62 protein-coding genes and 1 riboswitch (1 of these 63 running past the window's edge) are annotated in these 57,539 nt (G+C 39.8%); of the genes, 8 read left to right on the forward strand and 54 right to left on the reverse strand.

Translation table 11 applies throughout. The features are described 5' to 3' along the window. Positions 1–28: 28 nt before the first annotated feature. From ytvI to BET01_RS18765, 3 genes are all read right to left on the reverse strand, one after another. Entirely contained in the window at positions 29–1,090 is a 1,062-nt protein-coding gene (gene ytvI / locus BET01_RS18755) for a sporulation integral membrane protein YtvI (RefSeq protein WP_120198409.1), read from the reverse strand. Between the two features lie 138 nt (positions 1,091–1,228). Next, on the reverse strand, positions 1,229–3,178 hold the full coding sequence (locus BET01_RS18760; RefSeq protein WP_120198410.1) for a GTP-binding protein: 1,950 nt from the start codon (positions 3,176–3,178) through the stop codon (positions 1,229–1,231). A 133-nt stretch (positions 3,179–3,311) separates the two neighbouring features. Continuing rightward, positions 3,312–3,614: a LysM peptidoglycan-binding domain-containing protein gene (locus tag BET01_RS18765; RefSeq protein ID WP_120198411.1), complete on the reverse strand. Its 303-nt coding sequence runs from the start codon at positions 3,612–3,614 to the stop codon at positions 3,312–3,314. Between the two features lie 176 nt (positions 3,615–3,790). Here BET01_RS18765 and lexA point away from each other — a divergent pair, with 176 nt between their 5' ends. Beyond that, on the forward strand, positions 3,791–4,411 hold the full coding sequence (gene lexA, locus BET01_RS18770; protein ID WP_120198412.1) for a transcriptional repressor LexA: 621 nt from the start codon (positions 3,791–3,793) through the stop codon (positions 4,409–4,411). 148 nt (positions 4,412–4,559) lie between these two features. Here lexA and BET01_RS18775 read toward each other — a convergent pair whose 3' ends face one another. The 13 genes from BET01_RS18775 to rplU form a co-directional block, all read right to left on the reverse strand. After that, positions 4,560–5,291: a glycerophosphodiester phosphodiesterase gene (locus BET01_RS18775; RefSeq protein WP_120198413.1), complete on the reverse strand. Its 732-nt coding sequence runs from the start codon at positions 5,289–5,291 to the stop codon at positions 4,560–4,562. Between the two features lie 25 nt (positions 5,292–5,316). Then, complete coding sequence (locus BET01_RS18780; RefSeq protein WP_120198414.1) at positions 5,317–6,690, reverse strand: ABC transporter substrate-binding protein; 1,374 nt, start codon at positions 6,688–6,690, stop codon at positions 5,317–5,319. Positions 6,691–6,732: 42 nt separating this feature from the next. Further along, positions 6,733–7,623 (reverse strand): carbohydrate ABC transporter permease, encoded by an 891-nt coding sequence (locus tag BET01_RS18785; protein WP_408610187.1) that lies wholly within the window; start codon positions 7,621–7,623, stop codon positions 6,733–6,735. 17 nt (positions 7,624–7,640) lie between these two features. Beyond that, a complete protein-coding gene (locus tag BET01_RS18790; RefSeq protein ID WP_120198416.1) occupies positions 7,641–8,507 on the reverse strand; it encodes a carbohydrate ABC transporter permease in 867 nt (288 codons plus the stop codon). Between the two features lie 11 nt (positions 8,508–8,518). After that, entirely contained in the window at positions 8,519–9,619 is a 1,101-nt protein-coding gene (locus BET01_RS18795; protein ID WP_120198417.1) for an ABC transporter ATP-binding protein, read from the reverse strand. Between the two features lie 180 nt (positions 9,620–9,799). Beyond that, positions 9,800–10,159, reverse strand: a complete 360-nt coding sequence (gene rsfS, locus BET01_RS18800; RefSeq protein WP_120198418.1) for a ribosome silencing factor — start codon at positions 10,157–10,159, stop codon at positions 9,800–9,802. Further along, positions 10,159–10,752 (reverse strand): bis(5'-nucleosyl)-tetraphosphatase (symmetrical) YqeK, encoded by a 594-nt coding sequence (gene yqeK, locus BET01_RS18805; protein WP_120198419.1) that lies wholly within the window; start codon positions 10,750–10,752, stop codon positions 10,159–10,161. Before yqeK ends, rsfS begins: the two co-directional genes overlap by 1 nt. Continuing rightward, the gene (gene nadD / locus BET01_RS18810) at positions 10,749–11,366 is read right to left on the reverse strand and encodes a nicotinate-nucleotide adenylyltransferase (protein WP_120198420.1); all 618 of its coding nucleotides are present in this window, start codon (positions 11,364–11,366) and stop codon (positions 10,749–10,751) included. The genes yqeK and nadD overlap by 4 nt, the downstream gene beginning before the upstream one ends. 35 nt (positions 11,367–11,401) lie before the next feature. Beyond that, entirely contained in the window at positions 11,402–11,698 is a 297-nt protein-coding gene (yhbY, locus tag BET01_RS18815; protein WP_120198421.1) for a ribosome assembly RNA-binding protein YhbY, read from the reverse strand. Positions 11,699–11,712: 14 nt separating this feature from the next. Beyond that, positions 11,713–12,996 carry a GTPase ObgE gene (obgE, locus tag BET01_RS18820; RefSeq protein WP_120198422.1) on the reverse strand — a complete coding sequence of 428 codons (1,284 nt, stop codon included), beginning with the start codon at positions 12,994–12,996 and terminating at the stop codon, positions 11,713–11,715. 209 nt (positions 12,997–13,205) lie between these two features. Further along, the gene (rpmA, locus tag BET01_RS18825; RefSeq protein WP_120198423.1) at positions 13,206–13,496 is read right to left on the reverse strand and encodes a 50S ribosomal protein L27; all 291 of its coding nucleotides are present in this window, start codon (positions 13,494–13,496) and stop codon (positions 13,206–13,208) included. Between the two features lie 3 nt (positions 13,497–13,499). Then, positions 13,500–13,838, reverse strand: a complete 339-nt coding sequence (locus tag BET01_RS18830; protein WP_120198424.1) for a ribosomal-processing cysteine protease Prp — start codon at positions 13,836–13,838, stop codon at positions 13,500–13,502. A 2-nt stretch (positions 13,839–13,840) separates the two neighbouring features. Further along, positions 13,841–14,149 carry a 50S ribosomal protein L21 gene (gene rplU, locus BET01_RS18835; protein ID WP_120198425.1) on the reverse strand — a complete coding sequence of 103 codons (309 nt, stop codon included), beginning with the start codon at positions 14,147–14,149 and terminating at the stop codon, positions 13,841–13,843. Between the two features lie 259 nt (positions 14,150–14,408). On the opposite strand from rplU, the gene BET01_RS18840 reads away from it, so the two are divergent. Continuing rightward, the gene (locus BET01_RS18840; protein WP_120198426.1) at positions 14,409–15,602 is read left to right on the forward strand and encodes an MFS transporter; all 1,194 of its coding nucleotides are present in this window, start codon (positions 14,409–14,411) and stop codon (positions 15,600–15,602) included. A 46-nt stretch (positions 15,603–15,648) separates the two neighbouring features. Here the strand turns inward: BET01_RS18840 and BET01_RS18845 are convergent, their stop codons facing one another. The 6 genes from BET01_RS18845 to BET01_RS18870 all read right to left on the reverse strand — a co-directional run bounded on the left by BET01_RS18845 (position 15,649) and on the right by BET01_RS18870 (position 22,431). Further along, a complete protein-coding gene (locus tag BET01_RS18845; RefSeq protein ID WP_120198427.1) occupies positions 15,649–16,836 on the reverse strand; it encodes a ribonuclease E/G in 1,188 nt (395 codons plus the stop codon). After that, complete coding sequence (locus BET01_RS18850) at positions 16,829–17,539, reverse strand: TIGR03936 family radical SAM-associated protein (RefSeq protein WP_120198428.1); 711 nt, start codon at positions 17,537–17,539, stop codon at positions 16,829–16,831. Before BET01_RS18850 ends, BET01_RS18845 begins: the two co-directional genes overlap by 8 nt. After that, positions 17,523–19,388 (reverse strand): TIGR03960 family B12-binding radical SAM protein, encoded by a 1,866-nt coding sequence (locus BET01_RS18855; protein WP_120198429.1) that lies wholly within the window; start codon positions 19,386–19,388, stop codon positions 17,523–17,525. Before BET01_RS18855 ends, BET01_RS18850 begins: the two co-directional genes overlap by 17 nt. 164 nt (positions 19,389–19,552) lie before the next feature. Beyond that, on the reverse strand, positions 19,553–20,305 hold the full coding sequence (locus tag BET01_RS18860) for an ABC transporter ATP-binding protein (protein ID WP_120198430.1): 753 nt from the start codon (positions 20,303–20,305) through the stop codon (positions 19,553–19,555). A gap of 21 nt (positions 20,306–20,326) precedes the next feature. Further along, the gene (locus tag BET01_RS18865; protein WP_120198431.1) at positions 20,327–21,400 is read right to left on the reverse strand and encodes a FecCD family ABC transporter permease; all 1,074 of its coding nucleotides are present in this window, start codon (positions 21,398–21,400) and stop codon (positions 20,327–20,329) included. Further along, positions 21,397–22,431 (reverse strand): ABC transporter substrate-binding protein, encoded by a 1,035-nt coding sequence (locus tag BET01_RS18870; protein WP_120198432.1) that lies wholly within the window; start codon positions 22,429–22,431, stop codon positions 21,397–21,399. The genes BET01_RS18865 and BET01_RS18870 overlap by 4 nt, the downstream gene beginning before the upstream one ends. An 85-nt stretch (positions 22,432–22,516) precedes the next feature. Between BET01_RS18870 and BET01_RS21660 the strand changes: the two genes are divergently transcribed. Continuing rightward, positions 22,517–22,729 carry a hypothetical protein gene (locus BET01_RS21660; RefSeq protein WP_158585102.1) on the forward strand — a complete coding sequence of 71 codons (213 nt, stop codon included), beginning with the start codon at positions 22,517–22,519 and terminating at the stop codon, positions 22,727–22,729. Next, positions 22,694–22,897: riboswitch (cobalamin riboswitch) on the reverse strand. (Overlaps the previous gene by 36 nt.) Before the next feature lie 51 nt (positions 22,898–22,948). Here BET01_RS21660 and BET01_RS18875 read toward each other — a convergent pair. The 7 genes from BET01_RS18875 to BET01_RS18900 form a co-directional block, all read right to left on the reverse strand. After that, positions 22,949–24,769: a methyl-accepting chemotaxis protein gene (locus BET01_RS18875; RefSeq protein WP_158585103.1), complete on the reverse strand. Its 1,821-nt coding sequence runs from the start codon at positions 24,767–24,769 to the stop codon at positions 22,949–22,951. Between the two features lie 255 nt (positions 24,770–25,024). After that, on the reverse strand, positions 25,025–25,219 hold the full coding sequence (locus BET01_RS21470) for an NUDIX hydrolase (protein ID WP_147422830.1): 195 nt from the start codon (positions 25,217–25,219) through the stop codon (positions 25,025–25,027). 16 nt (positions 25,220–25,235) lie between these two features. Then, positions 25,236–25,610 carry a prenylated flavin chaperone LpdD gene (gene lpdD / locus BET01_RS18880; protein WP_330513306.1) on the reverse strand — a complete coding sequence of 125 codons (375 nt, stop codon included), beginning with the start codon at positions 25,608–25,610 and terminating at the stop codon, positions 25,236–25,238. A 49-nt stretch (positions 25,611–25,659) separates the two neighbouring features. Beyond that, positions 25,660–26,223 carry a UbiX family flavin prenyltransferase gene (locus tag BET01_RS18885; RefSeq protein WP_120198435.1) on the reverse strand — a complete coding sequence of 188 codons (564 nt, stop codon included), beginning with the start codon at positions 26,221–26,223 and terminating at the stop codon, positions 25,660–25,662. 25 nt (positions 26,224–26,248) lie between these two features. Beyond that, the gene (locus tag BET01_RS18890; RefSeq protein ID WP_243117277.1) at positions 26,249–27,631 is read right to left on the reverse strand and encodes an SLC13 family permease; all 1,383 of its coding nucleotides are present in this window, start codon (positions 27,629–27,631) and stop codon (positions 26,249–26,251) included. A gap of 51 nt (positions 27,632–27,682) precedes the next feature. After that, on the reverse strand, positions 27,683–27,889 hold the full coding sequence (locus tag BET01_RS18895) for a non-oxidative hydroxyarylic acid decarboxylases subunit D (protein ID WP_120198436.1): 207 nt from the start codon (positions 27,887–27,889) through the stop codon (positions 27,683–27,685). A 26-nt stretch (positions 27,890–27,915) separates the two neighbouring features. Continuing rightward, the gene (locus tag BET01_RS18900; protein ID WP_120198437.1) at positions 27,916–29,355 is read right to left on the reverse strand and encodes a non-oxidative hydroxyarylic acid decarboxylases subunit C; all 1,440 of its coding nucleotides are present in this window, start codon (positions 29,353–29,355) and stop codon (positions 27,916–27,918) included. A gap of 433 nt (positions 29,356–29,788) precedes the next feature. Here BET01_RS18900 and BET01_RS18905 point away from each other — a divergent pair, with 433 nt between their 5' ends. Beyond that, entirely contained in the window at positions 29,789–30,721 is a 933-nt protein-coding gene (locus BET01_RS18905) for a LysR family transcriptional regulator (RefSeq protein WP_120198438.1), read from the forward strand. A 102-nt stretch (positions 30,722–30,823) separates the two neighbouring features. On the opposite strand, the gene BET01_RS18910 is transcribed toward BET01_RS18905, so the two are convergent. Beyond that, positions 30,824–31,447, reverse strand: a complete 624-nt coding sequence (locus BET01_RS18910) for a DUF47 domain-containing protein (RefSeq protein ID WP_120198439.1) — start codon at positions 31,445–31,447, stop codon at positions 30,824–30,826. A 29-nt stretch (positions 31,448–31,476) separates the two neighbouring features. After that, a complete protein-coding gene (locus BET01_RS18915) occupies positions 31,477–32,538 on the reverse strand; it encodes an inorganic phosphate transporter (protein WP_120198440.1) in 1,062 nt (353 codons plus the stop codon). Positions 32,539–32,995: 457 nt separating this feature from the next. On the opposite strand from BET01_RS18915, the gene BET01_RS18920 reads away from it, so the two are divergent. The 3 genes from BET01_RS18920 to BET01_RS18930 are packed head-to-tail and all read left to right on the forward strand — an operon-like array spanning position 32,996 to position 35,948. Further along, positions 32,996–34,249: an ABC transporter substrate-binding protein gene (locus BET01_RS18920; protein WP_120198441.1), complete on the forward strand. Its 1,254-nt coding sequence runs from the start codon at positions 32,996–32,998 to the stop codon at positions 34,247–34,249. Next, positions 34,246–34,947 (forward strand): GTP-binding protein, encoded by a 702-nt coding sequence (locus tag BET01_RS18925; protein WP_120198442.1) that lies wholly within the window; start codon positions 34,246–34,248, stop codon positions 34,945–34,947. Before BET01_RS18920 ends, BET01_RS18925 begins: the two co-directional genes overlap by 4 nt. Continuing rightward, positions 34,944–35,948 carry an ATP-binding cassette domain-containing protein gene (locus tag BET01_RS18930; protein WP_120198443.1) on the forward strand — a complete coding sequence of 335 codons (1,005 nt, stop codon included), beginning with the start codon at positions 34,944–34,946 and terminating at the stop codon, positions 35,946–35,948. The genes BET01_RS18925 and BET01_RS18930 overlap by 4 nt, the downstream gene beginning before the upstream one ends. A gap of 77 nt (positions 35,949–36,025) precedes the next feature. Here BET01_RS18930 and pepT read toward each other — a convergent pair whose 3' ends face one another. From pepT to BET01_RS19005, 15 genes are all read right to left on the reverse strand, one after another. Continuing rightward, positions 36,026–37,252 (reverse strand): peptidase T, encoded by a 1,227-nt coding sequence (gene pepT / locus BET01_RS18935; RefSeq protein WP_120198444.1) that lies wholly within the window; start codon positions 37,250–37,252, stop codon positions 36,026–36,028. Positions 37,253–37,487: 235 nt separating this feature from the next. Continuing rightward, positions 37,488–38,771, reverse strand: a complete 1,284-nt coding sequence (hisIE, locus tag BET01_RS18940) for a bifunctional phosphoribosyl-AMP cyclohydrolase/phosphoribosyl-ATP diphosphatase HisIE (RefSeq protein ID WP_120198445.1) — start codon at positions 38,769–38,771, stop codon at positions 37,488–37,490. Continuing rightward, positions 38,758–39,510 (reverse strand): 1-(5-phosphoribosyl)-5-[(5-phosphoribosylamino)methylideneamino]imidazole-4-carboxamide isomerase, encoded by a 753-nt coding sequence (gene hisA / locus BET01_RS18945; RefSeq protein WP_120198446.1) that lies wholly within the window; start codon positions 39,508–39,510, stop codon positions 38,758–38,760. Before hisA ends, hisIE begins: the two co-directional genes overlap by 14 nt. 12 nt (positions 39,511–39,522) lie before the next feature. Further along, on the reverse strand, positions 39,523–40,110 hold the full coding sequence (gene hisB / locus BET01_RS18950) for an imidazoleglycerol-phosphate dehydratase HisB (RefSeq protein WP_120198447.1): 588 nt from the start codon (positions 40,108–40,110) through the stop codon (positions 39,523–39,525). A gap of 21 nt (positions 40,111–40,131) precedes the next feature. After that, positions 40,132–41,433 carry a histidinol dehydrogenase gene (gene hisD / locus BET01_RS18955; RefSeq protein WP_120198448.1) on the reverse strand — a complete coding sequence of 434 codons (1,302 nt, stop codon included), beginning with the start codon at positions 41,431–41,433 and terminating at the stop codon, positions 40,132–40,134. Beyond that, positions 41,430–42,080: an ATP phosphoribosyltransferase gene (hisG, locus tag BET01_RS18960; RefSeq protein WP_120198449.1), complete on the reverse strand. Its 651-nt coding sequence runs from the start codon at positions 42,078–42,080 to the stop codon at positions 41,430–41,432. Before hisG ends, hisD begins: the two co-directional genes overlap by 4 nt. A 13-nt stretch (positions 42,081–42,093) precedes the next feature. After that, positions 42,094–43,356 carry an ATP phosphoribosyltransferase regulatory subunit gene (gene hisZ / locus BET01_RS18965; protein ID WP_120198450.1) on the reverse strand — a complete coding sequence of 421 codons (1,263 nt, stop codon included), beginning with the start codon at positions 43,354–43,356 and terminating at the stop codon, positions 42,094–42,096. A 130-nt stretch (positions 43,357–43,486) separates the two neighbouring features. Beyond that, the gene (locus BET01_RS18970) at positions 43,487–44,020 is read right to left on the reverse strand and encodes a Holliday junction resolvase RecU (RefSeq protein ID WP_120198451.1); all 534 of its coding nucleotides are present in this window, start codon (positions 44,018–44,020) and stop codon (positions 43,487–43,489) included. Positions 44,021–44,029: 9 nt separating this feature from the next. Beyond that, positions 44,030–44,992: an RluA family pseudouridine synthase gene (locus BET01_RS18975; RefSeq protein WP_120198452.1), complete on the reverse strand. Its 963-nt coding sequence runs from the start codon at positions 44,990–44,992 to the stop codon at positions 44,030–44,032. A 31-nt stretch (positions 44,993–45,023) separates the two neighbouring features. Beyond that, positions 45,024–45,803: an SDR family NAD(P)-dependent oxidoreductase gene (locus tag BET01_RS18980; protein ID WP_120198453.1), complete on the reverse strand. Its 780-nt coding sequence runs from the start codon at positions 45,801–45,803 to the stop codon at positions 45,024–45,026. A gap of 29 nt (positions 45,804–45,832) precedes the next feature. Beyond that, a complete protein-coding gene (locus tag BET01_RS18985; RefSeq protein WP_120198454.1) occupies positions 45,833–47,773 on the reverse strand; it encodes a YgiQ family radical SAM protein in 1,941 nt (646 codons plus the stop codon). Continuing rightward, the gene (locus tag BET01_RS18990) at positions 47,770–48,435 is read right to left on the reverse strand and encodes an HAD family hydrolase (protein WP_120198455.1); all 666 of its coding nucleotides are present in this window, start codon (positions 48,433–48,435) and stop codon (positions 47,770–47,772) included. The genes BET01_RS18985 and BET01_RS18990 overlap by 4 nt, the downstream gene beginning before the upstream one ends. Continuing rightward, entirely contained in the window at positions 48,422–49,171 is a 750-nt protein-coding gene (locus tag BET01_RS18995) for a pseudouridine synthase (protein ID WP_120198456.1), read from the reverse strand. The genes BET01_RS18990 and BET01_RS18995 overlap by 14 nt, the downstream gene beginning before the upstream one ends. Then, entirely contained in the window at positions 49,171–50,535 is a 1,365-nt protein-coding gene (locus tag BET01_RS19000) for an RsmB/NOP family class I SAM-dependent RNA methyltransferase (protein WP_120198457.1), read from the reverse strand. Before BET01_RS19000 ends, BET01_RS18995 begins: the two co-directional genes overlap by 1 nt. 45 nt (positions 50,536–50,580) lie before the next feature. Continuing rightward, complete coding sequence (locus tag BET01_RS19005; protein ID WP_120198458.1) at positions 50,581–51,390, reverse strand: M23 family metallopeptidase; 810 nt, start codon at positions 51,388–51,390, stop codon at positions 50,581–50,583. A 51-nt stretch (positions 51,391–51,441) separates the two neighbouring features. On the opposite strand from BET01_RS19005, the gene BET01_RS19010 reads away from it, so the two are divergent. Beyond that, on the forward strand, positions 51,442–52,368 hold the full coding sequence (locus BET01_RS19010) for a nucleoside recognition protein (protein WP_120198459.1): 927 nt from the start codon (positions 51,442–51,444) through the stop codon (positions 52,366–52,368). Here BET01_RS19010 and BET01_RS19015 read toward each other — a convergent pair. The 8 genes from BET01_RS19015 to recG all read right to left on the reverse strand — a co-directional run. Then, positions 52,325–52,906, reverse strand: a complete 582-nt coding sequence (locus tag BET01_RS19015) for an ATP synthase subunit B family protein (RefSeq protein WP_207667660.1) — start codon at positions 52,904–52,906, stop codon at positions 52,325–52,327. The genes BET01_RS19010 and BET01_RS19015 overlap by 44 nt on opposite strands. A 21-nt stretch (positions 52,907–52,927) precedes the next feature. Next, on the reverse strand, positions 52,928–53,416 hold the full coding sequence (coaD, locus tag BET01_RS19020) for a pantetheine-phosphate adenylyltransferase (protein WP_120198460.1): 489 nt from the start codon (positions 53,414–53,416) through the stop codon (positions 52,928–52,930). Between the two features lie 19 nt (positions 53,417–53,435). Further along, positions 53,436–53,990, reverse strand: a complete 555-nt coding sequence (gene rsmD / locus BET01_RS19025; RefSeq protein WP_120198461.1) for a 16S rRNA (guanine(966)-N(2))-methyltransferase RsmD — start codon at positions 53,988–53,990, stop codon at positions 53,436–53,438. A gap of 202 nt (positions 53,991–54,192) precedes the next feature. Further along, positions 54,193–54,396: an alpha/beta-type small acid-soluble spore protein gene (locus BET01_RS19030; RefSeq protein WP_120198462.1), complete on the reverse strand. Its 204-nt coding sequence runs from the start codon at positions 54,394–54,396 to the stop codon at positions 54,193–54,195. A 160-nt stretch (positions 54,397–54,556) separates the two neighbouring features. Then, positions 54,557–55,174 carry a uridine kinase gene (udk, locus tag BET01_RS19035; protein WP_120198463.1) on the reverse strand — a complete coding sequence of 206 codons (618 nt, stop codon included), beginning with the start codon at positions 55,172–55,174 and terminating at the stop codon, positions 54,557–54,559. Positions 55,175–55,309: 135 nt separating this feature from the next. Next, entirely contained in the window at positions 55,310–55,813 is a 504-nt protein-coding gene (locus tag BET01_RS19040; RefSeq protein ID WP_120198464.1) for a leucine-rich repeat domain-containing protein, read from the reverse strand. Then, the gene (locus BET01_RS19045; RefSeq protein WP_120198465.1) at positions 55,797–56,492 is read right to left on the reverse strand and encodes a DUF975 family protein; all 696 of its coding nucleotides are present in this window, start codon (positions 56,490–56,492) and stop codon (positions 55,797–55,799) included. Before BET01_RS19045 ends, BET01_RS19040 begins: the two co-directional genes overlap by 17 nt. 36 nt (positions 56,493–56,528) lie before the next feature. Next, positions 56,529–57,539, reverse strand: partial view of an ATP-dependent DNA helicase RecG gene (recG, locus tag BET01_RS19050; RefSeq protein WP_120198466.1) — the end only. It continues 1,041 nt past the right edge of the window; only the last 1,011 of its 2,052 coding nucleotides appear in the window; its start codon lies beyond the right edge, outside the window — the gene reads right to left on this strand; its stop codon occupies positions 56,529–56,531.

The raw sequence follows: 57,539 nt of genomic DNA on the forward strand, positions 1-57,539 counted from the left end.
TTTGTTGTTCGTAATAATACCTATCTTCTTACTTAAAGAGACGAATGCTCCCCTCTTTATTTAACTTAACTAAAATGGTAGCTATGATTGGTAACATAAACAGACCAAGGATCCCCATTAGCTGTACTCCCACAAACATTAAAATCAAAGTTACAATGGGGTGAAGTCCTATCTGCTGTCCTATGATCTTAGGCTCCAATACCTGACGGACTATGGTAATAAAGATATATAAAACCAACATACCAATTCCGATTCGCGTATCTCCAATTGAGAAGGCAATGATAGACCATGGCAGCAATACAGCTCCCGTCCCCAAGACTGGCAAAACATCAATAATTGCAACGATCGGTCCGATGAGAAACGGGTTAGGTATCCCTATTATGGAAAAACCAAGAGATAATTCAATAAAGGTGATTGAAATAATCAATGCATAGGCACGGACAAATTTACCTAAAGAACCTATAACATTATCTTTCAAATTAAGAATCACGTTTCTACGCTTATCACCAAATTGACGTAACACGAAATTGCCGATCTTATAATAATCAATGGTGAAAAAGAAGGAAGATACGATTGTAAAGATAACCTTTATTAATAGAGTTGGCACCTGGCCCGCCAATCCTGTGACCGTTGTTACTACCTTTGAAGAAATATTGGATAGATACGTAAATATAGATTGTCCAATGTTGTTAACAAAGTCATCCAAATATACTTTAATAACTGGAAACCGGTCTGACATCTGATTTGTAAACGTGGATAGAGCTGGCTGAAGGGTCTCTTTATACAACGCCGGCAGATTGTTAAATAAACTACTGATAAACTGAAAGAATCTGGCACCAATCAAGCTGATGACCAAGGTCAGACAAGCATAAAATAGAATCAAAATTATGATTGATGAAAATGTCCTTTTAATTCTTAACTTCTTTGCTAATAAATCAATGGGTTTGCGAAAAGCCATTGAAATAATCAACCCAATCACAAACGGCATTAAAAGCGGAAACACATATTTAACACCTGCATACACAATAATCAATAATATAAACGCAAATATGCAGTGAATAATAAATGCTTTTTGTTTTTCTAAACTCATGAGTTACGTTACCTTTCTGTTAAATACATGTAAATCTAAGACATTATTGCCATAATCCATGGTTGTATTATATCGTTTATCTCAATCGTGTCAAGCACTAACGCTCCACTTTGTCCAATTTACAAGAAAAATAGTGAATTACCGAAGAGTATGCATGTAATCTTCCGCCTTATCCCAATTTACCACAAATGAAGTTCCTTTCTGACAAAACACGGAACAAGAAGGGTTCTTTACATCAGCATCAGCATTGTATTCATAAGAAGCTACTATTTCATCCTGGTTATGGCATATGTCATAATGAGAAAATCCCATGGAGATGCCAGCTCGTCCGCCAGTCATTACCATAAGTTCTTCACCATAATTCATAAAAGAAGAGACAGAACCAGTTCCTGTAATGACTGTTCTTCCATTTTCCCCTTCAACCGGTAATTCAAATGCTCCATAGCGCCTTGTGATGTCATTTAGTAGCTTTCCAGTTAAGGAACTAGGTACAGATAGGTTGAACTGATAATAAGGCTCTAAGAGGATATTGTCAGCCTTCATCAGTCCTTGTCGAATCGCCCGATAAACAGCCTCTCGAAAATCTCCACCTTCCGTATGTTTAATATGAGAAATACCATCAATCAGAACTATCTTGACATCTGTTAACGTCGATCCGGTTAAAACCCCTTTATGAACATACTCGAACACATGCGTACGAATTAAGTTCTGAAAGTTAATCCCAAGTCTGTCAACATGACATTCACTTTCAAAAAGAATGCCTTCACCTCTAGGAGCTGGATCTATTCTGAGAGCTACTTCAGCATAGTGCCTAAGTGGTTCAAAATGCCCATAACCTTTTACTGTCCCTTTTACGGTTTCCATATACACAACCTCGGGTTTTCCAAAGGTTACTGGAACCTGGAATCTTCTTAGAATCGTCTCTTCCATAACTTCCAATTGAATCTTACCCATAACATTAACCTTTAACTGGTGTAACGATTCTTCCCATTCTCTTTTTAAAGACGGATCCTCCTCTTCCAGTACATGAAATATATGTGAGATCGTCTGATCGGGAATATCAGAAGGATACTTAACCCTAGCCTGTAAAGCTGGATAAAGTACAGGAACCAACACATTCTCGTAAGCTCCAAGCCCTTGTCCGGCCAAAGTGTTCACAGGACCAGTCACAGCAATTACATCCCCCGCAAAGGCCTCCGTTGTGGTAGTATATTTTTCTCCTCGAAATAATCTTATCTGATATACTTTATCAGATTCAAAAACCACATCACGCACCTTAATGCTTCCGCTTAATACTTTAAGATAAGTCATACGAATCTGTTGTTCGTCGTAACGAATCTTAAACACTTTGCCTCTAAACAGATCCGAAGACTCATAATTCGTCTCAGTAAGTTCATAAAATGCAGAGAGGAACTCATTCATTCCTTCTCCCTTTAATGCGCTGCCGCAAAAGCAAGGAAATAAACGACGACTCTTAATCTGTGTTACCAGGAAAGGCCTAATATCTTCATAAGTAATAGTACCTTCCAGCCACTTATCAACAAGGCTCTCTTCTTCTTCAGAAACATTTTCTATAAGATCATCGGTGAATGAATCTTCCATTCCATTCTTAAGGTTAATGTTCTGAAAATCCAAAACCTGATTGGACAGCTGTCTTTGAATTTCCATTAAGGTACGTTCATAGGATGCCGAGGCCAGATCTAATTTATTGATAAAAAGAAATACAGGGATTTGATATCGTTCAAGAAGTCTCCAAATTGTCTCAGTATGACCCTGAACCCCATCGGAACCATTGACAACTAGTACTGCATAGTCCATAATTTCCAGAGTTCTCTCCATCTCAGCTGAAAAATCAACGTGACCTGGAGTATCCACCAGATAATAAGTATTATTATTACGAATATAACCAGCCATATCTGAATAAATCGTTATGCCTCTTGTTTTTTCAATTTCATCATGGTCTAAGCAAGCGGTTTTCGTGTCCACTCGGCCCAATGATCGGATGACGTTTTCTTGATATAAGATTTGTTCAGAAAATGTGGTCTTTCCAGCATCAACATGTGCCAGAATACCATACGTTACTTTCATATATGATATAATCCTTTAGCTATTAAAATTGCGTCTGTATTTCATTCTTAGAGACGCTTCCTTTATTCTAAGTTATTATTCCTATAAAATCAACGCATTTTCACATATCGGCCGGACATATGGCAAAAGGGAATCATGGGTTCTGGTCTAAGTCAGAATACATGACAGTTAGATAATGTCCACTGTGAATGATGTCCTCTTTTAATCCGTTCATGTTTTTCAATTCCCTCACATACTCTGCCACAGTCATTCCACTGTTATTACAATATTTATCTGCTATGCTCCATAAGCTGTCTCCCTGTTGAATCTCTATACAGGTGTAATACCTTTCTATGGCTGCCTCTTCAAGTGCTCGACTGGGATCGGATCCTAACGAGAAGACAAATATGCGAAATCCAAGAAATGAGATTAAAAACAGCGCAATTATGTGTTTCATAGTACAGATACCTCCTAAAAAGTTTGCAGAACGCACGTTCTGGTTTTATAAGGCAATCATATCACCACGAACATACGTTTGTCAATTCGTTTTGTGTTTTTTCGAACAAAGGTTTGCATTTTATTCGAACATATGTTACTATAGCTTTAATGATAAAGATCTGAGGAGGTTGTGCTATGGCACAAGAAAAAATCACACCGAAGCAACAAGAGATTTTGCAATATATAAAAGAGACGATTTTAAAGAAGGGTTATCCACCTGCAGTCCGGGAAATTTGTGAAGCAGTTCACTTGAAATCAACTTCCTCCGTACATTCTCATCTAGAGACTTTGGAAGAAAAAGGTTACATAAGAAGAGATCCAACCAAACCCAGAACGATTGAGATTATTGATGATTGTTTTAATCTAACACGCAGGGATGTTGTGAATGTTCCTATTTTAGGAACAGTAGCAGCGGGTCAGCCTTTATATGCTGAGGAGAATATTGAAAATTACTATCCGATTCCCTCAGACTTACTGCCCAATGGTGAGACATTTATGCTTAAGGTACGGGGAAACAGTATGATCAATGCGGGCATACTAGAAGGTGATCAGATCATCGTTGAGCACTGTCCCACTGCTATGAACGGAGAAATCGTTGTAGCGTTAGTGGAAGATTCTGCTACGGTAAAACGTTTTTTTAAGGAGAACGGCCATTATCGCCTGCAACCGGAAAACGATTCCATGGATCCTATTATCGTAGATCATGTAGAGATTTTAGGAAAAGTAATCGGCCTGTTTCGATTAGGGATACATTAATATGTTTTTGATTAATATACGTATATGAAAGTAAGCAGGCTACAAGTTAACATAATATAATTATGTTAACTTGTAGCCTGCTTACTTTTACATCCATTTAGAAATTAATAAAAACCCCTATAGCAACGTATATTTTTATGAATGAGAGTTACTCATTATCAACTACCACTTTTCTTGCTATATCTGGATAATTGGTAATGATAGCCCCTATTCTCTGTTCAGCCAAATATTTCATTACATCTGCATCATCCACAGTCCATACATGCAGGGGTATCTTCTTTTTTCTACATTCTTTGATCAGCTTCTTCGAACGCATATGATTGAGAGATGGATGTAATGCATCTGCTCCGATCAATCTTGCATAGTAAATCACATCAATCCAACCATCAGAAAATAAAATACCTGTTTTTGCTTCTGGATTAATTTTATTTATTTTTACAATACTGGGATGATGGAAAGAGGAATAAATAACTCTATCCTCCATCCCAATTTTTTCAACCATCCTTAATACCTTCTCTTCTATTCCCTTATATCGATAAATTCCGGTTTTCAGCTCAATATTAACAGTTAGATTCGTTGGTTTTAACAGCTTAAGAACATCTTTCAGCTCCGGTATTACAGCAGAGGAATATTCTGGATGAGTTTTATTACAAGTAAACTGCTTTAATTCAGCCATAGTGAAATTTTTTACATAACCAGTACCGTTACAGGTACGATCAATGGTCTCATCATGAATTACTGCCAGTCTCCCGTCTTTTGTAAGCTGTACATCTAATTCCACACCGTCTGCATGCTGCTCGATTGCCAGTTTAAATGCTTCCAATGTATTTTCTGGCGCATAAGCAGATGCTCCTCTGTGGGCCCAAACCTTTGTCTTCATCTGTTAATATCCTTTCCGGTTCCAATTATTTATTTAAGAGATTATAATCTGTAATGGATTTATTTATACTCTCACCCATTTTTGTGACTGCCGCCTCTGGCGTTCCTTTGTTATTAATCATGTTTTCAATTTCAGTTTCCACCGTTTGCCTTGCCTCTGGAAAGATGCTTAACAGGGCCCCTGCAGACTGAGGTGTGGAATCATGAAGCTGGTCAATTGCCGTCTGAAATTGAGGAAATTTTGAAATATTATCTTTAAAGACAGGTTCCTGATGAGCTGCAGTTGTAATGGGGAAATATCCGGTCTGGGAATTCCAGTATGCCTGGCTTTCCGGGGATACAAGGAATTTAATGAATTCCCATGTTGCACTCTGCTTATTGACATCGTTATTATTTAATGCCCATAAAGAACCGCCCCCTATGGATACGCCTCCCTTATCATCATCGCTTACCTTAGGAAAATAAGCAGTTCCTACTTCAAATTTTCCATTTACATCATTTAAAATCTGTTTTAATGATGCGGTAGAACCCAAAGTGATAGCGGATTTTCCAGCGCTGAAATCTGCCAGACCTGCATCTCCACCTCTACCAACATTAGGAGCATATCCTTTGTCTGATAATGTTTTCCATGCAGTCAGTGTTTTTACTCCGGCACCATTTTTATCAAAATCAACTGCGGTTGCCGCCGCTTCTCTTCCATTGCCACTATCTGCATAGTGTGCCTGTTGTTTGCATGTAAACTGCTCGAAAAACCAACCATAGATTCCCAGAGAAATCACTTCGCCTGCTCCACCTTTCTTAAGTAGGTCATCTCCAATTCGATCTATCCCCGGAAGGCTGTCCGGCACTTTAGTAATGCCTGCCTTCTTGAACATATCTTTGTTATAATAAAGTATTGGAGTAGAGGAGTTAAATGGCATGGAATAAAGAGTACCACCTACTGTATAATAAGCTGCGATATTTGGTTCAACCTGATTTATGTCCCATTTATCCTCATCTATGAGTTTTTGCATGGGAATAACCCAACCAGAATCGATCATGAATCTGGTTCCGATATCGTAAATCTGTACAAGATCTGCTCCCATATTTCCAATCTGCGCACTTTTTAACTTGTTAATGGCATCGTCGTAGCTTCCCTGATATTGAGCTTCCACCGTGATCCCTGAAGTATTTTCTTTGTTAAACTTTTCTACAAGTGCATTAATCGCTTCTCCGTTGACGCCTCCCATGGAGTGCCAGAATGTAATGGTGGTTGAAGCAACAGGAGCTGCCGATGTAGTGATGTCTTCTTTTGTCTGAGATTCAGTGATGTTTTCGGATCCGGTCTGAGTAGAACAGCCGGACAGCATTCCTGCAACCATAATAGCTGCCATTAAAAAGGATAATGCTTTCTTTTTCATTTCAATCCTCCAAATTTTATGTAATATTTATTCTGAACCAGGTCAACCTTTGACGGCTCCTGAGAACATTCCTCTAATTAATTGCTTTTGTCCTATAATAAAGACAGAAATTGATGGAACGATTATCATAACTACCCCTGCAATCATCATGGAAATCGACTGCGAATCCACGCTATCTAACATACCAATACCAATCTGAACCGTTCTCATTTTATCTGAACCGGTTACAAGAAGGGGCCATAGATACATATTCCAGGCATTAATAAAGGTATATACCGCCATGGCTCCTATCGCAGATTTTGTAAGCGGTATTAAGATGCTATAAATAAATCTCAAGTTAGAACAGCCATCTATTCTAGCGGATTCATACAAAGATATGGGAAAGGATTTGTAAAATTGTCGGAACAAGAATATCCCCATTGCCGATGTAAGATAAGGGATAATTAAAACCTGATACGTATCAAGCCATTTCAGACTACTTACCGTTAAGTAATTGGATATAATGGTTGCTTCTCCCGGTATCATCATGGTAGCCATTACTAACATAAACAAAACATTTTTTCCTTTAAAATCAAGAAAGGAAAAGGAAAAAGCCGCCAAAGAGCAGGATATAATCTGCCCCATAGTAATAAAACCTGCGACTACAAATGAATTTACAATAAATCTTTTTAAAGGAATCTTAGCCATTGCCTGACGAAAATTATTAAAAGTCGGAGTACTGGGTATTAAATTAAGATTCGTTGTGAACAGTTCGTTGGAAGGCATGAATGCAATACTAACCGCATATAAAAGGGGAAGCAGAAGAAACAATGCCACAAATAAATTTAGAATAGTCAAAATAAGTTTAGAGGCTCTTCGGCGAAAGAGGGCTTTTTTCAATATTTTCTTCTTAAAATTCTCTAGTTCATCGCTATTAATATCTTTTGCAGCCATCTCAATGACAGATTCCATTAATAATGTACCCCTTTCTTTTCTAAATGAAACATACATAAAGTCAGAATCATGATAACCATAAATAAAATTACAGATTGAGCTGCAGCGCTGCCAAATCGGTAGTTAAAAAATGCATCCCGGTAAATGGAATAAACAATTAAATTAGTAGATTCTCCGGGACCTCCCATGGTCAATACTTTTACCTGACCAAACGCCTGGAAGGCCTGAATGATATTAACCACCAAAGTATAAAACATGATCGGACTTAGGCCTGGTAGAGTCAGACGGAAAAATTTCTGGGCTGAATTAGCACCATCTACAGATGCTCGCTCATAAAGTGTGTTATCAATATTGCTTAAGCCAGCACTGAAGTATAGAAAGTTAATACCGCTATTTAGCCATGCACTTAAAAGCGCTACGCATACAAGTGCATATCTTGGATCACTGATCCAGTTAGTATGTAACCCTAAAAGCTTATTAATGATTCCAATGGTTGGATGAAGCATGATCTTAAATATCATAGCTGCGGAACTTGAAGCAATTGCCATCGGAAGGGCATATGCAGTACTGAATATCCGAATTCCAGGAAAGGACTGATTGCACAAAATAGCTGTTATCAGCCCAAGGAGCATACTGACACTTACCACAATCAATACAAATATGGCTGTCACAAAAAGGCTGTTAAAGAAAGAGGCAGAGCTGAAAAGATCTGAGTAATTTCCCCCACCAACAAATAACTTTGCTTGCCCCATTTTGTTTGTTTTAAAAAGGCTGAGATAAATTGTTTTAATAAAAGGGAAAAATAGAAATAATACAAAAACTGCTATGGCAGGAACAATGTATACGTAAGGACTTAAATATCTTGAAACATTTTTCAATTTCATAGGATTACCCCTTAATGATCTAATATGTTTTCTTCTGTATCCAAATCAAATAATAGAATTCGGTTCATATCTGCAAAAATAGAAACTTCCGTTCCAGCTTCTGAGGGAAAATCCGGTTTCAGCCTTCCACAGATAGGATTACCTCCGATTTTTCCATGAAGAAGAATGTCCGATCCTAAGACTTCCTTTATTTCGACCTTCAATTTAATCGCCTGCTCCTTCGGACCGGTCTCATGAAAATCTTCTGGCCGGATTCCTAAATAGACTCTTCTGCCCAAATAGCCACTTTCAATCAGGCAATGAGCGTTATCCTCATTCAGAAACAGCCTGTTATTTGAAAATACAATACAGATTCGTTCTTCTCTTCTCTCCACCCAAACAGGAATAAAATTCATGGAAGGAGAGCCGATAAAACCTGCTACAAATTTATTGACTGGATTATTGTAAAGAACTTCCGGTGGAGCAGCCTGTTGAATGACTCCAGCATTCATAACAACAATTTTAGTTCCTAGGGTCATAGCTTCCACTTGATCGTGAGTTACATAAATAATAGTTGCTCCCAGCTCTTTATGAATCTTGGATAATTCCACCCGCATCTGTGTTCTCAATTTTGCATCAAGATTGGAAAGAGGCTCATCCATTAAATAAGCTTTCGGTTTACGGACAATCACGCTGCCAATAGCAACCCTCTGCTTTTGTCCTCCGGACAAGGCAAATGGCTTCCGATCCAGAAGATGACGAATGCACAAAATATCTGCCGCCTTTTTTACCCTTTCTTCAATTTCTATTTGGGGAATATTTCGTACTCTTAAACTAAAGGCTATATTCTCATAAACAGTAAGGTGCGGATAAAGGGCATAGGATTGAAATACCATGGCTAAATCCCTTTTCTGAGGAACTGTCAGATTCATTAGTGCTCCGTCTATCCATAACTCTCCGGAAGAAATTTCTTCAAGACCTGCAATCATCCGCAGTGTGGTGGATTTTCCACAGCCCGAGGGGCCTACCAAAATAAGAAACTCCTCGTCTTTAATATCCAAATTAAAATCTTTCACCGCAATCTGGCCATTTTTAAATGTTTTGCATACATTTACCAAAGATAGACTTGCCATATAAAACTGTTTCCTTTCTTATATCTTAACTTCATTTTAGAGAACGGATGTAAAATCAAAAAGAATCATTTAGTAAAATAAAAGTAAAAAAAAGACCTCCCTTTGAGTCGTCAGTTTTATTTCAAACTGTCTACCCAAAGAGGGTCTTTCATGGTTAAGCCTTATTCTGCTCTTATAAACTTATAAATTATCTAATGCTTCTAACTCTACAGTCTTACCATCTCTCCAGATTCTTTCCAAATCATAGAACAGGCGGTTCTCACGATCGAATACGTGGATAATGATATCGCCATAATCCATAAGGATCCAGTTAGCAGAACGATATCCCTCCATCTGCTTGCAGACAAATCCTTTTCTTCCAAGTTCGTTCTCCGCATTGTCAACCATGGCCTGAACCTGGCTGGAATTTGTACCACTGGCAATAATAAAGTAATCTGCCATTACTGATACATTCTGAATATCGATGATTGTGATATCCTCACCTTTCTTATCAGACAACGCATTAAATGCGGTTTTTACCATTTCAACTGATTGATTCATTATAATTCTCCCTTCTTTACTTCATGGATCTTCTTATAATATTCGTATGCCTGTACAGACATGGAATCCACAAAATAGCCTTTTCTCTCCAGATATTCCAGAGTGCCTTTTAGGATGAAATATATGCATTCATCCAAATCTATAAAAGCAACAGACCTTACGACAGGTAAATCTGTCGCCTTATCTCGTCTTGGTTCTATATAATCTGCGGTAAATACGATTTTTTCCAGCAAGGACATATTAGGTCTTCCAGTCGTATGCCAACGTATGGCGTTAATGACTTCCGTATCCTTTATACCATATTTATGCTCTGCAAGCCATGCACCGTATTTCGCATGAAGCACTACAGGTGCCTTCAATTCGTCTAAAGATAAGGGTATTTTCTGTTTTTCACATTTTTTAATGATATTTCCGTCACCGTAGTGTTTTGCACAATCATGAAGCAAACCAGCCAATTCAGATTTTTCCAAATCCGCATGATACCTCATTGCCAAAGCCGTGCATATAAAGGATACACTTAGGCTGTGTTCATATCTCTGGGGGGGCAGCTTTTCCTTCAAATCATTTCTAAGATTAAAGATCATCTCTTTCATGTTTCTATCTCCTGATACAGGCCATGATCTTTTATATACATCATAACCTCTTCTGGTACATATCTGTCAATGGATTCTCCCTTAGAAACCTTATCACGAAGCTCTGCAGAAGAGATATCCATCTCTTTGCAATGCAGCATCCGAATTTCGGCACCATATTTCTGACTCAGATAATCAATCTGCTGGTCTAAAGAGCGGTTCTTATTTTCATAATCCCTTGGCGCAGCCAAGATGACCGCCTGTGTTAACACCAGCTCCGGTTCATACCATTTCTCAATCTCATAAAGGGAGTCAGCCCCAACTATAAAATAATAGGCGTTTTCCGGAAAGTTCTCAACCAGCAGCCTTAAGGTTTGGGCTGTATAGGTATTCCCTCTCCGTCTTACTTCAAAATCAGAACAAATAAACCCAGGATGATACTCTATAGCAGCAGCCGTCATCTCAAGGCGCAGCTTTGGGTCTGTCACCCCATGTTTTTTCTTGTGAGGCGGATGCCCTGATGGCATAAACCAGACTTCATTCAGACCGTATTCATGATATGCCTGCTCTCCAAGCATGAGATGTCCATTATGAATCGGATCAAAAGTTCCGCCCATAATCCCTATTTTCCCCATAAACTTCGACTCCCTGACCAGATAGTGATGCAGTTCTATTTTGGAAGTGATATTTTTCTCTTCGCTTCCTCTTTCGCCTGCTTGTAAAGAACCATACGTCTTCCAATTACCTGTACAATCTCTGAATGAGTTCGCTCAGAAAGTATCTGTGCAATGCTTGAACCGTCATCCATGCAATTCTTTAAAACTGTAATTTTAATTAGCTCCCTAGCTTCCAACACCTCTATCACTGCATTGGTAATCTCAGGAGTCAGGCCGGATTTTCCAATCTGGAAAATCGGATCTATATTCATCGCCAATCCCTTTAAATAGGATCTCTGCTTACTTGTCATAATATTCTCCTTGTTTACTTGTAATAGTCAAATTCTAGACCATACATACGGACGGTATCGCCCTCTTGTATACCAGCTTTTTCAAGATCTTCCAAGATTCCGTTGTCTTTTAAGAAATTCTGGAAGAAACGGAATCCTTTTTCTGTCTCTAAGTTGGTGTAACCCAGCATTTTATCAATTCTTGGGCCTTCCACTACATAAACTCCATCCTCTGACACTTCTACAGAATAAGGAAGTACAACATCACGTAATCTCTTTAAGTCGAATTCTTTTTCAAAAATAACAGGACTTAAGTTCACGGTTTTAAGGAGTTCATAAATAGCATATAAAAGTTCTTTTACGCCATGGCCGCTTACCGCTGATATGGGGTATACTTTTATTCCTTTAGGCTCAAATTCTGCCTTCAGTTTTGACACTGGATCTTCTCCATCATCAAATATCGCATCTGTTTTGTTCGCAGCGATAATTTGTGGGCGCTCCAACAGTTCTGGATTATACGCTCCTAATTCCTTATTGATGGCATGGATATCCTCAATGGGATCTCTTCCTTCCGTAGAAGCGGCATCCACGACGTGAACCAAAACTCTGGTACGTTCAATATGGCGAAGGAAATCGTGTCCAAGACCAACTCCTTCTGAAGCGCCTTCAATAAGTCCAGGAATATCTGCCATTACAAAACCATTGCCTCCATCAAGATCTACCACCCCAAGGTGAGGATTTAAGGTCGTAAAATGATAATTAGCAATTTTCGGTTTTGCATTGCTGACTCTTGATAAAAGAGTGGACTTTCCAACGTTAGGAAAACCAACCAGACCTACGTCAGCAATTACTTTAAGTTCAAGCTGAACCCAAAGCTCCTGAAAGGCTTGTCCAGGCTGAGCATATTTTGGTGCCTGCATAGTAGGAGTTGCGAAATGCATATTACCCTGACCACCTCTGCCACCCTTTAAAATTATTTCTCTGCGGTTTTCACCAGACATATCGGCAATGATTTTTCCAGATTCAAAATCCTTAATTACAGTACCCTCTGGAACCTTAATTACTAAAGTTTCACCATCTTTTCCGTGACATCTGCGCTTACCACCAGCCTCACCGTCTTGGGCTGCATATTTATGGATGTGACGAAAATCTGTTAACGTGTTAAGGCCGTCCTCCACCTCAAATATAATGTTACCGCCTCGGCCGCCATCACCGCCATCAGGTCCTCCGCATGGAACATAAAGTTCCCTCCGAAAACTGACATGGCCATCGCCACCTTTACCGGATCTAATATAAATTTTTGCTCTATCAGCAAACATTTATTCACCTGTTCCCTTTCTCAACAATTTAAGTTCTACCATCTTCTTAAGAAGGTAAGACTCGAACTGAAATTAACATTAAATTAAGGAAGTATTTCTTCTTCCCAGATACTGCCTTCTTCTTCTAAAAGGCAGAAAATACAGATAAATAAAGCATTATCTGTATCGCAAAAAACGGCTCCATACGTCAATGTATGAAGCCGGTCCAATTATTCAATAATTGCTTTTGGATAAACAGAAACCTGCTTTTTGTCTCTGCCTTTTCTCTCAAATCTAACAACACCATTCACTAAAGCGAATAATGTATCATCACCGCCGCGGCCTACATTATTGCCTGGGTGGATATGAGTACCACGCTGTCTGTAAAGAATATTGCCTGCTAATACGAACTGACCATCAGCTCTCTTGGCACCTAATCTTTTAGACTCAGAATCTCTGCCGTTCTTGGTAGAACCAACACCCTTTTTATGAGCGAACAATTGAAGGTTCATCTTTAACATAATTTACACCTCCTTAAAACTTATTTTAATATATGGTTCTCCATATTCCTCCTCAATATCCTGTAATCCGAATATGAGCGAATTCATAAGGAGTTGTGATTGCGAACTGACATTTGAGGTAAAACGAAACTGAAAAGTACCAGACTCTTCTTCCTGATCTACTTCAAAAGAATCCTCTGTAAATTGCTCTACACTGTTAGACATATTGATTGTAAGAGCCGATGCTGCAGCACAGACAAGTTCTTGTCCCTCCTGAGGATCGTCCTTCAAACCTGCATGTCCCACCATCTGGATTCCGGAATAATGCTGTTTCGAATCAACAAATACGGTTACACTTATCATAATTAAGCGTTGATCTTCTCGATCTTAACCTGTGTATAAGTTTGTCTGTGACCATTTTTCTTATGGTATCCAGTTTTTCTCTTATACTTGTAAACAATAATCTTCTTAGCTTTGCCTTCCTTCACAACTGTACCTGTTACGGTAGCACCTGCTACGGTTGGGCAGCCAACGGATAACTCACCATTGTTTACAACAAGAACCTGTTCAAATGTGACAGCTTCACCAGCGTCAACACTAAGTTTTTCTACTTTAATGATATCGCCTTCCGCTACTTTGTACTGCTTTCCACCTGTTGCAATAATCGCGTACATATGGCACCTCCTATTATCATTACTCGCCAATTATGGTGTTCCGTGAAACACGGAAGCTTTTCAACCTCATTGTGCGGCATACTTACTTAATATAGCATTCTATGATACTTCTGTCAATAATATTTCACTACTTTTCCAATTTTTATCGTTGATATTTAAATAAATATCTCTTTTCTTAAGGAAAAATGCCTAGACCTTGTCTTTCCAGTGAACCCTTAGTATAATGAATGTGTTTTAAATATCTTTAAGGAGCTTTGTAATGAAAACGGATAAGTACAATCACATCTTTCTACGCTGTTGCTATGGTTATGCAGTCAGCGGAATGGCAGTTCTTGTTATTGGAGCCATTTTGCCATCCATTATTGCAGAAGCAGGAATCAGTTTCCTTGCTGCTGGAAGCCTATTGTCTGGAATGGCAATCGGTAATTTAAGTGCCAGTTTTTTGTTTCCGGTCGCAGTATCTAGGCTTGGTAAAAAACGGGCCATTTTTTTAATCACACTCTTTGCGCCAATTTGCCTCTTTATATTAAGTCTTCTACCGCCATTTCCAATTATGTACGGTGCTATGCTGATTTATGGTTTGGTTCGAGGTAGTATCACCATATTAAATAATTCTGCAGTCAATGATATATATGGAGGAAAGGCCACAAGTAAACTGAACTTACTTCATTGCTCTTTCGCTGTAGGAGCGTTTCTGGCACCGTTTATCACCGCGATTTTTATGGAGCTAGGCTTTAACTGGAGATCGGTACTTTACCTGATTCTCTTTTTGACGGCAGCAACTGCAGTTCTTTATGGAACCATGGATGAATCCCTACTAAATGAGAATTCTGTTAATAAAATCAAAGGGAAGAGTAAGAATGATTCTCAAGATAAATCCTTCTTAAAATCATATTCTTTCTACGGAATTGCATTTATTCTATTTTTTTATCTGGGACTAGAAAATTGCATTAACGGTTGGTTCGTTACGTATCTGCAAAATACTGGCGTCATGAGCACTACTTATGCCACAGCCCTTGTTTCCTTTACCTGGCTTGTTATTATGGCTGGACGATTAATCTGTGCTGCACTTTCAACAAGACTTGATAAAAGTACCATCATATTAATTTTGTCATTGGGAAGTGCTGCCTGTTTCTTTTTACTTATATCAACAAAAAGCCTTCCACTTATAACTGCCTCATTGCTGGGCCTTGGATTCTTCCTATCTGGAATTTATCCCACATGCATAGCCAATGCCGGTCCTATGATTAAGGGTTCTACGATTGGAATGGCTGTTCTTACTGCAATCTCTGCTATGGGGGGAATTATTACACCTCAGATTATCGGAGCAATCGCAGATCGTGTTGGTATTGTGGCTTCTATCGGAGTCTTATACGTAAACGTATTCTTCGTGATATTGCTTTCTATTATTAATTATAGAAAGCACCACAAAAAGAATCAACTGTTAGAATAGCAAAAAACGAGGATAAGCCGGTATCATGCCGCTTATCCTCGTTTTTTTATAATAGTTGTGCCACCTGCTCGTGAAGAGGTCTTCTAATCTTCTTTCTTGTAACCTCCACCAGATTCAGCTTTGTTATCTCGACGACTGTAGTTTTCACGGGATCCTTTGAAAAAATCTCCGTTAAACGGTCAACCAGCTTCAACCGATCTTCTTCCATCTCCATATCAATAAAATCAATAATAATAATTCCTGATAGATTTCTAAGCCTGAGCTGATGGCCGATTTCTTCGGCTGATTCTAAGTTAATCTTCATGATCGTATCACGTTGTGTTTTTTTGCCGGTATATTTGCCAGTGTTGACATCAATTACGGTAAGAGCTTCTGTAGGTTCAATTACCAGATATCCCCCTGATTTTAACCATACCCTTTTTCCTAGGGCTTCATCCATAAACTTCTCAATTCGATATAGTTTATAAAGAGGAAGCATTGGATCTTCATATTTAACTAGAAGAGAGGCATCTTCCGGCTGATTCTCAATTAAATAATTGTTTAATGCATCATAAATATCAACCTCATCTGTAATCACAGCTTCAAGTGAAGACTTAAGACTGTCTCTTATCCCAGATAGATAGGAGGGAGCGCCGCTGTATAAAAGACTATAGCTGGTTCTAAACTTAGCATCCTCAATCAGCTTTCTTAAACCAGCTTGAAGGCTTTGAAGTTCACTCTTAAGTTCTTCTTCAAGAACTTCATAAGCGTTGGTCCTGACAATGATTCCAAAGTCTTCTCCTTTTATGGCTTCAAGGTAAGACCTCATCTTAAGCTTCCATGCTTGATCTGTTATTTTAGAAGAGAAACCAATCTGCTTTTTACCAGTAGTAAGAACAAAATAACGTCCAGTCAAGTTGATGTTTCCTGTTAGAACCGGAGCCTTAGATTTGACGGCGTCTCGCTCAACCTGAACAATAACATCATCTCCCTGCTTAAGCTTGCCATCCCATGGCCGACCATCTGCATAATGAACCATTCCATCATTTAGAGATAAATAGCCCATCTGCCCCTTACCAATATCGACAAAGGCTGAATTAATATTCTTTACAATCTTATTCACTTTTCCAATGTAGACATTGCCTATGACAAAGCCTTGTTGTTCTGGTTCAATATTAATTTGAATTACTTCCTTACCAGAATGAAGGAGAGTTACTATCCCTCCATTCCATCTGGTTATAATAAGCTTACTCACAAGATTCTCCCATTAGGCCAAGAGGAATTAAATTCCTGTTTTCCTCATCTCCTGTATTTCCGTAAACTTCTTCTCTTTGAATATGAAAGGCGAATTCAGGCAAAGTAAGGCCAAGAAACTGATAATAAGCTTCCATCACCAATTCGGGCTTTAGATTATCTGCACTACCAGAAGACACTTTCATAAAGATACGCTCATCCTCAGCGGAAAGTTCGTAAATACCGGATTTAATATCCACTTCCTTTTCACCTTTTTTTGTTTTCTTTATGATAAGGATCTCAGGTTGGTTCAAGAAATCAGCAAGGCCTGTGAAAAAACGTCCTAAGTCAGACGGCTCTTTGCCTTCCCGGAATATTAAGGTGTAATCAGCTGCAGCGACTAGAGACATGGCATTTTTAGCACGCTCATCTAGGACACGACAATCCGTAGCCATAATGCCTTCTACCATGACCGCATTAAGCCTATCCATCAAGGTTTTTGTGTCTATCATTGAATTCACTTCAATATCCATATATTCCCCGTTGCTAGTGAGTCCTACGCCTAGTGGCGCTGCAAAGGACATGACCTGGTGGGGACTAAAACCCTCGCTGTATTTGATATCTATTTCTGCTCTTCGTATTGCTTTTTGGAAGTAACGCATGATATCCAAATGGCCAATAAATTTCACAGGCCCATGCTTGTAAAATTTAATTCTTACCTTCATAGCAAATTCCTCCTTTAAAACTCATAGCCCCACAACCAGTACAATGCTGGCGGCAGTTAGGAGTTATTTTTTCGCTGACGGCATTTTGCCATTCTCGCTTTAAGAACTCTTTGGTTACTCCTGAATGAATGAAATCCCATGGAAACACTTCATCAAGATCACGTTCTCTTATGGTGTAAAAATCCGGATCAATACCGCAGGTTTCAAAGGCGTTCATCCAGAGTTCATTTTTAAAGTGCTCTGACCAAGAATCGTAAATAGCACCATTTTTATAGACCTCTTCAATAAGAGCCGATATTTTTCGATCGCCTCTTGCTAAAACGCCTTCTAGGACAGTCAGATCTGCCTCATGATAATTGTACTTTAGACTCTTTTTATTTAACATGGTACGGAACTTGTCCTTAACAATATAAGCTCTCTCTAAAAATTCTTCCCTTGTGCACATTCTTGCCCATTGGAATGGTGTAAATGGTTTTGGTACAAAGAAGGAGGAACTAGCAACTATCTGCACTTTTCCGTTTCTCTGATCCTTTGGAATTTCGTAATATACCTCTGCAACCTTTTCGGATAACTCAGCAATGCCTTCCATATCTTCTACGGTTTCCGTAGGCAGACCCAGCATAAAATACAGCTTTACACGGTTCCAGCCTCCGTTGAATGCCTCACTTGCTCCCTTTAAGATTGTTTCCTCTGTCAAACCTTTGTTAATAACATCACGAAGTCGCTGAGACCCAGCTTCTGGTGCAAAGGTTAAGCTGCTTTTTTTAATATCTTGAACCTTACTCATAACATCCAGGGAAAATGCATCGATACGAAGGGATGGAAGTGAGATATTCACACCCTTCCCCTTAAATTCTTCAATAAGGAAATTGACAATTCCTTCTAATTGGGAATAATCGCTTGAGCTTAATGAACTTAAGGAAATCTCTTCATGGCCGGTGCTTTTTAATAGCTTATAAGCGTAATCCTTTAAATATTCAAGGCTATGTTCTCTGCATGGACGGTATACATTACCGGCCTGGCAAAAACGGCAACCTCTAATACAACCTCTTTGTAACTCCAAAACCACTCGGTCTTGGGTAGCTTTAATAAATGGAACGATTGGATTATCGATAAAAAAAGCATCATCCATGTTGTTCACAACCTGTTTCGTTACTTTTTCCTTTGCATGAGAGTTGTTGGGCTTCATGCAATCAACAGTACCGTCTTCTTTATAGGTTACGTCATAAAAAGCCGGAACATAAATTCCATCTATTCCTGCGGCCATCTGAAGGAAATCCTTACGGCTTCCACCTTTTTTCTTATTCTCTTTATAACGGTCCATTAATTCAAAATAAACCGTCTCGCCTTCCCCAATATAAAACAGATCAAAAAATGCTGCAAGAGGTTCCGGGTTATAGGCACATGGACCGCCACCAATTAAGATAGGATCATCTTCTGCCCTGTCTTTTGTGTGAAATGGGATCTTACCTAAATCTAATATTTGCAATATGTTGGTATAGCACATCTCGTACTGCAGGGTAATTCCTATAAAATCAAATTCCTTAATAGGATCCTGTGATTCCAACGCAAAAAGTGGGATGTTTTCCTCCCTCATAATCTTGTCCAAATCTGTCCATGGGGAATAGATGCGTTCGCAGTAAATATCATCTCTCCGGTTAAACATATCGTATAAAATCTGCATTCCCAGATGGGACATACCAATCTCGTATACGTCAGGGAAGCACATAGCAAAACGAATATCCACTAATTTGGGATCTTTCTTAGCCATGTTTACCTCACCACCGATGTAGCGGGCGGGTTTATCAATTTGTAATAATATCTCATCACTTAATGCTAGTTTTCTCATGCCTATTCCTTTTTTACATGTGAATCAATCACACTTTATAATTAATGCAACGGTTATATTGGGAATAATGGGATTATAACCTATTATTCCATCTTACATTGCATAATTATAAAATATTTTACAGGATTAAGCAACACTATTTGGCAAAATGCCTAGAAAGGGGACTAATTCATTTGTAGATGAAAATCCAAAGTCCCATCCTCTTTTTCAGAAGCAAATCCCTCTACTCCAAATACCTGGCGTACTCTATCTTTTTGAAGCACCTCTGATGGACTGCCGCTATACACGGCTTTCCCTTGCTTCATTAAATAGAGAGTGTCACAATAATGCGCCGCCAATCGAAGATCGTGCAAGACGATAAGAATTGTCTTTTTGCTCTTTCTTAATATATCCAAAATAAACAACTGGTGTTTGATATCCAGATGATTGGTTGGTTCGTCAAGGATAATGGTATCAACGCCTTGGGCAAATGCTCGAGCAATGAAAACCATCTTTCGCTCACCACCAGACAAACTTTGTATATTCCTGTCCTTTAGATGGGGTATCTCAAGCTGTTCCAGAGAATTCATCACTATCTCTTTTTCCGATTTTTTACTGGTTTTTCCCCGAATATGAGCGGCCATGGATACGATTTCATAAGCGGTAAAGTCAAATACGCAATCGCTATCCTGCCCTACATACCCATAAAGCTGGGCCAGCTTCTTATTACTAAAGCCAGCAAGGGAGGCACCATCTAATAAGATTTCCCCAGCTTCCATGGGGGAGATGCCAAGGGTTGTTTTTAAAAGAGTGGACTTTCCGCAGCCGTTTGGACCTATAATCCCTGTCATTTTACCGCATTCTGCCGTTAAGTTCACTTCATGAAGGATTTTCTTTCCACCTGCATCCACACATATATCGCGAAACTCTATTTTCATAATTCTCCTACTTATCCATTCTCAACCGTTTTGCCCTCTGTAATTTTTCCGTATCATTAGAAACAGGAAAAATGGCGCGCCAACAAAAGCCGTAATGATTCCAATTGGTAGTTCTGCCGCCCGAAACGCACTGCGGGCCAGGCTGTCCGCCCACATGAGGTAAATGGCTCCTGATAATGCACTCAGGGGTATTATAAATTTATTATTACTGGAACGAAGGAGCAACCGGGCCACATGAGGAACCACCAGACCAACAAAACCGATGATGCCAGTAACGGAAACTAGAGAGGCCACAATGATGGAACATATGATAAACATACCTGCCCGAAAGTGTTTTACCGATAGACCAAGTGCGGCGGCATCTTCATCCCCCATCATCATTAGATTTAATTTTCCTGATTGTGAGACACAAACTATAAGGCCAAGGCACACACCAAAGGCTGGAACGGTAATGGTTGACCACTGGGCCGCAGCGAGACTTCCCATCTGCCAATTATAAACCGATGCAATACTCTCCGAGCTTTTTGCAATAAAAATAAGGAAACCTGTGACAGCACTCATAACTGCATTAATTGCGGTTCCGGAAAGTAATAAAGTCACTGGATGGAGCTTACCACCTCCTGCGAATCTTGCCATGAAATAGACAAGAAAAGAAGAGATCAGTGCACCAATCATTGCCATTATGGTGGTTTGGTACTGTCCACTAAAAAACGGAATCGGGAGAAGCAGCGCACAGGCTGCTCCCGATGATGCTCCTGAGGAAATTCCAAGTATGTATGGATCTGCAATTGGATTTAGAACCAACGCTTGCATGACTGCACCACATAAACCAAGGCCAGCACCGCATAATATGCCAAACAATACTCTGGGCAGCCGTATATTCCAGATGATCTGATAATCTGCTCTGGCCCATAAGCCTTCCTTTAATCCCATTCCCCCGTGAAAAATCTGGTCATTTAAAATTCCATAAACAACAGACAAGGAAATATCTGTAGAGCCTTTGGATATGACCAATAGTAAGGAGGCACACAAAGCTAAAATCAAGATAGGAAATAAAAACATTCCTCTTAGATTTTTTCCATTATCTTGTCTCATTTTTTAAATTGCTCCGGATAGAAAAATTCTGCAAAGCTTCTGCATGCACTGGTTGCACGTACATCTTGCATAACGGTTACTAATGGCACCGTTAAATATGCTTTATTTTTTACGGCTGTTACATCGGAAAGTGCAGGGTTATTGTTAATGAAATCCATCTTTTCTTCAATGGTTTGCTGACCATAATCGTTAAAGATTATAACATCTGGATTCGTCTTTACAATTGTTTCTACACTTGTGTTAAACCAACGAGATTCAGCCATATTTCTGGTGCAGTTGATTCCACCTGCCAGCTCAATCAGATTGCTTTGTAATCCTGCTGATGTGGTATAGATTTCATTGCCTTTAAAGGTGTCCATAACGAATACTTTTACTTTGTCTTTTTCATCAACTCCTGATACCGCAGTCTGAATTTCAGAGATTTCTTGTTTCATTTTATCAATCAATGATGAGGCACGATCTTCAACCTTAAATATTTTACCCAGATTTTCTATGTCAGTGTAGACATTTTCTATGGTTTCATCCTTCACAAGAGTGCCTGTTATGGTATAGCTGTTAATTCCCTTATTGCCAAACATTTCATAGCTTCCCCACTTGCTTTCCTGGAAAGAGCTGATTTGTCCTATGACTAAGTCTGTTTCCAAAGCTACTGCATTTTCATGAGATACCTCGATCTCAGGTATGGATGAAAACTCATCTGCCAGTTCCGCCAGAGGAGTTTCTGCTTTACTGGCAGGTACACTCTTTCCAGCGATATAATCTTTTAGCCCAAGCATGACCATATTTTCTGCGCTGTATAAATTACAGCAAAGCACCTTTTGGGGCATGGAGGTAAACGTAATGGTTCTATCACCATTTTGTATTACTACTTCACCATATGCTTCTGATTTTTGACCTGCCAATTCCTGACTTTTTGTTTCCGCCAAAGTTGTTGTTGACTCTGTGGATTTTGCTCCAGATTGGCCTGCTGGGGAACAACCTGTTACAGAAATAACTATGGCTGCCGCCAGTGCAATTAAACTTTTTTTCATCTTTTGTTTCCTCGATCTCTCTATTGTTTTGTGAATTCAAAATTCCCACATAGATTAGCTATGATCCCTCACAGGAGAGAAAACCATGGATTCATGGCGCTCTGTGTTTCAAAAGAAAAACCCCTGGTATCTGCCTTTGCACGCAAATACTAGGGGTATTAATCCAATGGAACAACAAACCGCTATCAGGCACACCAAATATGCCCTGCCTAAAACTGACACGATTCCTATAAAATACTGTTCCCTTCGTCATCCGCGAGGAAATCACAATAAAAATACGGCAGTTCTTCTGACTTAAGCGTTCTGACTTTTTCATCAGAGGTTTTTTTACCTTCCCAAGATCACTCTCAGTGGCTGAAATCTTTCACAAAAAACCAACGCTATCACAGCAGCGGGACTATGCAGGAATCTCACCTGACTTCTCTTTTCATTGGCACATGGCCAAACCGTATTTCTTTCTATGTAATTTAAAATTCAAAGGTATCGTATCTTACTTAGACCATAAAGTCAATAGATTCTAATACTTTCCATAGGCCTCATCATTGCCAGTTGAAACGTAACTCTCAGGCTGTGAAGTGTAGTGATGTTCTCTTGACGCCAGATTATTGACATTATTTGAATCCGATAACAGATTAAACTTGGTAAGTTCTCCACGGAGAATTTGGGCCTGTGCAGTCAGCTCCTCACTAGAAGCAGAGCTTTCTTCCGCTGTTGCAGCATTGGTCTGAATCACAGAAGATACCTGGGATAATCCCTGATTAATCTGAATAATAGCATCAGTCTGATCCTGAGAATCAGCTTCGATTTCTTTAATGGCTTCATCCACCATAGCTGCCTTTTCTGCAACATCATTTAGGAGTATCAGCGTCTGACTTGCTATTTTTTCACCTTCTGAAACCTTAGCATTTGACTTCTGAATCAGTTCTGCCGTCTGCTTTGCAGCCTCAGCCGATTTGGCAGCTAAGTTTCTTACTTCATCAGCAACTACGGCAAAGCCTTTTCCTGCTTCTCCTGCCCTGGCAGCTTCTACCGCTGCATTAAGAGCAAGGATATTGGTCTGGAATGCAATGTCTTCCACCAGTTTGGTGACCTTAGAAATCTCTTCGGAAGACTGGCTGATTTCTTTCATTGCAGCATTCAGGTTTTTCATATGATCGTTACTTTCATAAACACCTTCTCCTGCCAGAGCCACATATTCCGTAGCTTTACGTACGGAAACCGTATTTTTCTCCGCTTTCTCCGTTACGCTCTGGATTGCAGCAGTTAATTCCTCCACAGTGGCAGCCTGTTCCGTAGCTCCTGATGCAAGTGCCTGAGATGCATCCGCTACTTGACCTGCGCCAGAATTAACCTGATCCGCTGATGTCTGTATTATTAGCATTGTAGAATTTAAGGCAGCTGTGGTTTTAAGAAGGGATTGCTTAATGACTGCGAAATCTCCTATATAGTCAAGATCAACCGTAAGACACATATCCCCTTTTGAAAGGCGGGTCAATTTATCAATGATATCTTCGATGTATGTAACAAGTCTGGTATTGGTTTCCCGGATGTTTACCGCCATTCGTCCCAGCTCATCATTGCTTTCATAATGAATCTGCTTATGTAGGTTACCTTTGGCCATCTCTTTGTACACCTCTTCTATCTCAGTAACAGGTATCAAGATGGCACGGACAAGGATGTTGATAACTGCAATGGTAGCTGCTATGGCACTGACTAAAACAATGGCAAGCACAATCCATGCATTGGATACTATGTTTTTAGCTGTCTGCTTCTGCAACGCTTCCTTTTGATTGCCGACTATATTCATGTCATCCATGATTTTAGCTATTTTATTAAACGTAGGAACAAATTCATTCTGGAATACATCATAGGCAGCTTTTCCGTCTTTTTTAGATGGATCTTTAATCATATCAATGATCTTTGCACGCGCTGCTTCCGCCTCGGTTACATGCTGCATAATCTGTGCGATGTTCTCATCATTTGCCTTACTGCGCTGGTGGGAAGCAAAAAAGTCCATATTGCTTTTAAACCCTTCCACACTCTGATTGGACAAATCCAAAGAAGCCTGATAATCCTTTCCAGCAGTCTTATCCAAAATAGCCATCATGAGATAGCGCTGCACCGAATACATATCTACCTGCGCAGCCAAATTATGACTGGTTAGTGGATATGTGTATCTTGAATACATATCCACCTGATTCCCAATGCTGGATATACTTTTAGCTGAGGTGCCAAGAGAGATAATCAGTATCGCAAATACAATACCAAATCCCACGGTCAGCTTCCATTTCACAGGTAACCTTTTTAAAAATACCTTTGTAGCCTTTTTTTCATTCATAATGATACCTCCCATTTGTACTTTATAATGTAACCGTCTCTTCCTTGCGCAATAACAACTGGGATCCTGTCAACTTTTCAGGTGTTTCCTACTCATTGTCTTTAGTAAAAAAGTAAACGATTTACTTTTATATTCTAAAAGTAAATTTAATTTTTGTTGTTCTAAATTTCGACATTTTATATCTTCATTCATAATAAAAGAGTACGTATGACCATTGGAGCTGCAGTCAAAAACCAAACGCTATAAAGCTCGGGGTTACGAACAACATACATTGGCCCATAGCCCGCCGGAATGATACTTATTTCTGGCATGTTGGTGGAGCAACAGCTTCCCATCCCGATATAAGAATACGGAAAATGCTCTGTGAAGCAGACCTCTCTGGTGACAAATTTCTTTTGACGCCTTACCGATCGTCCTATCTAGAACATCAACACATATCAATTCATCCATTATGACTCCAATCCATTTAACACAAATATTTTTTAAGAATAATATCTACCGCAGAATCCACATTGTTACAAATAAGTTCAATATCTTCAGCCGTGGCATTCTCAATATGAATTCCAAGGCTGACTGATACTGGCTCCCCAGATGCATTGCAGACTTTTTTTGCGATTTTTTGCGCAAGCTCTGCATCCTTATGTCCGGGTACAGTGATGGTCCATAAATCACAGCTTGATAAAGTTTTGCCGTGAATCTCAATTCCTGGAGATGCCAGCGCCACCCCTCCAAGATGGGGCTTATCTCCCCCTCTGACAAACATCGCAAGTCCTGATCCATTCGTATCATGAATGCTGATGTTAACAATGTATTTACCACTACCATAGGTTTCCGTTTTCATAGCCACACAGCCTTTCTTCTAACAATGGATTTTTAATCTTTTGAAGGTATCAATTGGCACCGTTCCAAGGGATAAAGCTCTTATGGTCAATTCCAAACTGCATCAACGTTTTTCCTACTACGTGATTGATTTGATCATCAAGAGATTGTGGGTTATTATAGAAAGTCAGCATTGGTGGAATAATGGTACAACCTAGATCTGCCGCCTCATGCATATTGCGTAGATGCAATTTGCTTAAAGGCATCTCCCTGGTACAAAGTATAACCTTTCTATTCTCCTTGATACAGACATCTGCAGCACGAATCAACAGATTATCCGTATACCCGCTTACAATACCCGCCAGAGTCTTCATACTGCACGGCATGATGATCATACCATCTGTTTTATAGGATCCGCTTGAAATTGAGGCCGCAAGGTTATGTACATCATAATATTTGTCTGCATTGTCCAGCAGAAGCTGGAATGGCAAATTTGTTTCCAGCTCCCAATTTAATTTTGCATAATCTGATACCACAAGATGTGTCTCGCAGCCCTCTACTTCTTTTAGGGCCTTAAGCAGATAGTAACTCATAATGACACCCGTGGCACCAGATACTCCGATAATGATTCGCATAATACAACCCCATTCCTATTTTTTCTTATACAAGGCCAAGAACTGTAAACCACATTACCGCAAAAATCACCGTAAGAAACACAGGAATCAACAAAGGAACGCCCATTTTCATAACCTCTTTTTGGGTATACATTCCGTTCTCTTCTCCTTGTCCCACTAAAATATTCAAATGGTGGAACGGCATGATATAATGGGTATAAACCACCAGATAAATAATGGCTGCAATTACAAAGGGATCGATTCCCAGTGCATTGGTGCAAACAAGAATTGCAGGGACCGCCACTCCCATTGCAGCAATAACCGAGCCGATAAACATGTGAATAACAATTGCAATTGCACCGATAAATACAGCTAGTACAAATATATTTTCCGGCAATTGATCAGGTAACAGAGTAACAGCAAGCCAATCGTTAAGTCCTGTTGCCGCCCCTACCTTACCTATTGCCATTGCCGCTGTTAAAAATACCAGCACATGAACAGGGATATCTCCCCATTCTTTAGGTGTTAAAACATTTCCGATTACTGGAAGAGATAGACACATGGCAACTGCCAGAGTAACCCAGCCAATATCTAATCCTGTGACCCCATTGGTAACCCATAAGACAATTGCAATGATAATCCAAACCAGAGTCCGTATCTCCTTTTCACTAATCTTACCAAGATCAGACTGGGCCTTACGCACCTCTTCAAAGTCCATGTTCACTTCTTGCGTTGGTTTGAACAAGACTAGAATAAGGAAAAGGTTCATCAGACTTAAAAATACCGCAGGTGGTCCAATGGTCACAAGCCAGCTTACAAAGTTAATATTACCTGAAGTGGAATAACTTACAACCAGCGGATTGATAATGGAATCACCGGTCATAAAGATCAAAGACACCGGTACGGAAGCCGCAAATACAGTAAATCCTATTTTTACAGCATCTTCTTTTGGCATCTTTGATGCTTTAATGATTACCGTCATGACTGACATAATGAGGAAGGCTCTGGACCATGGATTTGGAATCAGCAGAGATAGAATTAAAGTTAATACAAAGATTCCAATAATAATACTTTTCCATGATCTCACAAATTTCATTATATACATATAAGAAATACGTTCCCCTAGACCTGATCGCTTTACAGCACTGGCAATCATATAAGCACCGATGACCAGCCAGAGGGTCGAGCCTGTCCAACTTGCAAAAATAACCTTTGTATCAGCAAGTTTAAGCAGGCACAAACAAACAATATAGAAGCCGCCAACATATCCGGATTGGGCCACCTGTGTGGCCCACCAGACAACTGTCATTAATGTCAATCCAAGAAATATATGTCCTTCCCGTGCCAATCCATCTAAGGGTAGGAATAAAACAATCATCAATACCAGGATTCCGCCGAAAAAACCTATTATCTGTTTATTGTATTTCACCGAAAGCACTCCTTTCTATTGTAAGGCTTTAAATCCAGTTCTTTTGTCACCTTATTTATCAAGGGGTGGAATCGGTGGAATCATAGGCAGATGATCAATCTGTTCTTTTGTCAATTTAAATTTTTCGTGGACATTTGGAGTTTCTGTAGATCGCCAGGAATAAAAGCAATCCATGCATTCATAAACTTCCCACACATTGCCTACGGGAGATGTTGCGATTACTTCAATTTTGTTACCATCACAGCGCGGACATTTCATACTTCATTGCTCCTTTCAAGATAAGCTTACATCTTTGCCAACAGTTCACGTATCAGTATCTCATACTTTTCATAACCAACAGGGGGCTCAAGAAGTTCTACTTCACGAGGATTTGGTTCTGGATCCTTTGGTGTTGTGGCATCGATGATGAGCTTTGAATGCATACCTGCCGGGTAAGAGGAAGGATCAAGAGGCATTCCAGGACAGTTCGGAATAACTACAACATCCTTATCTGGACGTACACGGGTGGTCAAAGCCCACATTACCTGAGGCAAATTAAAGGGATCTACAAATTCATCAACAATAATGATGATCTTACTATAGGATCCTCCGTGTGGAGTGGAAAGCAAACGGAAAGCAACCTCCTTGCCAAAACCACCAAAACGGACTTTAGTAGAAATAATACAACCAATTCCATGCGTGTACATGGCGTTCACCGCCTGAACCTCTGGGAAGTCACGTTTAATCTGCTGATAAAGAGGTACTGAGGTATTCAGCGCCATAAGATAGTCGATCTCTGTCCATGGGATGCCTAAATATAGATTTTCAAAAATGGGATTCGTTCTGTGAGTTACACGGGTAATGGTTATAACGCACTGACGGCGAGAGCCAGAATAAGAGCCTGGGAATTCTCCAAAAGGACCTTCAACTTCCCGGACACGAGGTTCTATATACCCTTCTAATACCACCTCAGATCCAGCTGGTACATAGAGATTATCATAAAGATCGGATTTTACAATCTGGGTGGGAACGCCATCCTGCAGAGCACCTACAAACTCGTACTCGTTTTGAGTATACATAACGGGAGTGGACGCCATATAGGTAACCAGAGGGCTATTACCTACGGTGATACAGATAGGAACTCTTTTATTCTTGCGTTCCGCAGCCTCTAGTTGTATGGCAATATCATGAAACGCCAGAGCCTGAATTCCAACTCGATTCTTACCCTTAACCTGAATTCGGTATGTACCAACATTTAGCTTATCAAAATTATCTGGCTCGTTTGGATCGGCCGTGATTATGGAAGCTTTTGAAAGGAAGAAACCACTGTCTTGTTCATTAATCCGGTATAATGGAAGTATCTCAAACAGATTGATCTCCTCCGGATTATCAATGGTGTTTTCCTTACAGGGAGCATCTTCTCGGTTAAGAATCTCTGGTTTTACTGGAAATTTGTCCCATCTCCGATTAATCTCATGAAATTGTTCTTTGGTAGTTGCTGTCTTAGGCATACCAAGCATTAACGCATGGTTGGCCCAGGATCCATGAACATTGGTTACAACGCTGTAAGGATATCCCTTGACTTTTTCAAAAAATACTGCGGGAGCATTTTCAATATTAGCCGCTGCTCTTCCTGCGGCCGCAATGTCAGGTTCTGGATTCACTTCATCCTTAATTCGTACCAACTGACCGTTTTCCTCCAAAGTGGAAAGAAAACTTCGCAAATCCTGATAAACTTTTGCCATAACTCATCCTCCTGATCTTCAGTAAACTGTTTACGGTTTCCAAGTGTTTAACCACCAGTTTCTTCGATTATAGCACTTAAAGGCTTCGTGGCAATTCGAAAACAAATGGGAGCATATTCCAAAACAGAAATGAGCAACCGGGTTCATATCATCACATTTGTAGAAACTAACCATAAAATAGGGTCTATTTAAGGAATAACAAATGAATTGTACTGAATTACGTGTATTTAATTGTTACTGTTTGTCGTTTTTTGACTTATGAGTCTATTCTAAAATGTCAATACAAATTAGTGAATTTGTATTTTCCTTCTGTTCATTCTGTATTATAATATCATCAATGACAAAATGTCTTATAAAATGACAATTTTTCGTCATTATATAACTACAAAAGCTGTTTCATGAATTTTATGAAACAAAAAGGGGGGCACCAATCATGATCAGATGGATCGACGATTTTTTGGCATTGGCGGAGCATAAAAGTTTTTCTACGGCTGCCGATAGTATTTACATCTCACAGTCAGCGTTATCAAAGCATATTAAAGCGATCGAAAATGAACTTGGTGTGGTATTATTTATAAGAAGCAACACAAAGGCAGAACTAACAGAAGCTGGAAAAATATATCTGGAATATGCTTTAAATATTCGGAATTTTTCCCACGAATTAAGATTCAAATTGAACAAATTTGGAATTTCTCCATGTATTTATCGATTGTCCATCGGGACGATTCCATGCTTAGCAGAAAGTGGTGTTATGGAGTCGCTTTTGGAATTTCAAGAAGCTTACACTAACTATTCCATTCAAATAAGCGAAAATGATCAAAGCTCTTTAATGAAACAGCTCATGCAAAAGGAAATTGATGCCGCTATATGCCGTATAGATTTTTTTCCTGAAAAAGGTTACGAGATTGTACCTTTGGTGGAGGATGAGATGGTTCTAGTCTGTAATAAAGACACGTTTCCCTTTGAGCAGGGAAGCGAAATAGATCTAGCGGGATTTAAACTGGATAATGTATACACGATTGCTAAAAGCTCAGATATCTACCGATTAACCAGAATGCAGTTAGATGAGATTGGATATAAAAAAGAGATTGCTAGTACGGTTCCAAGACACATGATGATATTTCCCATCTTGATACAAAAAGGTGGTTGTGCCATACTGCCAAAACAGCTTGCCCATTCCCATATGTATCCTCAACTTACATACTACAGAATACGAAATGCAGTTAAAACACATATTGGCATAGTAAAGTTATCTGCCGACGATGATAACCCCCAGTTATATGAAAAAACAAACGTATTACTGGATTTTTTTAGACAGACGGAAAAAGCGAAGATAGAATGTATTTCTTCCTTGCTCTCCGATTGAGCAAAGAGTAAAGAAGAATTAATTTCCTTGACACAAAAAACACGTTGCAAATACAAAAAAACCTTGAATTTCTCAAAATAAGAAATCAAGGTTTTTGTATACTTAAGTATTTTTAACAATTACGCACTCTACAACATCTGCAGCGTGTTCACAAGTGTCACAACATTTTTCTAATTGTCTGTATACTTCTGACCAGGCAATGACTTCAAGAGGATCGCCGCCCTTTGCATACAAGCTGCGGAATGCCTGGATATATAAATCATCTCCAAGTTCTTCCAAATGGTTGATCTCAACAATATCCTTCATAATAGAATCGGATCTACGGAAGTTTGGAAATTCAACAACTAAATTGTTGACCTTTTCACAACACTGTCCGACAACCTTGAGTATATCCATGGCTTCTGGTGTGATGCTTTTAATATTATACATATAGATTTTAATAAGAATATCTTCAATATTATCTGTAATATCATCAAGCTCTCTACCCAAGGCTATGATATCATCTCTTTCGATTGGAGTTACAAAATCCTTTGCAACTCTTTTCATAAGCTCATGGGTATGACGGTCTCCTTCGGATTCCAGCTCATGAAGTCTTTCAAGTTGTTCTGACAGTTTGTCCGGCTCAAAATCAGTCAGAATTTCAGTCAGCATTTTATGAGTCCTTAACGCTACCTCTGACATTTTGACAAACAGTGTAAAGTACTCATTTTCGCCTTTTCTTGCCATACTTCTATCTCCTCTCAAAATAACTCATATTAAAAAATACGTAAAAATAGATGGGTCATCAAAAATCCAACCAATCCGCAGCCTGGGAATGTAAGAATCCATGCGAGGGCCATCTCTCTGGCAACCCCCCAGTTTACGGCGCTAATACGCTTTGATGCGCCTACTCCCATCATTGCTGTAGTCTTTGTATGGGTTGTACTAACAGGCATACCGGTTAGTGTAGAAACCATCAAACAGGTTGCCGCTGCAATATCAGCAGAAAATCCCTGGTATTTTTCCAGCTTAACCATACTCATACCAACAGTTTTAATGATACGCATACCGCCAATGGATGTTCCAAGTCCCATTACCACAGCACAGAGAACCATGAGCCAGAAAGGCACTGCAAAAGCGCTCTCTCCACCATTTCCTCTCGCAAGAAATGTTCCAAGTAAAAATACACTCATAAACTTCTGCCCATCCTGAGCTCCATGCATAAATGCCATAGCTGCAGCACCTGCAATTTGAGCACCTTTAAAATATGGCTGGGCTGCTCCTCTGTCTACGTTTCGGCATAATCGTTCCGTTAGCTTTGTCATGATCCATCCTAAGCTAAAACCTAATACTGCAGATGCTACTAATCCGTACAGTACTTTCATCCATTCGCTTCCATTTACACCAGAAAGGCTTCCGTGAAGTGCAATGGCCGAACCACTAAGGCCTGCAATCAGTGCATGGCTTTCACTGGTAGGAATTCCAAATTTCCATGCAAGAACTGCCCATAGCACAATTGCCGCTAACGCAGCACAAAGCGCTACCAGTGCATCACCCGCCTGGTTTGATCCCTGTCCGAAATCTACCATGTTATAAATGGTCATAGCAACGGTGGAATTAAACGAAGTCATTACCAAAATTCCAATAAAGTTCATTACCGCCGCCATCAAAATTGCCGTTCTTGGCCTCATAGAACGGGTGGATATGCATGTTGCAATCGCATTTGGTGCATCTGTCCATCCATTTACAAGAATAACGCCTAACGTCAAAAGAGTTACAATTGCCAATGGCAGATTCTTTGTAAGCTCTACTATAAACTCACCTAAGGTAATACTCAAGCAATCACCTCCAAATTTTACACTGCAAAGATTGTTCCATCAATCTGCAGTCAACCGTATTTCATTTGTAGTATGTCATTTAGATACTCTAAACTTGTAAACTTATGCGCAAAAAGTGACAAACCTTAGTAAGTATAGCATAAACATTTCAACAACACAATCTTTTTTCCGACCCTCAAATATAGATATTATTAAGGATTCTAAGCATAAATATTTATATTTCCTGATTTTTCGAAGTGTTTTATACCAAATATCGAGTAAATTAATTACAAAACAACTCGAGGCGTGTAATATGATGTTAATGTGTAACCATACAACCTTATAATAATTTGTATCAATAATGATTTGAAACTTTGTTGTATTTACAACAAACAAACAACAAATAGTATGTTATGATAGGACCTATGAAAGACAGTATGGAAATTATTTACTTAACACAATTAGAAAGGAAGAAATTATGTCAAATAATTTAAAAGTAACTGATACTATATATGATATAACAGAAAAATATCCGGAGACAATCAACTTCTTTGTAGCAAATGGCTTTGATAAGCTGAGCAACCCTCTTATGCGAAATACCCTTGGAAAAACCGTAACTCTTGAGATGGCATTGTCCATGAGAAAGATGAATCCAGAAGCATTCCTGGATAAACTACATGAGGTAATTGAACAGTCTCTTCCTGATATAGCCTCAGGTCTTGCCCCTATGAAAAAGGAAGAAGGCGGTGATATTCGTATCGAAGGTGTACTCCCCTGTCCTATCCGCCTGCCTCTCATGGAGAAATTTGAATCCTGGCTCACCGAGCAGTCTGATAAGCTTGGATATAAAGTGGATTATAATTTAAAATCTGCAAATCTAGGCCTAGATGATGTAAAAGAGAGAGTCGTTCAAGCAAACGGCAATGCAGATGCACTGTCTGATCTCTATTTATCTGCTGGTTTTGATCTCTTTTTTGATAAGGAACTCATGGGACGCTACCGAGATGCTGGAGAATTTGAAGATATCTCTGGCCTGGACCACATTAATTCAGATTTTGAGAACGAACAAATCAATCTAAAGGATCCAAAAGGCCAGTACGCAATTATAGGTGTGGTACCTGCTATTTTCATGGTAAATACCAATGTACTTGGAGATCGCCCTATGCCTGAAAGCTGGGCTGATTTAATGAAACCTGAATTTGAGAACAGCATAAGCCTTCCAATGAAGGATCTTGATATGTTCAATGCTTTTTTACTTCATATCTACCGTTACTATGGAGAAGAAGGTGTAGAAAAGATGGGAAAGGCTCTTCTTCGCAGTATGCACCCTGCACAGATGGTAAAGGCTCATATTGATAAGGGGGAAGGAAAAGTTCCAACCATTACAGTTACCCCTTACTTTTTTGCCAGTATGGCTGATGGAAAGGGACCGATGCGCCCAGTATGGCCAAAGGATGGCGCAATCTTAAGTCCTATTTTCCTTCTGGCAAGATCAAAGAACAAAGATAAAGTAAAGCCATTCGTTGATCTCCTTTATTCCAAAGAGATTGGTGAAATCCTTTCTTCAAACGGAAAGTTCCCTTCTACTAATCCAATGGTAGAAAACAACCTGACGAAAGACCAGAATTTCATGTGGCTTGGCTGGGACTTTATCCACAATCATGATATTGGCGAACTGATAAAGAACATGGAACAGAAATTCTTTCAGGCGGCAGAAAAGGAGACTTTATGAATCTAATTATATTTTCTGGTCCTCCTTCCTCTGGGAAGACCTCAATCATCTTAAAGGTCATTGCTTCTTATAATAGAAGAAATATAAAAGTCGGCGTGGTGAAATTCGATTGTTTGTATACCGATGACGATGCAGCTTACGAAAAAGCTGGAATACCAGTAAAAAAAGGGTTATCAGGAGCATTGTGTCCTGACCACTTTTTTGCATCAAATATCGAAGAAGTTGTAAGCTGGGGAAATCAGGAGAACTTAGACCTTCTCATCACAGAATCCGCCGGGTTATGCAACCGCTGTTCTCCTTATTTAAAAGACATCAAAGGAGTATGTGTGATTGATAATTTATCCGGTATCAACACTCCGAAAAAGATTGGTCCAATGTTAAAGTCTGCAGATTTTGTGGTGATTACCAAGGGAGATATTGTATCCCAGGCGGAACGTGAGGTTTTTGCTTCTTGCGTGAGCTCCGTTAATCCTCGTGCTATTACCATGCATGTAAACGGACTAACCGGACAGGGTGCTTATGAGCTGGGTAGTTTATTATACGATGAGGACCAAGATATCAAATCAGTTCAGGGAATGAAACTTCGTTTTCCAATGCCGGCTGCTCTTTGTTCCTACTGCTTGGGCGAAACCAGAATAGGAGAAGCTTATCAAATGGGTAATATCAAAAAAATGGATTTGGGGGCTGATAAGAAATGACAAACTGGACACTTTTACAGATTCTAGAAAAATATCCATTTGCTTTGGCTTACTTTGAGCAGAACAAATTAGACATTGCTGGTTACGAGGATCGTACACTGGAGGAATATCTAGATCACTTCTCGGAATTAGAATTAGAAGACCAAGCACTAGATAAGGAGAAAATTTTATCTGATTTCCCAGTTTATATAGAACAGATGCAGTCTTTCCTTGGAGTGGAAGAAAAGAATCAGGTTCTTTCCTTAACCATTCTTGCAGGTCATGATAAATCAGGAGTGACAGAAGGTTTTGAGGAATTAACGATTCTTACTTCTCAGATTATCTCCATCGTAGGTCCAACGGGGTCCGGAAAGAGCCGTCTTCTAGCTGATATTGAATGGGCTGCTCAAAATGACACTCCGACAGGACGCAGCATCCATATAAACGGAGAGGTGCCAGATAACAAATGGCGCTTTTCTTCCAACAATCGTTTGGTGGCACAGCTTTCTCAGAACATGAACTTTGTTATGGATTTAACGGTTCAGGAATTTTTAAATATGCATGCCGTCAGCCGTTTGGTAGAGAATCCTCAGTCAATAATCAATGAAATCATTAAGGCTGCCAATAATCTGGCGGGAGAGAAATTTGATTTAACCACTCCTGTGACAAGCTTAAGTGGAGGACAGTCAAGAGCACTTATGATCGCTGATACTGCAATCTTAAGCTCCTCTCCTATTGTTTTAATCGATGAGATTGAAAATGCTGGAATTGATCGAAAAAAGGCATTGGAGCTTTTAGTCTCTTCAGATAAGATAGTATTGATGGCAACTCATGATCCTTTATTGGCTCTTATTGCAGACAAAAGAATCATTATTAAAAATGGTGGAATCAGCAAGGTCATTCATACCAGTGACGAAGAAAAAGAATTGCTGGTAGAGCTTGAAAAAATGGATTCCCTCATACAACATGCGCGACAAGAACTAAGAAAAGGCAGTCATTTATCTTCTGAGATTTTAGCATAAAATAAAACAAAAAGCGGAGCTGTTGATATGGCAAAAGATGATTCTTATGCCATTCAACAGCTCCGCTTTTTAGACTTTTATCTCTCTGTAAATTTCTCAACAATCTTTAATAGCAATTCTACTACCTTCTCCATGGACTGAACTGGAACAAATTCAAATTTACCATGATAGTTATAACCACCTGTACAGATATTAGGACAAGGAAGTCCTTCATAAGACAGACGTGCTCCATCGGTACCACCTCTGATCGGTGTCACCATTGGCTCAATTTCAAGTTCTTCCATCGCCGTCTTTGCAATATCAATCAGGTACATATGAGGTTCAATCTTCTCTTTCATATTGAAATAACTGTCTTTTAATAACACCTCTACCGTGCCGGCACCATAACGGTTGTTTAAATATTCCTCTACTCTGAGAATAAATGCTTTCTTCTCTTCAAACTTTCCTTTGCTGTGATCACGGATAATATAGTTCATGGTGGCTTCCTCTACACCGCCTCCCATGGAATCCAAATGAAAGAAGCCTTCGTATCCTTCTGTATACATGGGATTATCAAATGCTGGAAGCATGTTATGAAATTCCATAGCCACTAACAGAGCATTTTTCATCTTACCTTTAGATGAACCTGGATGGATGCTTGTGCCGTGTACCTTTACCTTGGCTGAAGCTGCATTAAAGTTCTCATATTCCAGTTCGCCCAAGCCGCCTCCGTCTACGGTATAAGCTACTTCGGCTCCAAATCCCTTGACATCGAAGAAATCTGATCCTCTTCCCACCTCTTCATCAGGCGTAAAACCAATGCGGATTTTTCCGTGAGGAACTTCAGGATGGGACAAAAGAAATTCTGCCATTGTCATTATTTCCGCAACTCCAGCTTTATCATCAGCTCCAAGAAGAGTTGTACCATCCGTTGTAATAATGTCTTGGCCTATATACTTTAATAGATACGGGAAATCGCTCACTTTCATGGTAAGTCCCGTTTCCTTATTCAATAAGATATCGTTACCATCGTAATTCTTCACAATCTGTGGTTTTACCCCAGCTCCTGAAAACGCTGGAGAAGTATCCATATGGGATACGAATCCAAGAACCGGTATGGACTTGTCTGTCGTTGCCGGAATGGTAGCATAAACATATCCATGATCATCCACCATTACATCTTCAGCTTTCATGGCTCTCAGTTCTAAAGCAAGCTCCTGAGCAAGTATTTTCTGCTTTTCTGTGCTTGGAACTGCTTCCATTTCATCTTTTGACTGGGTATCATAGGATATATACTTTAAAAAATGATTCAATACTTCTGACATATCAATCGCCTCTTTCTCATATTATTAGTTTTTATAGCTTTCCCTTTTCCCAATTGCTTTATTATATCATAGAGGCAAGGCACTGTCTACGTTATGGCCTCTGTCTTTTCCAGGATATGCCAGCGTAAGTAGCGAATAAACCTTTTAAAACCATGAAAAAGGATATCTTAAACTGGATAAAAAGCCAGTATTAAAATACCCTTTTTTTAACATATTAAAGCTCTTTTAGAAGTTTTTAACGGTTCGCCAGTTCTCTGGTAATATCTTCCCAGGTCACTCCTTTTTGAGCCATTAAAACCATCATATGATAAAGAAAATCTGAAATTTCGTATTTTACCTCTTCTGGATTTGGATTCTTCGCTGCGATGATGATTTCCGTCGCCTCTTCTCCCAGCTTCTTAAGAATCTTATCCAAACCTTTATCATAGAGGTAATTGGTATAAGAGCCTTCCTTTGGGTTTGTCTTTCGATCAAGTATCACCTGGAAGACATCTTCAAATACCTTAAGAGGATTGGTATCTTTAAACTCTTTTTTAATCAGGCTTTGGTAGAAACAGCTTTGCTCTCCTGTATGACAGGCAGCACCAATCTGATTGACCTTGGCAAGGAGTGTATCGTTATCACAATCAAGAGATAGTGATTTCACATATTGGTAATGGCCAGAAGTCTCACCTTTTTTCCAGAGGCTTTGACGGCTGCGGCTGTAATAAGTCATACAGCCAGACCTTAATGTTTCCTCAAACGCCATTTCATTCATATAGGCTAACATGAGCACTTCTCCGGTCCGGTATTCCTGAATGATGACAGGAATCAAACCATCGGAATTTAATTTAAACTGTGAAAATGCCACCGTACTTTCAAAGGTATCGACTCCAATACCCTGAGATTTTAAGTCCTGTTTTAAGTCCATGAAAACAGAATCTTCTAAAAGAAAGGAAATATAACCATCCACGCGATCCATTTTCAGAGAATCCGTCAATATATACTCATCAGAGCCAGTAATTAAAAAGTGCTCCTCACAGCCAGAAACTGCCTCAAGAGTTTCCTTCGTAACGTTTGAATCTCCAAGAATCATGATAGAAGCTCCAAGCTGAGCATATTCCTTAGTTCGGCTAAGATAGGAAGCATCCGGTAAATAGGCATAAATCTTATCGTCTCCAAATCGGTCCACGGCTTCTTTCATGAGATCCACATTCTCATCATCTCCGGTGTCAAGAAAAGCTGCCTTTGATCCGGCATATAAATACTTCTTAACATCTTCCAGGCGCTTTACCCTACCCCCTGCGATTACTGGTATGTCGGAAAGCCTTACAACTTCTTTGATAAGACCTATGGTATTCTCATGATCTTCTTCCGTATTCGATATATCATAAATAAAAAGTTCATCGGCTCCACTGTCTCCAAGATAGCGAGCCAATGAGAGCAGGTCTTCCTTATAACAGGTTTGTAGATCGTCAAGCTTCCACGCCTGACCTTGTCGTATGCCAAAACCTGCAATTAATTTTTTACATTCCATCAATTCGTCCTCCCCTGATGGTCCTGTCCTCAAAAGCATCTATGGCTTCTTTTAAATCTATTCGGTTTTCATACAGCGCTTTTCCGATAATCGCACCATGTATGCCAGCATTATATAGTTCTTTTAAATCTTCCATGGAAGACATACCACCGGAAGCGATAATGTCCAGTCCTGTTTCATCCGTTAATTTTTTTGTGTATTCCACATTGGGACCGGAGAGCATACCGTCTCTGGCGATATCTGTATATACCACATGACGAATTCCATATTCCTTCATGCGATTTGCAAGATCGGAAGCAGTAATATCACTTATTTTTCCCCACCCCTCTACAGCAACCATGCCATTCTTCGCATCAATTCCAGCTACAATACGCTCCTGTCCAAATTTATTCACCATGTTGCGGATAAATTCCGGATTTTCTGCGGCTTTTGTACCAATTATGACACGGGACACGCCAAGGGATAGTACAAATTCAATATCTTCTTCTTTTCGGATGCCGCCGCCCATCTGAATCGGGATAGAAACCGTAGCTGCAATTTTCCGAACAACCTCTTTATTTACAGAGTGACCAGCAAGAGCACCGTCTAAATCTACCAAATGAAGAAACGTAGCTCCTTTTGATTGCCATTTCGCTGCAATCTCCTCTGGCTTGTCAGAATATACTGTAATATCCTTAAACTCTCCCTGCTTTAAACGGACACATTGCCCATTTTTTAAATCAATCGCTGGATATAACTGCATATAGATTCTCCTTTATAATGTCCCTTTTGTAGATAAGACTCCTCGAATTCTGTCATCTAGCATCGTAGCTTCATCTAAAGCCTTTGCAAATGCTTTGAAAACTCCTTCAATGATATGGTGGTTATTTTCACCTGCCAGTTTTCTTATATGCAGATTCATCTCACTGGCATAAGAAACGGCATAGAAAAATTCCTTTACCATCTCTGTTTCAAAATCTCCCACCCGTTGCGTGGTAAAGGGAACGTCAAAACAGAAATAAGGCCTACCGGATAAATCAATAGCACAAAGGATCAAGGTCTCATCCATGGGAAGAATCATACTCCCATAACGCTTAATCGACTTTTTATCACCAAGAGCTTTTTTAATTGCTGCCCCCAATACTATCCCAGTATCTTCTACGGTATGATGGGTGTCCACGTCTAGATCCCCCTCTACAGATAGATTCAGATCAAAAAAACCATGACGAGTAAAACTATTTAACATATGATCAAAAAAACCAATGCCTGTTTTAATATTTGACTCTCCCTGTCCATCCAGGTTAAGGTTCATATGAATGTTTGTTTCCCCTGTCACTCGATTCAACTCACAACTTCGTCCCATATTCTGCTTCCCTTCCCGTATCTACGATTCCTCTTCCTCAAACCGGACTTTAACTGAATTGGCATGAGCAGTAAGATATTCTGCGTTTGCAAAAGCTTCGACATCCTGGTGGACCTCATGTAACGCTTCTTTGGAATAATAGACGATGCTTGATTTTTTAATGAAATCATCCACACTTAGTGCTGAGAAGAAACGGGCAGTACCATTGGTGGGGAGTACGTGATTTGGTCCTGCAAAATAATCGCCCAGAGGCTCTGAGCTATACTCACCAATAAAGATTGCTCCCGCGTGGCGAATCTTTGTCATATCTTCAAACGGATTCCTTGTCACGATTTCCAAATGTTCGGGCGCTATTTCATTGACCGTTTCAATGGCTTCCTTCATAGATTCTGCTACGAGTATATAGCCGTATTGATCCAGTGATTTTCTTATTATGTCAGAACGAGATAGCTGGCTGGTAAAGCGTTCTGCTTCTTCAGATACCTTTTGGGCCAGTTCCATACTGGTGGTTACTAAGATAGAGGAAGCAAGCTCATCATGTTCTGCCTGAGACAGCAAATCTGCAGCAACAAAACGAGGATTGGCACTCTCATCTGCCAGTACAAGAATCTCGCTAGGTCCTGCAATGCTGTCAATGCTCACATGACCATAAACTGCTTTTTTAGCAAGAGCCACAAATATATTTCCAGGTCCTACAATTTTGTCTACCCGGGGAATGGATTCGGTTCCAAAAGCCAAGGCAGCAATGGCCTGAGCTCCACCTACTTTATAGACCTCAGCCACACCAGCAAGACGGGCGGCGGTCAATGTCACAGGATTGACCTTTCCATCTTTTCCTGGCGGAGTTACCATAACAATACGGTCCACCCCAGCAACTTTCGCAGGAATAATATTCATAAGCACAGAAGAAGGATATGCAGCTTTTCCACCTGGGACGTACACCCCAGCACTCTCTAAGGCAGTGACCTTTTGACCTAGGATGGTACCATTTGGTTTGCTGTCAAACCAACTATACTGCCTTTGTTTTTCATGAAATTCCCGAATGTTTTTCAGTGATTTCTTCATTACTTCCAAAAGTTCTGGTTTCACTTCTTTTATAGCTTCTTCGATTTCCTGCTCTGTTACCCTGATATTGGAGGCATTGATTTCCACATGATCAAATTCTCTGGTATATGCAAATACGGCTTTGTCTCGATCTCTTTTTACCGTATCAATGATGGTCTGGACTGTATCTGCATAAGTGCCATATTGGTTAGGGTCTCGCCTTAGCAAATCAGCAAGTATATTTTTTCTGGACGCCTCGTCTAATTTTACAATTCTCATTTATTTTCCTCCTGAAGTAAGGTGCGAAGATCATGAATCAAGCTTGTGATTCTGTCATTTTCCCGCTTCATACTCACTTGGTTTACCACCATTCGGGCAGACAGAGGGCAGATCTCTTCTAATACCGTAAGACCATTTTCCTTTAATGTTGCTCCGGTCTCCACAATATCTACTATGACCTCAGAAAGTCCTACTATGGGAGCCAGCTCAATGGAACCATTTAGTTTGATGATTTCCACGGTCTGGTGCTTCTTATTATAAAAATAGTCTTTCGCAATGGCCGGATATTTGGTAGCCACCCGAATTCTCTCATGATGTTTTAAAAGCTCTCTGGCCGATTCTGGTCCACAGACGCACATATGACAACTTCCCATCCCTAAGTCCATTACTTCATATAGCTTCCGGCCTTCTTCCAAAATAGTATCCTTGCCCACAATGCCGATATCTGCAGCGCCGTATTCCACATAGGTAGGCACATCACTTGCTTTTGCAAGGAAAAATCGGATGCCAAGTTCCTCATTGACAAAAATCAGTTTTCTGGAGTCCTTATCCTTCATCTCTTCACAGGTGATACCGATTTTTTCGAACATGGCGAGGGACTTGCTAGCTAGACGCCCTTTTGCTAAGGCAAATGTTAAATATCTCATACATACCCTCCGATCATTTTAAATATTCTGAAAGCGGTATCTCTTCCACCCGTCCAAGCGACAGGTTTTTGATCGTAACAGTAATTCCCCGTTGATCCAGATACAAAAGGTTCGTCAGTTCCCTGCGTAACGCGTAAGCCTCATATTCTTCCATGGAGCGATTTTTGTTATTAGTCTGGAGTTGAACCGCCAAGCCTGTGCTACGAAAATGCTCTGCCAAAAGAATAGCCTGTTCTCTGGACTCCTGCTCATAAAGAATCATAGTATTGGTGATTGGAATCTCTATCTTTATCTTCTGCCTTGAGAGAGCAAGAAGCAGTTCATCTACAGAAATTCCAAAGCCAACTGCTGGAGAATCCTTTCCAAACTGTTCTAACAGCTTGTCATACCTTCCGCCATTCACAATATAATCACCAGATCCATACGTATAAGCCTTAAAGATTATTCCTGTATAATACTGATATTTGCTTAACATTCCAAGATCATAAGAGACGTAATCCGCCAGTCCATAAAAGGAAAGAATCTCATTTACCTCTTCCAGACGCTCAACAGCTCTCAATGCCCTTTTATTTTTCGTAAGCTCTTTGGCTGCTTTGATTTGATCCAGAGAACCAAACAGTTCTGGAAGCTTTAAGAACGCCTGTTTTAACTCATCGGACATGGGCTGTGACATTACAAGTTCTTCCACACCGAAATAATTCTTATTTTCGATCAGCTCCCTTAAACGTTCTTCCTGTTCCGCATCCATTCCTGCTTCTTCCAAAAGCCCTTTAAAGAAATCCACTTCTCCCAGTTCCACCTGGATCTCTGTAAGTCCTGTACTCATTAGTGCCCAAATTACCATGGCAAGGATTTCTCCGTCAGAATCAGCAGAATCGTCCCCAATTAACTCAACACCCGTCTGACTGGCTTCCTTAAGCCTTCCTTGATAACTGGAATGATTGATAAACGTCTTTTCTATATAACAAAGCCGGATAGGCATATCTTCGTGAAGAAAATACTTTGCTGCGCATCTAGCAATGGCAGGCGTTTCATCAGGACGAAGTACGAGGGTATGATTGTCACGGTCAAAGAACTTAAACATCTCCTTGGCTTTGACACTTCCTCTGGATTCATTAAAGATATCAAAGAATTCAAAAGTGGGAGTCTCAATATCTTGATATCCGCACAAATGAAACACCTTTAATATCTTATCCTGTACGACTGACTTTCTAGTACACTCTGCTCCGTATATATCCCGAACACCATCCGGTGTATGTAACAGTTTATTTGTCATATTAACCTCCTGACCGCCATAAATCAGTGAAGAAATTCTATTTCATGTCTCATCACTTCACGACGCTTTCTTGTGGTAAAGTGATAATTCGATGATGTGCTGTTTATTATAGGTTACAAAACCGGTCTTGTCAATCTCTTCCTGTTAAATCTTTTTGTATCATTTCCAGATAGTGGACTAAAATATCACGGCAGCTTCCAATCTTCCAAGACTTATCAACTTCATCATAGGTAAAGCTTTTTCTTCCGCCATCTTCCATTCTCTTCCAGTATTCCTTTAGATGAGCAAACGGAAGATAATAGAGCTCATTTTTATGGGTGTAAGATAAGATAATAAAGGCAATTCCGCCTTGGCGCTCAAACTCCTCCATAAAAGTCACCTGATGGGCATGAATATTCTGCAACGGAAAGGTATTGGCCCCACACTCTTTTGCATCAAAGCATATGGGAATCCCCTGTACTGCCCCAATGTAATCCACCGTACTTTTCTGATCAAAATATGCAAGTGTAATATGACGACTTTCCTTTTCGATAGAAATAGGTGTGATTGGAGTTGGTATTTTCTGAATCAAAGCCAATCCCTTTTCCCGGTAGCCTTCATTGCTCCGATTAATTAATTCTTCAAGGGTCGATCCTCTTAAGCCCCTAGTTTTCCAGGTTCCCATATCTCCCTCCTATCTCCAATCCTTGCAAATCTTTGTAAACGATTTGGGAAGAGGCGCTTTAAAAGACTTTCCTGATAGATACGCCAAAGGCTCCTTAAGGTCTGGAAAAACCACCTGAAAGGAATGGAGCATCTGGGAATTGATGTGGAAAAGCTTTTTTGCCTCTTCATTGACCCGGTTGTCTCCATATTTATAATCTCCTACAATCGGATGACCGATGGATGACAAATGAGCCCTGATTTGATGGGTTCGTCCAGTAATCAACGTAACCTTTAAAAGAGTATATCCCCCATAATATTGAATTGGCTCGTACTCTGTGATGATAGGAACACTCCCTGGCACTGAGGTTTTATGAATGGTTACCTGATTGGTCGCCTCGTTCTTAATTGAAAAGCCAGTTATTGTCTGACGTTTTATAACCTCTCCCTTAACCACACAATTATAATACTTGTGTATGCTTCTATCCTTAAATACCTCTGACATAACTTGAAGTCCAGCAAGCGATTTCCCTCCTACCACTAGGCCACTTGTATTCCGGTCAAGGCGGTTGCAGATAGAGGGACGGAAGCTTTTTAATTGTTCTGTGGATAACTGACCGCTTGATATCATGTAATCAATAAGGTATTCCACCAAGGATTCATCCGCTTCCTTCGCTTTCTGGGACAACATACCGGATGGTTTATTCACCAATAAAATATGATCGTCCTCATAGATAATATCTAAATTGATTTTTTTAACATCGGGTATCTTTACCTCAGAAAACTTTGAAATGGTCTCATCGGATAAAAAGAGCTTTATCTCATCTCCCGATAATAATTTCTCCGAACCATCACACTTTTTGCCATTTAGAGTAATGTTCTTTTTTCGCATCATCTTATAAAGAAAGCTTTTACCGGCAAGATTTAAATACTTGGTCAGCAGCTTGTCAAGACGTTGGCCTGCTTCATTATTCGATACAATCAAAGACTGCATGTTTTATCCTTTCTGTAATCCTCATTAAGCTTTAATTTTTCACCTTCATTAGATCAAGGCCTTTGTAAATCCGTAAAATCAAGCTATGAGGCATTGCTTTGGCGGCAAAACGGAGGGCTTTCATGGCTCCTCCATACACGGAAATAGAACGTCCCATCATGCTGTCTCGCAATGCTAGGCGAACCACCTTTTTCGGATCCGCCATTACTACCTTTTTATAGATAGGGATTTCTCCCGTTGTTTCTGCAATATCAAAAAACTCAGTTCTTACAGGTCCAGGACAAACAGCCGTCACGTATATCCCTTTTTTATTTAATTCAACATTCAAAGCTCTGCTATAACTTAAAACAAATGATTTTGTTGCCGCATAGATAGCAAAACCTGGCTGAGGCATAAATGAGGCTGCTGAAGCAAATTGTATGATGCGACTATTTTGCGACATGTAGGGAAGGACCATATGAGTAACAGCAATCAGTGCTCTGCAGTTGAGATCTACCATTCCCATCTCGTCTCCAAGATTAACGCTTCCAACGGAACCAATCTTTCCATATCCGGCCGCATTGATCAACCACTTAATTTCAGGTTTTTCCTTCTTAAGGGTATCCCCAAGAGACATCAAGCTGCTTTCTTTGGTCAAATCAATGGAAAACACCCGAAGCCTTACAGGAACCAGGGGGGCCATTGCCTCCATGGACTCCTGTCTTCTGGCAATCGCCCATATTTCTTCAATTCCATTAAAACGATCCGCAATCTGCATGACAAATTCTTTTCCCATACCGGAAGACGCACCGGTTACAATTGCAATCTTCATATTGATCCCTTCTTTTCCCAATTTTGATTTTATTTCTTTGCAGCCTTTTTATGAACGTTTCGTATGGTTTTTCTCTTGCGGTTTTTCTGTCCTTCTGAGGATTGAACTTCCGCTTTTCCCATATTACCATTATATTTCCCGCTTTTCCCATCTATATTACTTTTAGGTCCTCCGGTTCTGGGGCGAATCAAGCATTTTTTCTCAAATCCAATCAAGTCAGTACGGCCAGCTAGTTTTAATGCCTCAACAACTAGGTCGTAGTTCTTTGGATTTCGATACTGTATTAAGGCTCTCTGCATGGCTTTCTCATGGGGGTTCGTAGGCACATAAACCTTTTCCATGGTGCGAGGGTCAATTCCCGTATAATACATACAAGTGGATATTGTAGATGGGGTTGGATAAAAATCCTGAACCTGTTCTGGCATATAACCCAGATCTCTTAAATACTCTGCAAGTTCAATGGCTTCGTGAAGCCCAGACCCTGGATGGGAAGACATGAGATATGGAACCAGATACTGCTTTTTACCAAGACGTCCATTCATCTCATTATACTCTTTTACGAACTCACGATATACATCATTCTTTGGTTTACCCATTTTTGAAAGTACTTTATCCGCAACGTGCTCTGGTGCAACCTTTAACTGACCGCTGACATGATGTTCGCAAAGTTCCTTTAGGAATTTTTTACCAGGATCTGCAAGAACATAATCAAAACGGATTCCGGAACGAATAAATACCTTCTTCACCTTTGGCAAGTTTCTTAACTTTCTAAGAAGCTCAATATAATCGGAGTGATCTGGATTTAGATTTTTGCATGGCTCCGGAAAAAGACACTGACGATTCGAGCAGGCTCCTTTTGTGGTCTGCTTTTCACAAGCGGGATGTCTGAAATCTGCGGTAGGACCACCCACATCATGGATATAGCCTTTAAAATCCGGTTCTTCTATCAGCTTTTTTGCCTCATCTATAAGGGATTCATGGCTTCTCGCCTGAATAATTCTACCCTGATGGAATGTAAGAGCACAGAAACTGCAGGCGCCAAAACAGCCACGGTTATTGATAAGGCTGAATTTGATCTCTCTGATCGCCGGTATTCCCCCCTGTTCTTCATAGGAAGGATGGTAATTACGCATATAAGGAAGTCCATAGGTGAAATCCATCTCTTCCTCAGATAATGGTTTTGATGGTGGGTTTTGTACTACAAATAAATTATCCTTATAAGGCTCTACCAGACGTTTTCCAAGAAATGGATCGGTGTTGGAATATTGAATGTAATAGCTCTTTGCATACTCTAATTTATCTGCCTTCATGCTATCAAACGTCGGAAGCAGCTGGTAATCATATACGGAATCTAAGCTATTCGCCTTATAAACCGTACCTTCTATAAAAGTAATATCCTTAATATCTATACCACTGCTTAAGGCATCAGCGACCTCTACAATTGATTTTTCTCCCATACCATACGAAATCAAATCCGCCTGGGAATCAATGAGAATCGAGTGTTTTAGCCGGTCAGACCAGTAATCATAATGAGCGAACCGCCTTAAGCTGGCTTCAATGCCTCCCACAATAATAGGGGCATCCTTATAGACCGAACGAATCAAATTACAATAGACTGTGGTCGCATAATCTGGACGTTTTCCCATAGCTCCGTCAGGGGTATAGGCATCCTGCTGTCTACGTTTTTTCGATACCGAGTAATGGTTTACCATGGAATCCATATTTCCGCCAGATACCAAAAATCCAAGTTTGGGTTCCCCAAGAATCTGGATGCTTTTTTTATCCTTCCAGTCCGGTTGTGAGATGATTCCCACTTTATATCCATGAGCCTCTAAAAGTCGGCTTATAATTGCATGTCCAAAGGATGGGTGATCCACATAGGCATCTCCAACAACATAAACAAAATCACATTGTTTCCATCCTCTTATGTTCATGTCTATCCGGTTGATCGGAAGATAATCGTGCATCATTCGTTCGCTCCATTTCCATTAAATATCTGATGATAATCATTAATAAAGTAATCTGCCAGATGTCTCTTTTCCTCTTCCATGTCTCTGGAAAATTCATCGTCAACTGCGCAGACTGTCATACCTGCCCTCTTGCCTGCCAGGATTCCTGCCGGGACATCTTCAAAGACAAGGCAGTTTGCAGGTTCAACACAAAGTTCTTTCGCTACCTTTAAATAAATATCAGGTGCGGGCTTTCCAGCCGGTACCTCACAAGAAGTAGCCACTACTTGGAAATATTGACCGATATGAAGAGAATCAATCACCGCATCTACCATTTGTCGGCCATTGCTGGTAGCGATGCCGGCTTTAAGCCCGTTTTCTGCTATGTATTTCAACAATACATCTGCACCAGGCTTAAGGGGGACTTCAAATTTGTACTTTTCAATGGACATTCCCACCCATATTTCCTTGATTTCATCCAAAGATTCTTTAAGATCAAACCTTTCCTTAAAATATAAGGCAGTTTCCGAAAAACTCATTCCTTCTATGTCTTTTGGCAAATCATCGGGACAAAGAATCCCTCTATCACCTAAAAATTCTTCATCAATGGTTTTCCACATCCACATAGAATCAACCAGTGTTCCATCTAGATCAAATATTACAGCTTTTTTATTGTTTAACATGGTCTGTTCTCTTTTCCTTTCCATGACGCTTCAATTCCTCTAATTCCTCTTGGTGAAGAGGACGGTATTCTCCTGGCTCCAAAGTCTCATCTAATTGCAGACTGCCCATGGAAAGCCTCTTTAAGTATACCACATTGCACCCAAGTGTTTCAAACATACGTTTCACCTGGTGGAATTTTCCTTCTCGTATGGTAAGTCGTATTTCAGATAACGTCCCCACTTTTAACACTTCAAGCTTTGCCGGAAGGGTAGGTGTTCCATCCAAAAGCTCAATCCCTTGTTCTATTTGTTCTTTGGCATCAAAGGGAAGATCTCCTTCTATTTTAGCAAAATAAACTTTATCCACATGCTTTTTAGGAGAGAGGAGCTGATGAGTCAGATCCCCATCATTGGTAATCAGAATAAGTCCTTCCGTATCAATATCAAGTCTTCCTACGGGAAATAGATCATCTCGCATTCTATCTCCGATAAGACCCACAACAGTCTCATATCGCCTATCTTCCGTAGCAGATACGACTCCCTGAGGTTTGTTTAGCATATAGTATTCAAATGCAGCGTAGGCAATCTTTCGTGCATCTACGGTTACCTCAACTTGTTCAGGGTCTATTTTTCTATCTGTCTTTTTCTCCGGAACACCATCTACGGATATCCTGCCTTTTTTGGCCATCTCTTTAATCTGGCTTCTGGTTCCAATTCCCATCTCGCCTAAAAATTTATCTAATCTAATTTCTTTCATTATTGCCACCGCCATCCAGGGTAATATTTGTTTTTGAGAGTGCTTCCGCTCCCCTTAGCAAAGCCGAGAGGAAATCCATCCACACAAATCAAGCACCAGCCTTTTCTTTGGCCTTCCTCTTCCTTTAATGAAATAGTTTCTCCCTTTAAATATCGGATTACCCTTTCATCTTCTTTATTCCAGCAAATCGTTTGTCCAAACTCTTCTGGCTTAAGCACCATAGCTAAAGGCTGTGCCGGCTCAAAGCGTCCTTTTTTCAGTTCTCCAAGCAATAAACCAGTCCTTAAATAACGAAGCTTTTTCCCTTGTTTTGGAAAACTCTCCGGTAAGTAATAGACGGTTTCATCTTTTATATAGATTCGTCTCGTATCAAATGGTTTGGAAAGGAGAGAAAGAAAATCTACCAATTCTCCAGGTAACGGTTTCTCCTTCTCTGTATCGTCCTTTTTCTTTTCACCACTATCAAGAGATTGTTTTTTTCTTAACAATGCCATAAAATGCCCTTCTCCTTTTATCCGATGAGGAAAAAGTCGAAGACAGCCAGAAAGCCCCATCCCATCCGAGGCTCCATCAAAAAGAGGAAGTGAAATAAGCTCCATATCCTCATGTTCTGCTAAAACCCCTCTGATAATATCCTCATCCTCACATAGGGAAAATGTACACGTGGAATACAGAAGAAACCCACCTGGGACCAACATGTCCACAGCCTGAGTTACAATCTCTTTTTGGATGACAGCATAATACTCTGGCCCATGTTCTTCATAGCTTTTTACCATATCAGCATCTTTTCGGAACATCCCTTCGCCAGAACAGGGCGCATCGATTAGGATCTTATCAAAAAACTGACCAAATATCTCCTTTAGCTTAGCCGGTTCCTCACTGGTAACACAGATATTCTCGATCCCCCAAAGTTCCAGATTCTTAAGAAGAGCTTTTGCCCTGGAATTACTGATATCATTGGATACCAACATTCCTTTGCCTTTTAGCTTTGCCCCAAGTTCCGTACTTTTGCCTCCAGGGGCTGCGCATAAATCAAGAACCTTATCTCCTGGCATTACAGGAAGCAGGCTCGCTGGAGTCATGGCGCTGGGTTCCTGCAAATAATATAATCCTGCAAAGTAATGCGGATTCTTGGCAGGACGTTCCTCACCTTCATAATAAAAACCATTCCTAATCCATGGAATGGGCTTTAAAGAAAGGTCCGTTATTTTCAAAAATTCTTCTGGCGAAATTTTAAGCGTGTTAACCCTCAACCCATAGAGTCTTTCTTCTTCAAAGCTTTTTACGTAAGCCTCAAACTCTTCTGCACCCAGTAAGTCTCTCATTCTATTTAAAAACTCTTCCGAAACTTTAATTTCTTTCACGTTTTTTTGCTCCTGTTTCCTGTCTATGTAAGCAATCTTAATATACTAATAGGAATATTTCAACCGATTTTTCTCCAGATACTTAAGGGCCCAATATGGGTTGACGCTCATCTCCTCATTGTTGTCTGTTTTTAGATAAATCCCCACATGAAGATGGACATCAAAGTTCCCGGTTGTCCCTTCAATTTCACTGTAGCCAGTATCTCCCATAAAGCCCAAAAGCTCTCCTGCCTTCACCACATCGCCTGCTTTCCACTCTTTGCTGTATCCATAAAGATGGGCATAGTATAGATACGCTCCCTTTGGCGTACGGATGCCAATGCGCCATCCACCCTTATTTAGCCAGCCTACCTTTTCCACTACACCATCACTCATGCTTACAACTGGATAATAACCTCTGGGACGCTTACTTCCCATAACATCGCACCCTTCATGTCCTCGATCTCCACCATAGGTACGGGGCTGCATCCAGCCATTTTCATAGGTGACGTCAGGGATTCCCTCCTTTAAATTGAGAGGAACCGGAAAAAACTTCAGATCTCCAAGCAATGTAGTATATGCATTCTTTAACTTTCGGTATTCTTGTGGCTTTATTTTACGAAGCCGGTCTCCGCGGTTGTCCTTGACCTTTACTTTTGTCAGATCATACTGATGCTCCACCATAAGAGAAGTGAGCACATCGTAATCAATGGTATTCCAGTCAGCCACCATATTTCCAAGCTTCAGGCTTCTAAAATCCTCACTTTCCCAAGTGTATGCATTGAGTTGATAAAAGGTTGGATTGTTGTATAAATAATCGATCATGGTCACATGGAATACGGACAGGATCAGAATCAAAAAAAGAATCACCATCATATCGGTCACGCCTCTTCATATAAATATATAAAACAATTTATTCGGGTGCATATGAAAAAATCCTTTTTCCGTCTGCTTTCTGTAGCTGCCCTACTATTTCTTCTCTTCCGTCCTTCCATCGCCTTTGAAGGGGCAAGAAATGGGCTTATACTTTGGGGCTCAATCGTAGTACCTACTTTGCTGCCCTTTATGATCTGTTCCAACGTAATTGTGACCTTAAATGCGATTAATATCCTAATATTTCCGGTAAAAAAACTTTTGCATCAGTTTTTTTATCTGTCCGATGCCGGAAGTTATGCCCTTATATCTGGTCTCTTATGCGGTTATCCCATGGGCGCAAGAACCTGCAGTGATTTTATGGACAGCGGCCGTATCTCGAGTAAAGAAGGGAGGTATCTACTTGCTATCTGCAATCACCCAAGTCCTATGTTCCTTCTTGGATATGCAGCTTCCAATTTACCCTCCCAGGTACCAGTGTCAATCCTTCTTTTATCCATTTATCTGCCCATATTGCCTGTGTCTTTGATCGCAAAAGTAATTTACCAGGTGTCAGAGCCTGAACGTTCCTTACCTACCAGTAAGAAATCAACACAATCCTTTGATGATAGCATGATGGACTCCTGCGAGATCATGGTTAAAATTGGCGGTTATATCATGTTATTCTCCATCCTTGCTCTTTCCATAACAAAGCTACCAATAGGAGTCCCCGAATATAAAGCAGTGATTCTTGGCCTTGTGGAAATCACCACTGGGATCAAGGCTATATCAGAGTCTTTTTCTGGTAATCTATGTGGATTATGGATTGCAGCCGCTACTGCATTCGGTGGCCTGTCTGGAATCTTCCAGACAAAGAGTGTCATAAAAAATGCCGGATTATCCATCCGGCATTATGTAGCATGGAAAGCGTTTCACGGCCTTCTAACCATTATCCTGTTTATTCTGCTGTCCCGGGTTCTGGAACTTGTTCCGTTCCCATAACAGCTCCGGTCAATTCCTGGCGATTGGATGATACGATATCATAGCTTGACTGCATGGAAGTCATAAAAGCATCAAAGCGGCCCTGGGCGCCTTCCATGGAGTGGCTGATAATCGTCTGCAGACTTTTGAGCATATCATCGGTATACTGAACAGAGCTTTGTCTGATTCCGTTTGCATCGCCTACTGCTTTTTCTACAATCTGCTGAGCCTGTTGGCTAGCCTGTTCAATAATATCATTGGCCTGGGCATAGGCTTTTTGCATGATCTCGTGTTCATTAACCAGTTCATTGGTCTGAGCATTGGCTTGGACCAAAATAGAGTCTGCTTGCTGGCGTGCTTCGCTCATAATAGCATCCCGGTTACTGATAATTTTTTGATACTGCTTGATCTCATCTGGAATACGAAGGCGCAGCTCTACTAAAAGTTCCTCTAACTCATCTCGGTTGACCACAATCTTGCTGTTAGATAGAGGCTGATACTTACAGCTGTCAATATATTCTTCGATTTCACCAATTAACTGCTCTATTCTACTCATCATAAATTCGAACGCTCCTTACTTTTATTTCATTCTATCTTCTATTTTCTTCATTACACGTTTTGCTACTTCATCTGGCACAAACGCGTTTATCTCTCCACCAAAAGCGGCTATTTCCTTCACAATGCTGGAACTCAAGTAAGAATATTTAAGATTCGTCGTTAAAAACACAGTATCCACTTCCGGTGCAATCACTCGGTTGGTCTGTGCAATCTGCAATTCATATTCAAAATCGGTCACAGCGCGAAGCCCACGGATGACCGCATCCGCTTGATTGGCTCGTACAAAATCAACTAATAGACCCCCAAACGCTGTCACTTCCACGTTCTTTAAATCCCTAGTTAGGCTCTTTAACATATTAACACGTTCTTCTACAGAAAACAACGGCGATTTTGAATTATTATTTAAAACTCCTATAATTAAATGATCGGACATTCTAGCCGAACGTTCAATGATATCTAAATGACCAAACGTTACCGGATCGAAGCTTCCTGGGTATACTGCTTTTCTCATAAGATTCTCTTTTCTTTTATTACTTTTTCTCTATAAAAATGTGCTTATTTGTCTTGTAAGTTTTGTCTTTTATGATGCCATAACCCATGGCTTCCAGATAATCAAAAGAAGTCTCTAAGGATGCTTCTGTGATAATCACGGTATGTTCCTGAATCAGCGATGAACTCACCAAAGATTCAAGTACCTTTTTTTCCCATTCCATGTTATAGGGGGGATCCATAAAAACATAGTCAAATACGTATCCCTTACCTTCCAGCCTGGAAAGACCTGTTAGAACATCACAGTTCATGACAATTCCTTCCTTTTCCAGCTTAGTGGTTTTTAAATTTTCCCGGATACACTCCGCTGCTTTGGGATTTTGTTCTATCATAACTACTAATTTTGCCCCACGGCTTATGGCCTCAATTCCAATTGCTCCACTTCCGGAAAACAAGTCCAGAAAACAGCAGTCTGGCATGTCCGTATTTATCATATTAAAAAGTGTTTCCTTGATTCTATCTGTGGTCGGCCTGGTATCCTGACCTTCTATTGTTTTTAACATAAGCCTTCTAGCTTTTCCTGCGATTACTCTCATTATGATTCCTCACTTTATTTATCCAAACTATTATAGTATGAAACCAAAAGATATACAACAAGATTTTCTCCAGTGATTCTAAAATTAATAAGTTTTATTTTAAAAACAAAAAAAGAAAAGGAGCCGTAGCCCCTGTAAACAAATTATCATTTACTTGGCTACGGCTCTTCTTCTATTGCTTTTCTTTTTTACTTTTTACAGATTATTTACCTGCAAGCTGTCTCTCATAAGATTCGATCATTTTCTTAACCATATAACCGCCTACAGAACCATTCTGTGCAGAAGTTAAGTTACCGTTGTATCCATTAGTTAATGGAACACCTAATTCGTTTGCTACTTCCATTTTGAAACGATCCATTGCTTCTTTTGCCTCTGGTACATTTGTAGTGTTAGATTTTCCTGACATAATAAAATGCCTCCTTTTTCATCTATTTCACCATGTGTGCGTTTGTTTTTTACATGGTGTGTTTTGTGCTACACTCCTATTATGGCTGAAATAGAATGAAATACACTAGAAAATTTTAGGAAATTTTTTAACCTTAATATCTAACCTCATATATCAGGATTTATGACTCAGAAGCAAGCATTTTTTCAATGTTAGTTTTCATAAGCTGAAACGCCACTTCATTCATACCACTATTAATAATCACGTCAGCAAGCGGCTTTGTTGGCTCAACATAAAGGTAATGCATAGGCTTTACCGTAGTCAGGTATTGCTCCACCACGCCTTCTATGTCTCTTCCCCGATCTTTTACATCCCGAATAACCCGTCTAAGAATTCTCTCATCAGCATCAGCCTCAACAAAAATCTTGATATCAAACATATCTCTTAACCGCTCATCTACAAAAACCAAGATTCCTTCCACCAAAATCACTTTCTTTGGCTCAACCCTTACAAACTCATCAGAGCGATTATGTAAGGAATAATCATAAACCGGGCAATCCACACCTTCTCCAGAACGGAGCTGAGATAACTGGTCCAACAAAAGTTCCGTTTCAAAGGCTTCCGGATGATCGTAGTTCATCTTTTTTCTTTCTTCAAAGGGAATACCGTCTTGTTTTCTATAATAATTATCATGATAGATAACTGCAATATCATCGCAAAATGCTTCCTTTAAACGATTGGTAAAGGTTGACTTTCCTGAACCGGTTCCTCCTGCAATACCAATTAATACACTTTTCATCTTTCGCACTCCTTTAGTCTCGTTTGGATCTAATTCACTTATTTTCTTACATTATTTTATATTGGATATATGATCGCTTAAGACCCGGTCATTCCCAATGGGATTATCCGTGCAAATTACCTTTTTTAATTGACTTTAATTTTGTAAAGGCTTCAAATCTGTTACATAATTGCCACTGATGTTAAGTTCCTCCAGTGCTGGAATGGAAGCTATAAAATCTACACCTGTCAAAGTATTATCTGCCAAACTAAGTTTATTAAGTCCTGGGAATTTCATTAAAAAATCTTTATGTTCGTCAAAAACAACTTTGTCATAATCAATAGAATAAATACCGTTGCCACCACTGACCTTACCATTCTTATTTAATTTTATCCCATCCAACTCTAAAACTTTCAGATTTTCCGACAACTGGACTTTATCGAAATCAAGCTCGCATTCAACCCCATTTAAATATAACTCTTGTATAGAAGGAACAAGAAAAATATTTGATATATCTTCGTATGTAGTATTTACCCAACTTATTTTAGCAGAATCATCCGTTATATTCAATTCTTTTTCTTGCTTATTTCCTCTACGTAAAAAAGGTTCAGTTCCTAGTTTAAGAACTGAACCTCCCACTTTTTTATTCAGAAGCCACATATTCCTCAGGCACAGCCAATTTAGGCTTTATGGCATTATAATAATTAGCTTTCGTTATAGTTATATACGGGTTTACATAAATTGAAGCCAGGCCAACGGTAACAAGCATTAGCAAGATCCATAATAGAAAGGATAAATCAAGAACAAAATATTCAAATTTATGGTTTATCATCATTTCCTTACTCTCCCGGATACACTGCATAATTCCTTTATCGGGATTCTCCGCTAATATAAAAACAGCCTGAGTATACCGAAAAGAAGCAATAATACCTGGTATAATAAGAAGCAAAGACCATAACATGACAAAAATAGATATCATAATACTAAGCCCAAGGACTTTAAATATGTAACGAATCCCAAGGAAAAGATCACTATAGGCCATGGAAGAATCTCTGTTTGAAACCTTAAGGCAATAAAGCAGATATCCGAAATTAAGGACTGTTGTTATAATAAAATAGATTGCTGCAAATATTAAACTGCTAACCATATAAGGAATAAACTGCGCTGGATCCTCATTTGCTTTTGTCTGAATTATAATAACACCCCATTCATCAAAAGCTCTTTGAACAATAGTCAAAATGAAAATAATAATACCAAATATAATGGTGACGCCATACGGGCTGATCGCCGCCTCTTTCATGGCAGTTTTGGCATCCATCTTTAATATGCTTCTATCCATAACACCCCTCCTAATCTTATTTATCGTTACAGTCAGTTATAAATTCAATTTATTATAGCTTTTTGCGAGATAATCCTCCAAACGAATCTTAAGTTCTTGATGTTCCTCCTTAGTAAGCTCCGGGTCTCCTTTAAACAGGACGTTTACTTCCTCTGACACTGTTTTAAGTATATTAGCATCCGTAAAAATATCCCCTAGTTTAAATTCCAGATCACCACTTTGTCGGATTCCAAAGATATCCCCAGGCCCTCGAAGCTTAAGATCCTCTGACGCGATAAAAAAGCCGTCATTGGATTTGTTTAAGATATCAAGCCGTTCCTTTGTTCCATCTTGATCGGAACCATTCACCATAATGCAGTAGGACTGGTGTTTTCCACGCCCTACCCGGCCTCTTAACTGATGGAGCTGAGCCAGACCAAACCGCTCTGCATTCTCAATCATCATGACTGTGGCATTGGGCACATTAACGCCTACTTCAATTACAGTGGTGGATACTAAAACCTTTATCTCTCCGTTGGCATATCTCTCCATGATCCCATTTTTTTCTTTTGGTTTCATTTTTCCGTGTAGGTATTCCACTGTAATGCCTGGAAGTTCTCCTTTGAGGACCTTTGTATAGTCTACTACATTTTCTGCCTCAATCATCTCACTGGCTTCAACCATAGGACATATTACATAGGCCTGGCGACCGGCAGCCACTTCATTGCGTATGAATTCATACGCTTTTTTCCGGTACCCCGTATCTACCACACAATTCTTAATTGGAAGACGATTGGCCGGCAATTCATCAATGACAGAAATATCCAGATCACCATAAATAATAATAGCAAGAGTCCTTGGTATTGGGGTAGCACTCATAACAAGCACATGAGGCTCTTCTCCCTTTTTTCCAAGCATCTCCCTCTGCCCTACACCAAACCGATGTTGTTCATCCGTGATAACTAGTGCAAGGTTATCATATACCACTTTTTCCTGGATCAGGGCATGTGTACCTACAATAATGTCAGCCTCGTGAGAAGCGATCTTACTATAGGCAATTCTCTTTTC

This window comes from Lacrimispora algidixylanolytica, assembly GCF_003609635.1.
Taxonomy (GTDB): domain Bacteria; phylum Bacillota; class Clostridia; order Lachnospirales; family Lachnospiraceae; genus Lacrimispora; species Lacrimispora algidixylanolytica.

Coding starts and splice junctions, on each gene's coding strand:
- ytvI (WP_120198409.1), bottom strand. CDS start 1,090: ATGAGTTTAGAAAAACAAAAAGCATTTATTATTCACTGCATATTTGCG.
- BET01_RS18760 (WP_120198410.1), bottom strand. CDS start 3,178: ATGAAAGTAACGTATGGTATTCTGGCACATGTTGATGCTGGAAAGACC.
- BET01_RS18765 (WP_120198411.1), bottom strand. CDS start 3,614: ATGAAACACATAATTGCGCTGTTTTTAATCTCATTTCTTGGATTTCGC.
- lexA (WP_120198412.1), top strand. CDS start 3,791: ATGGCACAAGAAAAAATCACACCGAAGCAACAAGAGATTTTGCAATAT.
- BET01_RS18775 (WP_120198413.1), bottom strand. CDS start 5,291: ATGAAGACAAAGGTTTGGGCCCACAGAGGAGCATCTGCTTATGCGCCA.
- BET01_RS18780 (WP_120198414.1), bottom strand. CDS start 6,690: ATGAAAAAGAAAGCATTATCCTTTTTAATGGCAGCTATTATGGTTGCA.
- BET01_RS18785 (WP_408610187.1), bottom strand. CDS start 7,623: ATGGCTGCAAAAGATATTAATAGCGATGAACTAGAGAATTTTAAGAAG.
- BET01_RS18790 (WP_120198416.1), bottom strand. CDS start 8,507: ATGAAATTGAAAAATGTTTCAAGATATTTAAGTCCTTACGTATACATT.
- BET01_RS18795 (WP_120198417.1), bottom strand. CDS start 9,619: ATGGCAAGTCTATCTTTGGTAAATGTATGCAAAACATTTAAAAATGGC.
- rsfS (WP_120198418.1), bottom strand. CDS start 10,159: ATGAATCAATCAGTTGAAATGGTAAAAACCGCATTTAATGCGTTGTCT.
- yqeK (WP_120198419.1), bottom strand. CDS start 10,752: ATGAAAGAGATGATCTTTAATCTTAGAAATGATTTGAAGGAAAAGCTG.
- nadD (WP_120198420.1), bottom strand. CDS start 11,366: ATGGGGAAAATAGGGATTATGGGCGGAACTTTTGATCCGATTCATAAT.
- yhbY (WP_120198421.1), bottom strand. CDS start 11,698: ATGACAAGTAAGCAGAGATCCTATTTAAAGGGATTGGCGATGAATATA.
- obgE (WP_120198422.1), bottom strand. CDS start 12,996: ATGTTTGCTGATAGAGCAAAAATTTATATTAGATCCGGTAAAGGTGGC.
- rpmA (WP_120198423.1), bottom strand. CDS start 13,496: ATGTTAAAGATGAACCTTCAATTGTTCGCTCATAAAAAGGGTGTTGGT.
- BET01_RS18830 (WP_120198424.1), bottom strand. CDS start 13,838: ATGATAAGTGTAACCGTATTTGTTGATTCGAAACAGCATTATTCCGGA.
- rplU (WP_120198425.1), bottom strand. CDS start 14,149: ATGTACGCGATTATTGCAACAGGTGGAAAGCAGTACAAAGTAGCGGAA.
- BET01_RS18840 (WP_120198426.1), top strand. CDS start 14,409: ATGAAAACGGATAAGTACAATCACATCTTTCTACGCTGTTGCTATGGT.
- BET01_RS18850 (WP_120198428.1), bottom strand. CDS start 17,539: ATGAAGGTAAGAATTAAATTTTACAAGCATGGGCCTGTGAAATTTATT.
- BET01_RS18855 (WP_120198429.1), bottom strand. CDS start 19,388: ATGAGAAAACTAGCATTAAGTGATGAGATATTATTACAAATTGATAAA.
- BET01_RS18860 (WP_120198430.1), bottom strand. CDS start 20,305: ATGAAAATAGAGTTTCGCGATATATGTGTGGATGCAGGTGGAAAGAAA.
- BET01_RS18865 (WP_120198431.1), bottom strand. CDS start 21,400: ATGAGACAAGATAATGGAAAAAATCTAAGAGGAATGTTTTTATTTCCT.
- BET01_RS18870 (WP_120198432.1), bottom strand. CDS start 22,431: ATGAAAAAAAGTTTAATTGCACTGGCGGCAGCCATAGTTATTTCTGTA.
- BET01_RS21660 (WP_158585102.1), top strand. CDS start 22,517: ATGGATTCATGGCGCTCTGTGTTTCAAAAGAAAAACCCCTGGTATCTG.
- BET01_RS18875 (WP_158585103.1), bottom strand. CDS start 24,769: ATGAATGAAAAAAAGGCTACAAAGGTATTTTTAAAAAGGTTACCTGTG.
- BET01_RS21470 (WP_147422830.1), bottom strand. CDS start 25,219: ATGGATGAATTGATATGTGTTGATGTTCTAGATAGGACGATCGGTAAG.
- lpdD (WP_330513306.1), bottom strand. CDS start 25,610: ATGAAAACGGAAACCTATGGTAGTGGTAAATACATTGTTAACATCAGC.
- BET01_RS18885 (WP_120198435.1), bottom strand. CDS start 26,223: ATGCGAATCATTATCGGAGTATCTGGTGCCACGGGTGTCATTATGAGT.
- BET01_RS18895 (WP_120198436.1), bottom strand. CDS start 27,889: ATGAAATGTCCGCGCTGTGATGGTAACAAAATTGAAGTAATCGCAACA.
- BET01_RS18900 (WP_120198437.1), bottom strand. CDS start 29,355: ATGGCAAAAGTTTATCAGGATTTGCGAAGTTTTCTTTCCACTTTGGAG.
- BET01_RS18905 (WP_120198438.1), top strand. CDS start 29,789: ATGATCAGATGGATCGACGATTTTTTGGCATTGGCGGAGCATAAAAGT.
- BET01_RS18910 (WP_120198439.1), bottom strand. CDS start 31,447: ATGGCAAGAAAAGGCGAAAATGAGTACTTTACACTGTTTGTCAAAATG.
- BET01_RS18920 (WP_120198441.1), top strand. CDS start 32,996: ATGTCAAATAATTTAAAAGTAACTGATACTATATATGATATAACAGAA.
- BET01_RS18925 (WP_120198442.1), top strand. CDS start 34,246: ATGAATCTAATTATATTTTCTGGTCCTCCTTCCTCTGGGAAGACCTCA.
- BET01_RS18930 (WP_120198443.1), top strand. CDS start 34,944: ATGACAAACTGGACACTTTTACAGATTCTAGAAAAATATCCATTTGCT.
- pepT (WP_120198444.1), bottom strand. CDS start 37,252: ATGTCAGAAGTATTGAATCATTTTTTAAAGTATATATCCTATGATACC.
- hisA (WP_120198446.1), bottom strand. CDS start 39,510: ATGCAGTTATATCCAGCGATTGATTTAAAAAATGGGCAATGTGTCCGT.
- hisB (WP_120198447.1), bottom strand. CDS start 40,110: ATGGGACGAAGTTGTGAGTTGAATCGAGTGACAGGGGAAACAAACATT.
- hisD (WP_120198448.1), bottom strand. CDS start 41,433: ATGAGAATTGTAAAATTAGACGAGGCGTCCAGAAAAAATATACTTGCT.
- hisG (WP_120198449.1), bottom strand. CDS start 42,080: ATGAGATATTTAACATTTGCCTTAGCAAAAGGGCGTCTAGCTAGCAAG.
- hisZ (WP_120198450.1), bottom strand. CDS start 43,356: ATGACAAATAAACTGTTACATACACCGGATGGTGTTCGGGATATATAC.
- BET01_RS18970 (WP_120198451.1), bottom strand. CDS start 44,020: ATGGGAACCTGGAAAACTAGGGGCTTAAGAGGATCGACCCTTGAAGAA.
- BET01_RS18975 (WP_120198452.1), bottom strand. CDS start 44,992: ATGCAGTCTTTGATTGTATCGAATAATGAAGCAGGCCAACGTCTTGAC.
- BET01_RS18980 (WP_120198453.1), bottom strand. CDS start 45,803: ATGAAGATTGCAATTGTAACCGGTGCGTCTTCCGGTATGGGAAAAGAA.
- BET01_RS18985 (WP_120198454.1), bottom strand. CDS start 47,773: ATGATGCACGATTATCTTCCGATCAACCGGATAGACATGAACATAAGA.
- BET01_RS18990 (WP_120198455.1), bottom strand. CDS start 48,435: ATGTTAAACAATAAAAAAGCTGTAATATTTGATCTAGATGGAACACTG.
- BET01_RS18995 (WP_120198456.1), bottom strand. CDS start 49,171: ATGAAAGAAATTAGATTAGATAAATTTTTAGGCGAGATGGGAATTGGA.
- BET01_RS19005 (WP_120198458.1), bottom strand. CDS start 51,390: ATGATGGTGATTCTTTTTTTGATTCTGATCCTGTCCGTATTCCATGTG.
- BET01_RS19010 (WP_120198459.1), top strand. CDS start 51,442: ATGAAAAAATCCTTTTTCCGTCTGCTTTCTGTAGCTGCCCTACTATTT.
- BET01_RS19015 (WP_207667660.1), bottom strand. CDS start 52,906: ATGATGAGTAGAATAGAGCAGTTAATTGGTGAAATCGAAGAATATATT.
- coaD (WP_120198460.1), bottom strand. CDS start 53,416: ATGAGAAAAGCAGTATACCCAGGAAGCTTCGATCCGGTAACGTTTGGT.
- rsmD (WP_120198461.1), bottom strand. CDS start 53,990: ATGAGAGTAATCGCAGGAAAAGCTAGAAGGCTTATGTTAAAAACAATA.
- BET01_RS19030 (WP_120198462.1), bottom strand. CDS start 54,396: ATGTCAGGAAAATCTAACACTACAAATGTACCAGAGGCAAAAGAAGCA.
- udk (WP_120198463.1), bottom strand. CDS start 55,174: ATGAAAAGTGTATTAATTGGTATTGCAGGAGGAACCGGTTCAGGAAAG.
- BET01_RS19040 (WP_120198464.1), bottom strand. CDS start 55,813: ATGTGGCTTCTGAATAAAAAAGTGGGAGGTTCAGTTCTTAAACTAGGA.
- BET01_RS19045 (WP_120198465.1), bottom strand. CDS start 56,492: ATGGATAGAAGCATATTAAAGATGGATGCCAAAACTGCCATGAAAGAG.